The organism is Acinetobacter sp. A1, assembly GCF_012371315.1.
GTDB lineage: Bacteria > Pseudomonadota > Gammaproteobacteria > Pseudomonadales > Moraxellaceae > Acinetobacter.
This window is the reverse complement of sequence record NZ_JAAZQY010000017.1, coordinates 1-57,671: the sequence shown is the minus strand read 5'-3', so window position 1 is coordinate 57,671 and position 57,671 is coordinate 1. Positions and strand designations below refer to the sequence as shown.

49 protein-coding genes and 1 pseudogene (1 of these 50 running past the window's edge) are annotated in these 57,671 nt (G+C 41.3%); 18 read left to right on the top strand and 32 right to left on the bottom strand.

The genetic code is table 11. The features are described 5' to 3' along the window. Positions 1-572: part of an IS66 family transposase coding region (locus tag HHA41_RS08005; RefSeq protein WP_168461297.1), annotated on the top strand (this coding region is incomplete at its 5' end). Its footprint begins 424 nt before the window's first position; the window shows 572 of its 996 annotated nt. A 123-nt stretch (positions 573-695) separates the two neighbouring features. Here the strand turns inward: HHA41_RS08005 and HHA41_RS08000 are convergent. The 6 genes from HHA41_RS08000 to HHA41_RS07975 form a co-directional block, all read right to left on the bottom strand. Then, positions 696-1,472: a Rossmann-like and DUF2520 domain-containing protein gene (locus tag HHA41_RS08000; RefSeq protein WP_168461306.1), complete on the bottom strand. Its 777-nt coding sequence runs from the start codon at positions 1,470-1,472 to the stop codon at positions 696-698. 93 nt (positions 1,473-1,565) lie between these two features. Then, positions 1,566-2,363 (bottom strand): thioesterase family protein, encoded by a 798-nt coding sequence (locus HHA41_RS07995; RefSeq protein WP_168419157.1) that lies wholly within the window; start codon positions 2,361-2,363, stop codon positions 1,566-1,568. A 98-nt stretch (positions 2,364-2,461) separates the two neighbouring features. Further along, complete coding sequence (locus tag HHA41_RS07990) at positions 2,462-3,148, bottom strand: class I SAM-dependent methyltransferase (protein WP_168461295.1); 687 nt, start codon at positions 3,146-3,148, stop codon at positions 2,462-2,464. Between the two features lie 60 nt (positions 3,149-3,208). Continuing rightward, positions 3,209-4,201 carry a biotin synthase BioB gene (gene bioB, locus HHA41_RS07985; protein ID WP_168461305.1) on the bottom strand — a complete coding sequence of 331 codons (993 nt, stop codon included), beginning with the start codon at positions 4,199-4,201 and terminating at the stop codon, positions 3,209-3,211. Between the two features lie 172 nt (positions 4,202-4,373). Beyond that, entirely contained in the window at positions 4,374-6,062 is a 1,689-nt protein-coding gene (locus HHA41_RS07980) for an AMP-binding protein (RefSeq protein ID WP_168461293.1), read from the bottom strand. A 96-nt stretch (positions 6,063-6,158) separates the two neighbouring features. After that, on the bottom strand, positions 6,159-6,788 hold the full coding sequence (locus tag HHA41_RS07975) for a TetR/AcrR family transcriptional regulator (protein ID WP_092818464.1): 630 nt from the start codon (positions 6,786-6,788) through the stop codon (positions 6,159-6,161). 148 nt (positions 6,789-6,936) lie between these two features. Here HHA41_RS07975 and HHA41_RS07970 point away from each other — a divergent pair, with 148 nt between their 5' ends. From HHA41_RS07970 to HHA41_RS07940, 7 genes are all read left to right on the top strand, one after another. After that, positions 6,937-8,109: an isovaleryl-CoA dehydrogenase gene (locus tag HHA41_RS07970; protein ID WP_104487404.1), complete on the top strand. Its 1,173-nt coding sequence runs from the start codon at positions 6,937-6,939 to the stop codon at positions 8,107-8,109. A 34-nt stretch (positions 8,110-8,143) separates the two neighbouring features. After that, the gene (locus HHA41_RS07965; RefSeq protein WP_168461291.1) at positions 8,144-9,745 is read left to right on the top strand and encodes a carboxyl transferase domain-containing protein; all 1,602 of its coding nucleotides are present in this window, start codon (positions 8,144-8,146) and stop codon (positions 9,743-9,745) included. An 11-nt stretch (positions 9,746-9,756) separates the two neighbouring features. Then, a complete protein-coding gene (locus HHA41_RS07960) occupies positions 9,757-10,551 on the top strand; it encodes an enoyl-CoA hydratase/isomerase family protein (protein ID WP_104487408.1) in 795 nt (264 codons plus the stop codon). An 18-nt stretch (positions 10,552-10,569) separates the two neighbouring features. Then, positions 10,570-12,564 (top strand): acetyl/propionyl/methylcrotonyl-CoA carboxylase subunit alpha, encoded by a 1,995-nt coding sequence (locus HHA41_RS07955; protein WP_168461289.1) that lies wholly within the window; start codon positions 10,570-10,572, stop codon positions 12,562-12,564. Then, the gene (locus tag HHA41_RS07950; RefSeq protein ID WP_168461287.1) at positions 12,561-13,463 is read left to right on the top strand and encodes a hydroxymethylglutaryl-CoA lyase; all 903 of its coding nucleotides are present in this window, start codon (positions 12,561-12,563) and stop codon (positions 13,461-13,463) included. Before HHA41_RS07955 ends, HHA41_RS07950 begins: the two co-directional genes overlap by 4 nt. 85 nt (positions 13,464-13,548) lie before the next feature. Next, positions 13,549-14,253, top strand: coding sequence for a CoA transferase subunit A (locus HHA41_RS07945; RefSeq protein ID WP_168461285.1), 705 nt, complete (start codon positions 13,549-13,551; stop codon positions 14,251-14,253). 4 nt (positions 14,254-14,257) lie between these two features. Next, on the top strand, positions 14,258-14,896 hold the full coding sequence (locus HHA41_RS07940; RefSeq protein WP_168461283.1) for a CoA transferase subunit B: 639 nt from the start codon (positions 14,258-14,260) through the stop codon (positions 14,894-14,896). Positions 14,897-15,288: 392 nt separating this feature from the next. On the opposite strand, the gene HHA41_RS07935 is transcribed toward HHA41_RS07940, so the two are convergent. The 4 genes from HHA41_RS07935 to HHA41_RS07920 all read right to left on the bottom strand — a co-directional run bounded on the left by HHA41_RS07935 (position 15,289) and on the right by HHA41_RS07920 (position 19,856). After that, on the bottom strand, positions 15,289-16,773 hold the full coding sequence (locus tag HHA41_RS07935) for an OmpA family protein (protein WP_168461281.1): 1,485 nt from the start codon (positions 16,771-16,773) through the stop codon (positions 15,289-15,291). Between the two features lie 208 nt (positions 16,774-16,981). Beyond that, on the bottom strand, positions 16,982-18,217 hold the full coding sequence (locus HHA41_RS07930; RefSeq protein ID WP_168461279.1) for a dihydroorotase: 1,236 nt from the start codon (positions 18,215-18,217) through the stop codon (positions 16,982-16,984). Positions 18,218-18,227: 10 nt separating this feature from the next. Next, positions 18,228-19,244: an aspartate carbamoyltransferase catalytic subunit gene (locus HHA41_RS07925; RefSeq protein ID WP_168461277.1), complete on the bottom strand. Its 1,017-nt coding sequence runs from the start codon at positions 19,242-19,244 to the stop codon at positions 18,228-18,230. A 231-nt stretch (positions 19,245-19,475) separates the two neighbouring features. Continuing rightward, positions 19,476-19,856, bottom strand: coding sequence for a hypothetical protein (locus tag HHA41_RS07920; protein ID WP_168461275.1), 381 nt, complete (start codon positions 19,854-19,856; stop codon positions 19,476-19,478). A 382-nt stretch (positions 19,857-20,238) separates the two neighbouring features. On the opposite strand from HHA41_RS07920, the gene rlmKL reads away from it, so the two are divergent. Beyond that, positions 20,239-22,443 carry a bifunctional 23S rRNA (guanine(2069)-N(7))-methyltransferase RlmK/23S rRNA (guanine(2445)-N(2))-methyltransferase RlmL gene (gene rlmKL, locus HHA41_RS07915; RefSeq protein WP_168461274.1) on the top strand — a complete coding sequence of 735 codons (2,205 nt, stop codon included), beginning with the start codon at positions 20,239-20,241 and terminating at the stop codon, positions 22,441-22,443. Positions 22,444-22,512: 69 nt separating this feature from the next. On the opposite strand, the gene HHA41_RS07910 is transcribed toward rlmKL, so the two are convergent. The 3 genes from HHA41_RS07910 to HHA41_RS07900 form a co-directional block, all read right to left on the bottom strand. After that, positions 22,513-23,796 carry a DUF945 family protein gene (locus HHA41_RS07910; protein WP_168461272.1) on the bottom strand — a complete coding sequence of 428 codons (1,284 nt, stop codon included), beginning with the start codon at positions 23,794-23,796 and terminating at the stop codon, positions 22,513-22,515. A gap of 228 nt (positions 23,797-24,024) precedes the next feature. Beyond that, positions 24,025-26,604: an ATP-dependent chaperone ClpB gene (clpB, locus tag HHA41_RS07905; protein ID WP_168418987.1), complete on the bottom strand. Its 2,580-nt coding sequence runs from the start codon at positions 26,602-26,604 to the stop codon at positions 24,025-24,027. A gap of 301 nt (positions 26,605-26,905) precedes the next feature. Next, entirely contained in the window at positions 26,906-27,328 is a 423-nt protein-coding gene (locus HHA41_RS07900) for an OsmC family protein (protein ID WP_168418988.1), read from the bottom strand. A 148-nt stretch (positions 27,329-27,476) separates the two neighbouring features. Here HHA41_RS07900 and crp point away from each other — a divergent pair, with 148 nt between their 5' ends. Further along, positions 27,477-28,181, top strand: coding sequence for a cAMP-activated global transcriptional regulator CRP (gene crp, locus HHA41_RS07895; protein ID WP_167845925.1), 705 nt, complete (start codon positions 27,477-27,479; stop codon positions 28,179-28,181). 204 nt (positions 28,182-28,385) lie between these two features. Next, positions 28,386-29,435, top strand: a complete 1,050-nt coding sequence (locus HHA41_RS07890) for an NADP(H)-dependent aldo-keto reductase (RefSeq protein WP_168461271.1) — start codon at positions 28,386-28,388, stop codon at positions 29,433-29,435. 195 nt (positions 29,436-29,630) lie between these two features. Here HHA41_RS07890 and HHA41_RS07885 read toward each other — a convergent pair whose 3' ends face one another. The 6 genes from HHA41_RS07885 to HHA41_RS07860 form a co-directional block, all read right to left on the bottom strand. Beyond that, positions 29,631-30,413 (bottom strand): M48 family metallopeptidase, encoded by a 783-nt coding sequence (locus tag HHA41_RS07885; protein ID WP_168418990.1) that lies wholly within the window; start codon positions 30,411-30,413, stop codon positions 29,631-29,633. A gap of 156 nt (positions 30,414-30,569) precedes the next feature. Further along, positions 30,570-30,878: a hypothetical protein gene (locus tag HHA41_RS07880; RefSeq protein ID WP_004971573.1), complete on the bottom strand. Its 309-nt coding sequence runs from the start codon at positions 30,876-30,878 to the stop codon at positions 30,570-30,572. A 238-nt stretch (positions 30,879-31,116) separates the two neighbouring features. Then, positions 31,117-32,436: an adenylosuccinate synthase gene (locus HHA41_RS07875; RefSeq protein WP_004971574.1), complete on the bottom strand. Its 1,320-nt coding sequence runs from the start codon at positions 32,434-32,436 to the stop codon at positions 31,117-31,119. Positions 32,437-32,505: 69 nt separating this feature from the next. Further along, on the bottom strand, positions 32,506-33,672 hold the full coding sequence (locus HHA41_RS07870; protein WP_168461270.1) for an ATP phosphoribosyltransferase regulatory subunit: 1,167 nt from the start codon (positions 33,670-33,672) through the stop codon (positions 32,506-32,508). Positions 33,673-33,837: 165 nt separating this feature from the next. Continuing rightward, a complete protein-coding gene (locus HHA41_RS07865) occupies positions 33,838-34,152 on the bottom strand; it encodes a hypothetical protein (protein ID WP_168418992.1) in 315 nt (104 codons plus the stop codon). A 135-nt stretch (positions 34,153-34,287) separates the two neighbouring features. After that, positions 34,288-35,322: a type I glyceraldehyde-3-phosphate dehydrogenase gene (locus HHA41_RS07860; protein WP_168461269.1), complete on the bottom strand. Its 1,035-nt coding sequence runs from the start codon at positions 35,320-35,322 to the stop codon at positions 34,288-34,290. Positions 35,323-35,784: 462 nt separating this feature from the next. On the opposite strand from HHA41_RS07860, the gene alaS reads away from it, so the two are divergent. The 3 genes from alaS to csrA all read left to right on the top strand — a co-directional run bounded on the left by alaS (position 35,785) and on the right by csrA (position 40,330). Next, positions 35,785-38,478, top strand: a complete 2,694-nt coding sequence (alaS, locus tag HHA41_RS07855) for an alanine--tRNA ligase (protein ID WP_354667274.1) — start codon at positions 35,785-35,787, stop codon at positions 38,476-38,478. A 64-nt stretch (positions 38,479-38,542) separates the two neighbouring features. Beyond that, positions 38,543-39,823, top strand: coding sequence for an aspartate kinase (locus HHA41_RS07850; protein WP_168461268.1), 1,281 nt, complete (start codon positions 38,543-38,545; stop codon positions 39,821-39,823). 252 nt (positions 39,824-40,075) lie between these two features. Then, positions 40,076-40,330 carry a carbon storage regulator CsrA gene (gene csrA, locus HHA41_RS07845; protein ID WP_168418995.1) on the top strand — a complete coding sequence of 85 codons (255 nt, stop codon included), beginning with the start codon at positions 40,076-40,078 and terminating at the stop codon, positions 40,328-40,330. A gap of 114 nt (positions 40,331-40,444) precedes the next feature. On the opposite strand, the gene rnhB is transcribed toward csrA, so the two are convergent. Together rnhB and HHA41_RS07835 are read right to left on the bottom strand one after the other, a co-directional pair. Continuing rightward, on the bottom strand, positions 40,445-41,026 hold the full coding sequence (gene rnhB / locus HHA41_RS07840; protein ID WP_168461267.1) for a ribonuclease HII: 582 nt from the start codon (positions 41,024-41,026) through the stop codon (positions 40,445-40,447). A gap of 83 nt (positions 41,027-41,109) precedes the next feature. Continuing rightward, complete coding sequence (locus HHA41_RS07835) at positions 41,110-41,487, bottom strand: hypothetical protein (RefSeq protein WP_168461266.1); 378 nt, start codon at positions 41,485-41,487, stop codon at positions 41,110-41,112. A 225-nt stretch (positions 41,488-41,712) separates the two neighbouring features. Between HHA41_RS07835 and HHA41_RS07830 the strand changes: the two are divergent. Next, positions 41,713-42,277 (top strand): annotated as a pseudogene (locus HHA41_RS07830) (cytochrome b). Positions 42,278-42,375: 98 nt separating this feature from the next. On the opposite strand, the gene HHA41_RS07825 reads toward HHA41_RS07830, so the two are convergent. The 3 genes from HHA41_RS07825 to HHA41_RS07815 form a co-directional block, all read right to left on the bottom strand. Then, a complete protein-coding gene (locus HHA41_RS07825) occupies positions 42,376-43,377 on the bottom strand; it encodes an adenosine deaminase (protein WP_168419530.1) in 1,002 nt (333 codons plus the stop codon). Between the two features lie 89 nt (positions 43,378-43,466). Next, positions 43,467-44,789, bottom strand: coding sequence for an NCS2 family permease (locus HHA41_RS07820; RefSeq protein WP_168419531.1), 1,323 nt, complete (start codon positions 44,787-44,789; stop codon positions 43,467-43,469). 406 nt (positions 44,790-45,195) lie between these two features. Then, a complete protein-coding gene (locus HHA41_RS07815; RefSeq protein WP_168461265.1) occupies positions 45,196-45,375 on the bottom strand; it encodes a hypothetical protein in 180 nt (59 codons plus the stop codon). A gap of 566 nt (positions 45,376-45,941) precedes the next feature. Between HHA41_RS07815 and HHA41_RS07810 the strand changes: the two genes are divergently transcribed. The 3 genes from HHA41_RS07810 to HHA41_RS07800 are packed head-to-tail and all read left to right on the top strand — an operon-like array spanning position 45,942 to position 48,109. Further along, positions 45,942-46,886 carry an ABC transporter permease gene (locus tag HHA41_RS07810; RefSeq protein WP_168461264.1) on the top strand — a complete coding sequence of 315 codons (945 nt, stop codon included), beginning with the start codon at positions 45,942-45,944 and terminating at the stop codon, positions 46,884-46,886. Continuing rightward, positions 46,886-47,767, top strand: a complete 882-nt coding sequence (locus tag HHA41_RS07805; protein WP_168461263.1) for an ABC transporter ATP-binding protein — start codon at positions 46,886-46,888, stop codon at positions 47,765-47,767. Before HHA41_RS07810 ends, HHA41_RS07805 begins: the two co-directional genes overlap by 1 nt. Before the next feature lie 12 nt (positions 47,768-47,779). After that, entirely contained in the window at positions 47,780-48,109 is a 330-nt protein-coding gene (locus HHA41_RS07800; protein ID WP_168461262.1) for a multidrug efflux SMR transporter, read from the top strand. Here HHA41_RS07800 and HHA41_RS07795 read toward each other — a convergent pair. From HHA41_RS07795 to HHA41_RS07765, 8 genes are all read right to left on the bottom strand, one after another. Further along, positions 48,075-50,399, bottom strand: a complete 2,325-nt coding sequence (locus tag HHA41_RS07795) for a DUF262 domain-containing protein (protein WP_168461261.1) — start codon at positions 50,397-50,399, stop codon at positions 48,075-48,077. The two genes, HHA41_RS07800 and HHA41_RS07795, sit on opposite strands and share 35 nt — an antisense overlap. After that, the gene (locus HHA41_RS07790) at positions 50,396-52,396 is read right to left on the bottom strand and encodes a DUF262 domain-containing protein (RefSeq protein ID WP_168461260.1); all 2,001 of its coding nucleotides are present in this window, start codon (positions 52,394-52,396) and stop codon (positions 50,396-50,398) included. The genes HHA41_RS07795 and HHA41_RS07790 overlap by 4 nt, the downstream gene beginning before the upstream one ends. Before the next feature lie 126 nt (positions 52,397-52,522). After that, positions 52,523-53,545 (bottom strand): ABC transporter substrate-binding protein, encoded by a 1,023-nt coding sequence (locus HHA41_RS07785; RefSeq protein WP_168461259.1) that lies wholly within the window; start codon positions 53,543-53,545, stop codon positions 52,523-52,525. Further along, positions 53,542-55,350, bottom strand: coding sequence for an allophanate hydrolase (gene atzF / locus HHA41_RS07780; protein WP_168461257.1), 1,809 nt, complete (start codon positions 55,348-55,350; stop codon positions 53,542-53,544). Before atzF ends, HHA41_RS07785 begins: the two co-directional genes overlap by 4 nt. 11 nt (positions 55,351-55,361) lie before the next feature. Beyond that, positions 55,362-55,805, bottom strand: coding sequence for a transcriptional regulator (locus tag HHA41_RS07775; RefSeq protein ID WP_168461256.1), 444 nt, complete (start codon positions 55,803-55,805; stop codon positions 55,362-55,364). Continuing rightward, positions 55,798-55,929, bottom strand: a complete 132-nt coding sequence (locus HHA41_RS13200; RefSeq protein ID WP_265087828.1) for a hypothetical protein — start codon at positions 55,927-55,929, stop codon at positions 55,798-55,800. Before HHA41_RS13200 ends, HHA41_RS07775 begins: the two co-directional genes overlap by 8 nt. 489 nt (positions 55,930-56,418) lie before the next feature. Further along, positions 56,419-56,676 (bottom strand): hypothetical protein, encoded by a 258-nt coding sequence (locus HHA41_RS07770; protein WP_168461301.1) that lies wholly within the window; start codon positions 56,674-56,676, stop codon positions 56,419-56,421. 7 nt (positions 56,677-56,683) lie between these two features. Further along, a complete protein-coding gene (locus tag HHA41_RS07765) occupies positions 56,684-57,562 on the bottom strand; it encodes an Abi family protein (protein ID WP_354667273.1) in 879 nt (292 codons plus the stop codon). Positions 57,563-57,671: the final 109 nt, after the last annotated feature.

Genomic DNA, 57,671 nt, shown 5'->3' with positions numbered 1-57,671 from the left:
TTGAGGTGGGCTGCATGGCCCATGCACGTCGTAAATTCCATGAACTGCATGTAACTGGGAAAAGTCAGGTCGCTGAACAGGCATTGGTGCTGATTCAGAAACTGTATGCGATAGAAGCCGAACTCAGGAAAAAGACCGATGGTACAGCGGAAGACCGCCGCGAATACCGACAACAGCATAGTCAACCAGTGATGCAACAACTATATGAATGGCTCAACCAACATCATCTGACAGTGCCATCGAGTTCTCCCACCGCCAAGGCCATCAATTACACTCTGAAGCGTTGGCCAGCCTTAAGCCGCTATCTGGATGATGGCAATCTACCCATTGACAATAACTGGGCAGAGAACTCAATGCGTCCCTGGGCATTGGGCCGTAAGAACTGGTTGTTTGCAGGTTCGCTGCGCAGTGGACAGCGAGCGGCAAATATCATGACTTTAATCCAGTCAGCAAAGCTGAATGGGTTGGATCCGTATGCCTATCTCAGTGATGTGCTGAAAAGGCTGCCGACGCATAAAGCGACCCAAATAGAAGAATTACTACCACATCGCTGGAAATCCAACTCAAATTAAAAAATAGGCATGGGGTTCAGCGGACGCTTACATTTCTACAACAAAAAAAATGCTTCCATTCGGAAGCATTTTTTATCTGGGTTAGTTTTATGGCATAAATCCAAAAGACTGACTAAGAAACGACTAAGATTGATGTCGTTCTAAAATCTGTTGGCTCATAAGCGCATAAACTTCGGCAAGTGCATGTTGCTGCCCCGCTGCCAACAAGTCCTGATGCATCTTTAAAATATTTTGATCACCACGCATGGCAGGCCCTGTTTGCATGTGACGAGGCTCATTTTGTGTGGCTTTGTGTGCAGTTTCCAAAATTAAGGGGTACAGCAAGCTGAAATCCACTTGTTTTGCATCCACCACTTGTTTAGCCATGTCATAACAATAATTACTAAAATTGCAAGCAAATACGGCAGCTAAATGCAAACTCAAACGCTGCTCTGAAGTGTAGGCATAAACACGACTACTTAGGCTATTTGCCAAATTGAATAAAACCTGCTGATCTTCGGAAAATACAGCTTCTATAAATAATGGCGTTTGTGACCAATCAATTTCACGCTCCAAACTAAAAGTTTGTAAAGGATAAAACACCCCTGAACGCGCATGATGTTGTTGCAAAACATCTAACTTGGTACTGCCTGAAGTGTGCACAACCAAAGCATGGCTTAAATAAGGATGAATATCCTGAATCACCTGTGCAATGGCCTGATCACTTACAGCAATAATCACCAAATCAACTTCTGCATTTAATTCAGAAACTTGCGCAATTGCTGCTGCACCAACTTGCGTAGCCAAGTGCTGTGCCTTGTCCAGACTGCGGCTATAAATTTGCACAATTTGATGCTGTGCTTTTAAAACATGGGACAAATGGTGTGCAACACGGCCTGCACCAATCAAACTAATACGCATAAACTTTTTAAGTGAAGTAATTTGCTCAAGCATGCCAATAAAAAAAGGACGAAGCAATTCGTCCTGATGTTTTTGTTTAAGCGCGCATCAATTTTAAAATTGACGCAAAGTTAAAATCTGCTCACTACGCCCAAATGGGCCTTGGGTATCATGCAAAATTCCGCTGGTCAGCCCGATTCCATCTTCACCATATTGTTGTGTCACTTCCAAGCCCAACCATTCGCCTTGCGGTAAACGATGTAAATGAATTTGTAAATCCAAGTTTGGAAAACCCCAACCTTCATTTGGATCTAGACGTGGTACGACCCCATTGGCGGTATCTACCATGCCCATTAAACGAACAAAACTAGATGTAGCTTGATTTTCAACCATTTCCAATTGGTTTCTTAGCCAGACAATGCCCTTGCCTGCACGACGGTCTAAATGTGCTCGGGTTTCAATACTTTGAATATAGCCTCCCGGCCAGCAACGCATACCATCCCAATTGGCCAAATATTCAGGGTTTTCTACAGGTAAGTCTTCTAGCCCTGCAATTGCACGTGTGTCTGAGGTTTTCATTTTCCATGCGCGCGCCACAATACAGGTTTTCCCTTCGGCACACATTTCAGCTTCAATCAGTTCAATGGTTTTGCCTGGACGAATCATACGGGTAGTGATCGTAAACTCCCCAGCAGCAATTAAGCCAAAAATATCTAAACTGACCCGACCAATTCGCATATCATCACGTGGCATAAACTGTTCTAGTTCTGCACATAAAATACCCGTTGCAGGTGCCATGTGCTGCTCATGCGGATTCCACGCACCTTGTGCATGAATATTGGAACGATAGTGCGTAGTGCAGCTTCCATCTGCATGCTGTTCACGGTTAAGTAAAGTGTAATATGCTGACATTTTTTCCTCTTTCCCTGATACGAATATTTTTATATGGATACGATTTAGAGTGCTGCTCGCAGCATTAAGATTAATAGTTAAATCACATTATTTATAACCTATTTTTGCGCAAAAAAACCATAATAATTCATAATTTGACAATAGGTCTTAGACTGTCTAAAACCCACTTGAGTGAGTAATGACTGCTGTGCTTCTGCAGAAATTAAATGAAAATCATCGGCCAGTCGTGCAATCATTTTTTCTGCCTGTAGCACGGTTAAACCACTCTCTAGTGCCAAGTTTTGCATCCAGCGTAGTTCAATGTTTTCAGTCTGCTGCATCAGATCATAGCTTAATAAAATACCCCTAGGTTTTAATGTTTGGTAAATATCTTGAAAGAATGATTTTTTTTCTGCCACAGGTACAAAATGCGCCACCAAAATCGCTAATGCCGCATCAAACTGCAAGTTTTCTACCTGTGCTTGCTGAGCAAATTGCTGCGTGTCTGCCTGTATAAAACGGACACGTTCATACCCTGCCACAGACTGAATATTTTTTTCTGCCTGGTGCAACATACTTAAAGATGGGTCGATTGCGCTAAATTGCCACTGCGGATGCTGCTGCAACAAATACTGCAACTCATAACCTGTGCCACAACCCACTACTAAAAGCTGTGCATTTTCAGGCAAATGACTGCTTAAAATCGCATTGAGTTGCTGATGTACCAATTCATAGCCAGGAATGAGTTTCCGAATATGACTGTCATAGCCTGCAACCACGTTTGCACTGTGAAAATCTTTTGCCATATCACATGATTCTTATTTAATTTACTAACATCAAAACTTAATATTTTTTTTAAAAGCGGCTTAAGCCACTGCCATTGCATCTACAGATAATTCTGCAACGGTTGGTTTGGCACGTTCAGGAACTAAACCTAGCTTTTGGAACAGCTGTTTGTCTTTGCCTTCGCCTGCATTTGGTGTAGTGAGTAACTTTTCACCTGAAAATAACGAGTTTGCACCTGCCATAAAGGCCAAAGCCTGATCTGAATCTGACAATGATTCACGCCCTGCAGATAAACGAATGTAACTGTTTGGCATAATAATACGCGTAACCGCAATGGTACGAATCCACTCAATCACATCTAGTTTTTCTACTTCAGCCAACGGTGTACCTTCAATCGGCACTAACATATTGATCGGCACAGATTCAGGGTGTAATGGCAATGTCGCCAATTCATGCAATAAACCAATACGGTCTTGGGTGTCTTCACCTAAACCAACAATACCGCCACTACACACTTTCATACCAGTTTGACGCACAATGTCTAAGGTATTTAAACGATCGTCAAAGCTGCGAGTGCTGATCACATTAGGATAATATTCACGCGACGTGTCGAGGTTGTGATTGTAATAGTCCAAGCCAGCATCTTTTAAACGCTCTGCCTGAGATTGATTCAGCATGCCTAAAGTCATACAGGTTTCTAAACCCAGTGCCTTTACTTCACGTACCATTTCCAACACATAAGGCATATCACGTTCATGTGGGTTACGCCATGCAGCGCCCATACAAAAACGTGAAGAGCCTGATTCTAAAGCTTCTTTGGCCTCTTGAATGACTTTTTCAACGGCAATGCGTTTTTCAGCTTCTAGTTGTGAATCATAATGCGCAGACTGCGAGCAGTATTTACAGTCTTCAGGGCATTTGCCTGTTTTAATGGACAATAAGGTACTGACTTGTACAGTATTGGCAGCAAAATGTTGGCGATGCATACGCTGTGCTTCAAAGACCAAATCTAGAAAAGGCTGTTCATATAACTGCTGAATTTCTTCTCGGGTCCAATCATTACGTACGGTCATCATTTTCATCCTTGATCATTGCGCTTCGCTCTTATACTTTGCGGTATCTTTTCACTATTGAGCAGACGCTATATTTTTGATTTTATTTACCCTTTATCTCCACACAAGAAATAAAGGGTGTGTACTGACAACATAACATGCGGATGCACCGCTTATTGTCTTAATAAAGACCTTAAGCGATTTCCTTTAAATTCAACTCTTCACGCATAAATTCACGTAATTTAAATTTCTGTGCCTTGCCTGAAGCAGTCATTGGAAATTCACTAAAGAAGCGTACATAGCGTGGGACTTTATTGTGCGAAATGTGTTCTGCACAATATTTACGAATCACTTCTTCGGTACATTCATGGTGTTCATGCAAAATAATACAGGCACACAGCTCTTCGCCATAACGATGATCTGGCACACCAATCACTTGCACATCACAAACTGCATCGTGGGTATATAAGAAATCTTCAATTTCTTTCGGGAATAAGTTTTCTCCACCACGAATCACCACATCTTTAATGCGACCTTTGATTTTCACAAAGCCTTCATCGTCCATTTCTGCAATGTCGCCTGTGTGCATCCAACGTGCAACATCAATGACTTCCTGGGTTTTGTCATGTTCATCCCAATAGCCTAGCATTACCGAATAGCCGCGCACACATAATTCACCTAATTGCCCACGGGGTACAACTTTGCCATCTTCATCCACAATTTTAACTTCCAAGTGTGGATGCACTCGACCGACTGTACTGACACGGCGTTCTACCGAATCATCCGTCGAACTTTGTGCGCTCACAGGTGCTGTTTCGGTCATGCCATAACAAATGGTGATTTGTGACATGTGCATGCGGTCTATCACACGTTGCATAATTTCTTGCGGGCATGGACTGCCTGCCATAATGCCTGTACGCAAGCTAGACAAATCAAATTCATCAAACTGCTCATGCTCTAAAATGGCAATAAACATGGTTGGCACACCATAAGCAGCCGTACATTTTTCTTGCTGAATGGCTTTTAAGGTATCGAGTGGATTAAACACTGCGGATGGATAGACCATGGTTGAGCCATGTGTGATACAGGCCAAATTGCCCATCACCATCCCAAAACAGTGGAATAACGGCACTGAAATACATACACGATCTTGCGGACTTAAATGAATCGCCTCTCCCACAAAATAACCATTATTTAAAATGTTGTTGTGGGTCAGCATGGTACCTTTCGGATTGCCTGTCGTGCCTGAGGTAAATTGAATATTGATGGTTTCATCAAACTGCAATTCACTGGCAATTTGATCTAGCTTTTTCAGCATGTGCGTGGTTGGACTTGGTAGTAAATCCTGAAAACGATGAATACCTGTATGGCTCTGCTCATCAATTTTAATCACATGCTTTAAATGTGGTAATCGCTTAGCATTGAGGACTTTGTTTTCTGCCAGACACAGCTCAGGCGCAATTTTGGTGAGAATTTCCTGATAATTGGTGCTTTTAAATTGCGATGCAATAACCAAACCCTTACAGGAAACCTTGTTCAGCACAAATTCCAATTCATTGCTTTTATAAGCAGGGTTCAAGTTGACCAAAATCACCCCTGCCTTGAAGGCTGCGAATTGAGTGATTGTCCATTCCACACAATTCGGAGACCAAATGGCAAGGCGGTCACCTTTCTTAAAACCGAGTTTTAATAAGCTACAGGCAAAGGCATTGACCTGTTGCTGGAGTTGCTTATAAGTCAAACGCACATTTTGATGCACGCTTACCAAAGCATCCTGATCTGCATATTGCTGGCAAGCCTGATCAAACTTTTCACCAATAGTCATACCTAACAAAGGCTGATTACTGGTGCCATAGGCATAACTTAACCGTACTTGTGTCATTGAATCGATCTCCTTGATTCTTTGTAATTCTGTTTTCCAACACTATTAATTGTTCTATGACGACGATTACTTTTTTGCCTATTCTGTGCTTTGTTCTTATTTCCCTCCTTCCTGTTTCCGCACTGCATTCACACAAAAATCGGCAATTTGTTTAACAAAGTAATCTTTATAATTTTGATCAAACATTACATTGCGAGAAGGATTCAAAGGTTCAATCACCACAAAGGTCATGGATCCAACCACACCTAAAGCTGCAGTGTTTAAATCTTCAAAATCAAACTCACCATTGACTTTTCCTTCAGCCAAAATCTCCTTGATGCTTTGTTTGATCAGTTGTTTACTGCGAAAACGCTCATGTTCCATTTCTGGGTCTACAGGCTCGAACATTAACGAATACGCCAATTGGGGGCTGTTCATCGCACGCTTCACAAAAGTTGTAACTGATTTTTGCAATTTTTGTTTTGGCGTTAAATCTGACTTCGCAATGTGGTCCAAAATTTCAACTTCACGACGAATAGCAGCCGATAAAACTTCAATCAGAATCTGACTTTTATTTTCAAAGTAGCGATACACCAAACCTGTAGACACGCCTGCGCGTTCTGCAATGGCTTGTATAGACGCTTCTTTAAAGCCCCCATGAGCAATAAGTTCACGAGCAGAATCTAAAATCGCATTGCGATTTTGTTCCATACGTTCCTGCATCAATGAAGATCTTTTATAACTCATATCTTATTCTCAACCAGATAAAATGAATTGTAAATCATTTTGTGAATTTTAGTTCACTTTTTTAAATTTTCGATGTATGTTAGAACCTAAGCACAACAATAATGCTTGTTTTAGGAACAACAAATATAACCTCAGGATGGATGAATACATGAATTTACAAAGCTTAGACTTCGGTTTGGATGAAACCTTAATCGCACTGCGTGATTCAATCGCTGCTTTTTGTGCAAAAGAAATTGCACCCATTGCACAACAGGTCGATCGTGATAACGAATTCCCTGCCCAGCTTTGGAAAAAATTTGGCGATATGGGCTTACTTGGCTTGACCGTGAGTGAAGAATACGGCGGCACCAACTTAGGCTATTTGGCTCACATCATTGCCATGCAAGAAATTTCTCGTGCATCAGCATCCATTGGTTTGTCTTACGGTGCTCATTCTAACCTATGTGTGAACCAAATTAAGCGAAATGGGACAGAAGAACAGAAGCAGCGCTATTTACCAAAATTAGTTTCAGGTGATTATGTCGGTGCATTGGCTATGTCTGAACCCAATGCAGGCTCAGATGTCGTCAGCATGAAGCTAAAAGCAGAAGATAAAGGCGATCATTACTTACTTAACGGCGCAAAAATGTGGATCACCAATGGTGGTGATGCCGATGTTTTGGTGGTGTACGCTAAAACTGATTTACAAGCAGGTGCCAAAGGCATGACGGCATTCCTGATTGAAAAAAATATGCCTGGTTTTAGTCATGGCAGCCATTTAGATAAACTGGGTATGCGTGGCTCGAATACCTATCCACTATTCTTTGACAATGTAGAAGTACCCAAAGAAAACGTCTTGGGTGGTGTAGGCAATGGCGTAAAAGTATTAATGAGCGGCTTAGACTATGAACGTGCTGTTTTAAGTGCTGGTCCTTTAGGCATTATGGATGCCTGCATGGACACCGTGATTCCTTATATTCATGAGCGCAAACAGTTTGGTCAGGCACTAGGTGAGTTTCAGCTGATGCAAGGCAAAATTGCCGATATGTATTCAACTTGGCTGGCATGTAAAGCACTCGTTTATGCCGTAGGCGCAGAATGTGACAAAGCTGAACACAGCCGCAGTTTACGTAAAGATGCAGCCAGTGCAATTTTATATGCAGCAGAAAAAGCCACTTGGATGGCAGGTGAAACCATTCAAACTTTGGGTGGCAATGGCTATATCAACGAATTCTCTGCAGGACGTTTATGGCGTGATGCCAAACTCTATGAAATTGGCGCAGGTACTTCAGAGATTCGCCGCATGCTGATTGGCCGTGAACTGTTTAACGAAACTGCCTAAAGAATAAATCACAAAAATAGACAAGGATGTTGGCATGAATCAATTACAGAGCAAAATTAATATTCGCAGCGACGAGTTCAAAAACAATCAGGCTGCTATGCAAGCATTGGTCGATGACCTGAGAGAAAAAGTCCAAAAAATTGCTTTGGGTGGTGATGAAACGGCACGCCAAAAACATTTAGACCGAGGCAAATTGCTGCCACGTGAACGGATTGACCACTTAATTGATCCTGGCACCGCATTTATTGAAATTGGCCAATTGGCTGCGTATCAGGTCTACCAGGATGATGTACCTGCTGCGGGTGTGGTTGCAGGCGTGGGTCAGGTGAATGGCGTGACCTGCATGATCATTGCCAACGATGCCACCGTAAAAGGTGGAACTTACTACCCACTGACCGTGAAAAAGCATTTACGTGCACAGGAAATTGCCGAACAGAATCACCTGACTTGTATTTATTTGGTCGATTCGGGCGGTGCATATTTACCGCTACAAGATGAAGTCTTTCCAGACCGTGATCACTTCGGACGCATTTTCTATAATCAGGCCCGCATGTCGAGCATGGGTATTGCCCAAATTGCAGTGGTGATGGGAAGCTGTACTGCAGGTGGCGCTTATGTACCTGCTATGTCAGATGAAACCATTATTGTACGCAATCAGGGGACAATCTTCTTGGGCGGCCCACCGCTGGTAAAAGCAGCTACCGGTGAAGTCGTTTCAAGTGAAGACTTGGGTGGTGGTGATGTGCACACTCGCCTTTCAGGTGTGGCAGACCACTTGGCAGAAAATGATGAACATGCCTTGGCGATTGCCCGTAACATTGTGGCGAACTTAAACAAAAAGCCAAACCCACAACCAGAGCAGGTAGAAGCACCGTTATTTGATGCCTCTGAACTGTATGGCATTGTACCGACTGATGCACGTAAACCATTTGATGTACGTGAAGTGATTGCCCGCATCGTCGATGGTTCACGTTTTGACGAATTTAAAGCCCGCTTTGGCACTACATTAATTACGGGTTTTGCCAAACTCTATGGTATGCCTGTCGGAATTATTGCCAACAATGGCATTTTATTTTCCGAGTCGGCACAAAAAGGCGCACACTTTATTGAACTGTGTACCCAACGCAGCATTCCCCTGCTATTTATTCAAAATATCACAGGCTTTATGGTGGGGCGCCAATACGAAAATGAAGGTATCGCTAAAAATGGTGCCAAACTGGTGATGGCAGTGGCGACAGCCAATGTACCTAAACTGACTTTAGTGATTGGTGGTTCTTTTGGTGCAGGTAACTATGGCATGTGTGGTCGTGCCTACTCGCCACGCTTTATGTGGACATGGCCAAACTCCCGTATTTCGGTAATGGGTGGTGAACAGGCATCGAGTGTTCTTTCAACATTAAAACGCGACCAGATTGAAGCCAAAGGTGGTAGCTGGTCGGCAGAAGAAGAAGACCAATTTAAACAGCCAATTCGTGATCAATACGAGCGTCAGGGTCATCCATATTATGCTTCTGCACGTTTATGGGATGACGGTGTGATTGATCCTGCTCAGTCGCGTGAAGTGTTGGCTTTAAGTTTGGCTGCTGCTCTAAATGCCCCAATCCAACCGACCAAGTTTGGCGTGTTCCGCATGTAAGAGGTGACAAAATGGATTATCAATTTTTACAACTCGAACAGCAAAATCAAGTGGCTACGGTTTGGATTAATCGTGCGGAGCTTCACAATGCCTTCAATACCCAAGTGATTGAAGAATTACATGCCTGCTTTCTGCAGTTGAATACGCGTGAGGATGTGCGTGTCGTAATTTTAGCTGGACGCGGCAAAAGCTTCTCTGCAGGCGCAGACCTGAACTGGATGAAACAGGCAGGTCAAGCCTCTGAAGCAGAAAACCAAGCCGATGCCTTAAAACTGGCGAGAATGCTGCAAAGTTTAGCCACTTTAAAGCAGCCGACTATTGCCCGCGTGCATGGCATTGCCTTTGGTGGTGGTATGGGCTTGGCCTCTGCCTGTGATATTTGTGTTGCCAGCACGGATGCCAAATTTGCTACATCCGAAGTACGTTTAGGACTGGCTCCATCCACGATTAGTCCGTATGTAATTCGTGCCATTGGTGCACGTCAGGCATCCCGCTACTTTTTAACGGCAGAACGTATTTCTGCAGAACAGGCTCAGCAGATTGGTTTGGCACATGAAGTGGCAGCACCAGAACAGCTAGACAGCAAAATTGATGACATTGTACAAGCCCTCTTACTGGGTGGCCCAGACGCACAGCATGCCTCTAAACAACTAATTCAGATGGTCAATCAGCAAGTCTTGACCGAAGACTTATTGCAACAAACTGCACAGCATATTGCGCATATTCGCCAAGGAGATGAGGCGAAAAATGGCTTAAATGCATTTTTGAATAAACAAAGCCCGGCTTGGATCAAGACCACGGCATAATAAAAGAAGGATCGCACTATGTTTGAAAAGATTTTAATTGCCAACCGTGGTGAAATTGCCTGCCGTGTGATTCGTACGGCAAAAAAACTCGGTATTGCCACGGTCGCAGTCTACTCAGATGCTGATGCACAATCACAGCATGTCAAACTGGCAGATGAAGCCATTTATATTGGCGAATCCCCTGCGGCACAAAGTTATTTACAAGTTGACCGTATTATTCAGGCGGCTAAAAGTACCGGTGCGCAAGCCATTCATCCGGGTTATGGTTTCTTGTCTGAAAATGACCAGTTTGCCCTTGCCTGTAAAGACAACAATATTGTCTTTATTGGCCCGCCTGTTGAAGCCATTCTAGCAATGGGGCTTAAGGCCACTTCTAAAGCTTTAATGGAAAAAGCAGGCGTGCCACTAACGCCGGGCTACCACGGCACCAATCAGGATGCAGCTTTCTTAAAGCAACAAGCCGACAGCATTGGCTATCCGGTATTGATTAAAGCCAGCGCAGGCGGTGGTGGTAAAGGTATGCGTCTGGTTGAACGCAGTGAAGACTTTCTGAGCTCACTTGCCTCATGTAAGAGTGAAGCACGCTCTAGTTTTGGCAATGAAGATGTACTAATTGAACGCTATGTGATTCAGCCACGCCATATTGAAGTTCAGGTTTTTGGCGATACTCACGGCAACTATGTGCACTTATTCGAGCGTGATTGCTCGGTGCAACGTCGTCATCAAAAAGTGCTTGAAGAAGCACCTGCGCCTAAAATGCCAGAAGACAAACTCGAAACCATGCGCCAAGCTGCGATTGATGCTGCACGTGCCGTGAATTATGTGGGTGCAGGTACAGTCGAGTTTATTGTCGAGCAAGATGGTACGGCGTATTTCATGGAAATGAATACCCGCCTACAGGTAGAACACCCAGTCACTGAAATGATTACAGGACAGGACTTGGTAGAGTGGCAATTGCGAGTGGCCTTTGGTGAACCCTTACCAAAACAGCAGCATGAATTGCAAATTCACGGTCATGCCCTCGAAGCACGTGTCTATGCCGAAGAACCAGAAAAAGGCTTTATCCCCGCCATTGGTCAAATCAGCTACCTGCATTATCCAGAGCAAAATGATGCTGTGCGCGTAGACAGCGGTATTGTCGAAGGTGATGAAATCAGCACCTACTACGACCCAATGATTGCCAAACTGATTGTCTGGGGCAAAAACCGTGAAGCTGCATTAACACAAATGCACCATGCTTTAGGTCAGTTCCATGTCGATGGTTTGGGCAATAACATTGCCTTTTTAGATCGCTTAGTGCTGTGTGATTCTTTTAAAAATGCCAATTTGGATACAGGCCTGATTCAACGTGAAGAAGCATTTTTACTCAATGCAAAACCTGAAGTGGCTACCGAAACGATTGTTGCTGCTGCGTTAATTGAAGTACTGTCTCGTATACAAAACAACAAAGCGGCAAACAACACAGTTTGGCAAAAAGATCACTTCTGGCGTTTAAACCTACAAAACGCCTACACAGTGCAATTACAGTGCAATGACCAAACACTCAAAATTCAATTAAAACCACAATCATCAGGTTTTGAAGCACACTTCAATGGGCAAACACTGAACGTTCAGGGCAAGCTTTTAGATGCGCATCGTCTACAGCTTTGTGTGAATGGTCAGCAACAAAAATTGGCTTTCAATCAAAACGCCCAAGGCATCACCCTATTCCAAAATGGTCAGCGCCATGTGTTTGGCTATGTGCAAGCTAATTTTAAAGGTGATGATCAACAAGACAATGACAACAACTTGACCGCACCAATGCCAGGTGTGATTACCCAAGTCTTGGTCGCAGCCAATGCTCGTGTGAAAAAAGATGATGTGTTAATGACCCTTGAAGCCATGAAAATTGAATATTCAATTCGTGCACCTTTTGATGGCATTGTGGCAAGCTCATATTTCCAAGCAGGTGATCAGGTCAAAGCCGGTGATGAACTGGTCGAGTTTGAAGCCTTGACGGAGGAAGTTGCATGACTGAATTTGTCAAAATTGTAGAAGTTGGACCACGTGATGGTCTGCAAAATGAGAAAACACCACTCACATTGGCAGACCGCAAAAACCTGATTTTGGATTTAATGCAAACGGGTTTAAAAAACATCGAAGTTGGCTCCTGTGTTTCAGCCAAATGGGTACCGCAAATGGCAGACAGCGATGTGCTGTTTGCCGAGTTACCCAAAGACCCGAACATTCAATTCAGTTTACTCACGCCAAATTTAAAAGGTTTTGAGTCGGCTTTAGCAGTAGGTTGCAAAGAGGTTGCGGTTTTTACCGCAGCTTCTGAAAGCTTTACCCGTAAAAACATCAACTGTTCGATTGATGAGAGTCTGGAAAAGTTTAGTGATGTGATGCGCCTCGCCAAAGCACATGATATTCAAGTACGTGGTTATGTATCTTGTATGGTGGACTGCCCTTATGAAGGTGCAATTGAGCCGAAACAGGTCGCTAAAGTCACTCAGCAATTATTGGACATGGGGTGTTATGAAGTGTCCTTGGGTGAAACCATTGGCACAGCAACCCCAGACCGTGTACAAAAAGTTTGGAATGCTTGCTTGGCACAAGTCGATACCAAAGTTCTGGCAGGTCATTTCCATAATACCTATGGTATGGCGATTGCCAATATTTATCAGTCACTCTTACAAGGCATTCGGGTATTTGACTCATCCATTGCCGGTCTAGGCGGTTGCCCATACGCCAAAGGTGCTTCGGGCAATGTCTCGACTGAGGATTTGTATTATCTACTCTCCAACATGGGCTTTGAAACGGGTATTCAGGTGGATGCTTTAATGCAGGCTAGCCGTAATATCAGCGAAGTATTGCAGCGCAACAATCCCTCCAACTATGCCAATGCTTATTGGCAAAAGGCCTGTGCTTAAAGCCCAAATCTGTATGAACAATGCTTTATAAGCAACAAATGCAACGGCAAGTGAATGCCGTATAGAAAATAAATAGAGGTGACAAATGTCCAATAAAGTATATGACAGCGCACAAGCTGCATTAAATGGTGTGGTGCAGGATGGACAGACCTTAGCGGTTGGCGGTTTTGGTTTATGTGGCATTCCAGAAGCCCTGATTGCCGCGCTCAAAGCTACAGGCGCAAAACAACTAACTTGCATTTCTAATAATGCAGGGGTCGATGGTTTTGGTTTAGGTCTATTACTTGAAACCAAACAAATTAAAAAAATGATTTCGTCTTATGTCGGTGAAAATAAAGAATTTGAACGCCAATTTTTAAATGGCGAATTGGAAGTCGAACTCACCCCACAAGGTACACTGGCTGAAAAATTACGTGCAGGCGGTGCAGGTATTCCTGCATTTTTCACTCCTACAGGTGTTGGTACGGTCATTGCAGAAGGCAAAGAAGTCCGTGAATTTAATGGCAAAGACTATATTTTAGAAGAATCCTTAACGGCAGATGTCGCTTTAGTTAAAGCCTATAAAGCAGATAAGGCTGGCAATTTGATTTTCCGTAAAACCGCACAAAACTTTAATCCAGTCTGTGCCATGGCGGGCAAAATCACCATTGCAGAGGTTGAGGAAATTGTAGAGATTGGCGATTTAGAACCCGATGAAATTCACCTCCCGGGGATTTATGTGAATCGCATTGTCCTGAATGCAACTCCAGAAAAACGTATTGAACAAATGACTTTAAAGGCGGAGGCTTAATCACATGGCTTGGACGCGTAATCAAATGGCGCAACGCGCCGCACAAGAATTAGAAGATGGTTTTTATGTCAATTTAGGTATTGGTTTGCCAACACTGGTAGCCAACTATATTCCTGACCATATTAATGTCTGGTTGCAGTCTGAAAATGGCTTGCTCGGTATTGGTGAATTTCCGACTGAGGCTACGGTAGATGCCGACCTGATCAATGCTGGAAAACAGACAGTCACCGCGCGTAAAGGTGCCGCCTTTTTCTCTAGTGCAGACTCCTTTGCCATGATTCGTGGCGGACACGTCAATATCGCCATTTTAGGTGCAATGGAAGTTTCAGAAACTGGTGATCTGGCCAACTGGATGATTCCGGGCAAAAAAGTTAAAGGTATGGGCGGTGCAATGGATTTGGTTGCAGGCGTGCAAAAAGTCGTGGTACTGATGGAACACTGCGCCAAAGATGGCACCCCTAAAATTGTATCGCAGTGCAGTTTACCACTTACGGGTAAAGCGGTGGTGCATCGTATCATTACCGATTTAGGCGTTTTAGATATTACTCCACAAGGGGTAAAACTGGTCGAACTTGCACCCGATGTCAGCTTTGATGAAATTCAAAAAGTTACAGGTGTAGCCTTAGAAAAAATAGCGGCTTAATGTGCTTTCCGTCTTTTAATCCCCTTCTCCTCAGTAAGTTTTGAGGCAATGCTTTAAAACTTACTGAGGAAAGGTTTTATTTTATATTGACTCTCAGACTTTTATTTTACTGAACATCTTTTTACTGAACATCTTTCATACATCCGTTTAAGCGCATAATTCAGTCCGCCTTCTCCAAGTCTTCTCCCCAAGATGGGGGTATTTTCAATATTCATTGAACTGATCATTTATGATTAGTTTTTGATTATGAAAACGTTTTACTTAACTCAAAAATCATTTTCGATTTTGATATTTGAATAATGCTTCGATATTGATCAGCAATAAAAAAAGCCCTCACTTCACAAAGTAAAGGCTGAGTACAAAGTCAATGCTACAAGAAAATGAAACCGTTTTTAAGGTTGTGCTACCTTCTGTTCCACTACACCTGCATCTTCCACACTACGTACGGTACCCGTATCTACATTCAATACTTCAAACTCAATACGGCGGTTTTTAAATTGACCTTCTGGGGTTGCATTGGCCGCAATGGGTTGTTCTGACCCAAAGCCTACTGCTTGCAACTGACCTGGGTTTACACCACGCGATACCAAATAATCCACCACAGCCTGTGCACGTTGTTGTGACAAGGTTTTATTGGCATTGGCATCACCCACGGCATCGGTATGCCCTTTCACTGTTAAATGAACTTGTGATGCACGCTGCATCAATACCGCAGCCTGATCTAAAATAGACTTATTGGCTTCTGGAATTTGTGTAGATGCAGAGTCAAAATTAATAATTTGCATGTTCAATGCAGTCGCAATATCTAAGGCTTGAATATTGTCAGGATTAATCGCAGCTAAAGCCTGTTCAGCATTGCTAATACTTGTAGTAACAGCATGATTGACATCTGTTTGTGCGGTTTCTACCGGTTGCTGAGTCACCACCGTCATGTTTTTAGCCAATGGACGGATTTGACCCGCTAAACGCTCTGCATCGGCAGGATTAGCTGCCTGAATTGAAAGTTGATTACCTACCCAATTTAAATTGACATTCGGTACACCCTTCAGCATTTTTAAAACACTCGGAATAACGTCTTGATCAATAAACTCTGAGTGATAATTTGCATAATTTTCCGCACCACAACCCGTTGGATGATTGAAAATTTGCTTCACCTCTTTTTGTAGAATTTCCATATAGCTTGGATTATTCAGCAAAATTTGACAGGTAATTAAATTGCCATCACTGCCCGTACTGACTTGTAACATTGCAGCCTGATTAGCTGCCACTTGTGTCTGCGTGGTTGCAGGGACTTGATCACGATCACTACATGCGCGGAATAAAAATGCCAATAAGCCAATTAAAATAATTAAAGCCAAAATTGGCAATAACCACGAACGACGTTCTTCTACGGGTTCAGCCACAACCACTTCTGGCGCTTGGTGCATCGTCTGCCCTGCAGCATTATTTACACCTAAAGCGGCCAATAATGCTGTTGCCCATTGAGGTAAAGCTGCCTGAATTGAATCTAAATTGTTTTGCAATAAATGTTGAATCGCAACTGGGTCTGATGAGCCTGCCTGATTTTCAAGAAAGTTTAAGCTAGGTGCAATTGAACGATTCAGTGTATTTTCAATTTCGGCTTGTGGTGCTGTGCCACTCACCATATCCATAAACTGCTGTTTTAAAGACAAGTTTGAACCAAAGACATCGCCCACACGAGGGTTAAGCTGTCGATGCAAATTATCTATTAATTCAGGACGTGAATTTAAAATAGACAATAAAATGGGATAAAAGCTATTCAGTGCCTGATTTTTTTCAAGCAAATGCTGGGTTTCCCCTTCTAATACAATAGATGAGACACTTTGTTTGAGTAGGTCAATAAAATCTGTTTGCATATACAGCCCTCTTTTTTGTCTTTGTTTTCAAGTTGTTTTTTAGTGTATATGCTTAAAATTTAAACAAATGTAATAAATTGTGGTGTTTTGATTTTGTTATGAAATTTGCGTCAACGGAGTGTTGGCTTTCTATTTTTCAATCGCATAAAAAAGCCAGCCGAAGCTGACTTTTATCTAAACTTGAAAATAAAATATCAATCAGAGCAAATTAAGCTGTAAAAACGCGTAATGCCTTGCCTTTCACCACTTGGTTAATTAAAGGCGTATTTTTACCTTGTGACACAATTGTTTCTTTGTTCAGTGTCCATTCCACTTCAGGATCAACCAAGACCCAACCTGCTTCTTGTTCCCAGCGACTTTGCATTTTTGCCACACGTGCAGGAGCAAGCGTCACTTTTTCCACCCATTCCAACGGACTGAACAAGCCTTCTTGAATCAACTGAATTCCAAATGGAATATAAGTATCAAAGGCAGTGAAACCCGACAAGGTATCAGCAAATGGCGCCATTTTGGCAGAACTGTTTAATGGTTCGTGGTGGGTACAAATTGCATCAATCACACCATCTTTTACGCCTTGACGTAACAAGTCTTTGTCTTGCTCTGAACGTAATGGTGGACGCACATGCGCCAAAGAGTTAAAGCCATCAATAATTTGATCGGTTAAATGCAATTGATGCATCGCCACATCACAAGTCACTGGTAAACCTTTGGCTTTGGCATTTTTAATCAGCTCGACTGATGCCCCGCATGACAATAAACCAAAGTGTGCACGTACGCCTGTAGCTTCAATCATGAGTAGATATTTAGCAATTGCCACGGTTTCTGCCAAAGTTGGAATCATAGGCAAACCCTGACGTGATGCAATAAAGCCTTCATGCACACATCCATCTTTAGCAATTTGCGGTTCTTCGGCATAAAACACCACGGTCATGTCCAAACCTGCAGCATATTCCAGTGTGCGAATCACGACATCATCATCTTCAAAAGGCGCATTGGCATTGGACACTGCACTACAGCCGCCTTTTTTCAGTCCCGCCATATTGGCAGGCTGCTTGCCGTTTAAACCTTGAGTTTGTGCACCAATCACTTCTAAATAAATGCCGCCATCCAACATGGCTTTTTCGACCAAACCATGAATAAGCGCACCATTATCTTGCACAATCGGTTTAGAATCAGGCGGGGTAAATAAGTGCAGGATGCCATTTTCACGTGCGGCCTTGCCTTCAGATTTGAGCGTGCCATGTTGTTGCTGACCAGGTTCACGTAAACGTGCGCATAAATCTACCATGGTTGGCATGAGCCATTTGCCTTGAGCATCAATGCTTTCGCTAATATCTGCACTTTCTGCAACCAACTTGCCATTTTCAAGATATACCGTTTGCACGCGGTCAATTTGCTGGATTGGGTCAAGCACACGTACATTTTCAATTTTTACAATCGCCATGACTTTTTCCTTATACCGCAATCGCGTCAATCAAACCTTGTTCTTGCAACTGACCTTGCATCGCCAAAGCCAATACCGCCATACGCACCGCAATGCCGTTGGTCACCTGATTTAAAATCACCGATTGAGGGCCATCGGCAATACTCGAATCAATTTCTACGCCACGGTTCATTGGGCCAGGATGCATCACAATACAATTTGGTTTGGCAAGTGCCAAACGCTCTTTGTTTAAACCGTACATTTTGTAGAATTCGGCTTGTGAAGCGAGTGCAGGCGAATCAATACGTTCATTTTGAATACGCAGGGTGATAATTACATCGCAATCTTTAATGCCATCTTCCATTTTGTTAAATAAACGCACACCAGCGCCATATTCATCAAAACCGTACGGCAATAAGGTGTTCGGTGCAATCACGCGAATATCTTTACAGCCCAAAGTTTGCAAGGCTGCCACATCAGAACGTGCAACACGTGAATGTTTAATATCACCAATAATCGCCACGCTTAATTCTTCGTAAGCACGTTGTGTTTCACGGCGAATCGTCAACATATCTAACATAGCTTGAGTCGGATGCGCATGACGACCATCGCCCGCATTAATAATGGCAACATTCGGGCATACAGTTTTGGCAATAAAATGTGCTGCACCTGAAGAAGAATGGCGTACCACGAAAATATCCGCTGCCATCGCCTCTAAATTCCACAAAGTATCACGTAAAGTTTCACCTTTAGAGGTACTTGAACGAGCAATATCAATATTGAGTACATTGGCAGAAAGACGCTTGGCTGCGGCTTCAAATGTGGTACGGGTACGGGTAGAGTTTTCGAAGAACAAGTTCATCACCGTACGCCCTTCCAGCAAATTATTGGTGATCAGTTGATTTTGTTCATTGAAAAAGGACTGTGCTGTGTCCAGAATTTTAGTAAGGGTTTCTTTGGAAAGACCTTCGATGGTCAAAAAGTGTTTTAAATGCCCATCTTTATTCAATTGAATCTGGCTCGGAGTATGCAATGCCGCCAAATGCATGAGAGATTCCTTATACGTTAAGTTAACGCATTATACAGAAATTGATTTATCAAAGCAGTGCCCGTTGGCGTGATTTCAGCAAAAGAAATGGATGATTTTAAAAATTAAGTCAGTGCTATACATCTAGACTTTCAATGAAAAAATACATTTTGTAAAAACTCAGCACTCGCTCTGCACTTCAAATTTCAGGTCTTTTTGAAAGCAAATCGAGTGCTCGACGCCAAATGCCTTCTAGCGTAATGCACCAATATAATGATGTGCGACCTGTGCTTGATAAATTTCTTCTTCTGTTGGTTCGTGCGTCTCTTCTAAACTGTCTGTTAGCTCCTCACTCTCTTCTTTTTTATCTATGCTTAGATCATTTTGAATATCATTGGTTCGATCATACTGCGGTGCCAATTTCACTAATATTGCTTCCAAACGAGATGTCTGATGATGCAGTTCAGCATCTTGTGTCTCCAAAGCCAACTGCACCACATAACGTGCGTAATCGGTATTTTCCACTAAATACATCACATCTATTACACGTCCACTCACACGTCTTAAACGGGTATAAATTAAAGTTGCAACCGAAAAAAGTTCACTTTGACCAAGCGCATGCAATGTACTCATCTGAATATAACCCCTTATATTTTTGCTTTTAAAATGCTTTTTTCATTTGCATGAAGTTCAGTATGCAACTCACATTTAAGCACTCAAACACGATGTGTATTTGCAGCTTGAACTCATGCCACCAAGTATTAGCAAGATGCGTACCAATCATGTGAATATTCAGATATTTAAAAACCAATAAAAAGCGTTAACCATAAAATGTGATTAACTTGATCTCGTTCCATTAGTGATAATTTTTGTGATATCCATGGCGAATGTAGATTTAGCCAAGACACTTATTCAACACCGTTTAAAATTCTGCTGATTTCAGGCTAAATCACTAAGTTTTACCACACAAAATACGTTAAAATAGCCGATTGCTGAATTGCTTTTGGAAATTTTCATGAATTCGAAACCCCGTCTTTCTACATATTGGGTCACCTGTGCAGATGGACTTGAAACCTTACTTCAAGAAGAAATGCAAGGTTTAGGTATTCAAAATATCGAACGTTTACCGGGTCGTTTAATTTTCAAAGGCACACTCGAAAATGCCTACCGTGTCTGCATGTGGTCACGTCTGGCTTCTCGGGTACTCACCCCTATTCATACCCATGAAATTGAATTCAGTCACGATGCGCGCGATGTTGCCGAAGAGCTCTATGAAGGTGCGCTTAGCTTTGACTGGTCACTGATTTTTGCACCACAAAGTACGTTTGCAGTGCGTTTGCATATCGAACGTGACATCAAAGTAAATAGCCAGTTTGCGACTTTACGCGTTAAAGATGGCGTAGTGGATTCATTTATGGATGCTGTGGGCAAACGCCCAAGCATCGACATCAAACAGCCAGAAATTACGCTGTATGTTTTAGCAGGGAAAACTGAACACACCTACTGTTTAGATTTATCGGGCGACTCGTTGCATAAACGTGGTTATCGTCGTTTTATGACCGATGCGCCAATCAAAGAAAATCTTGCAGCGGCAATTCTGCAAAAAGGTCAATTACAACACATTCAGCCTGACATCATTTTAGATCCGATGTGTGGTTCAGGTACCTTTATTATTGAAGCTTTGATGATGCTGACTGACCGTGCGCCAGGTCTAGTACGTCGTTTTGGTTTTAATGGTTGGCAAGGCCATGACCATGAATTATGGATGAACATTAAAGCTGAAGCAGCAGAACGACATCAGACAGCATTACAACAACCGCTGCCAAAATTCTATGCTTTTGATGCAGACTGGGAAGCAGTCAAAGCCACCAAGCAAAATATTATTGCTGCCGGTTTTGAACACTTGCTCGATCAGATTCAAATTGAAGAACGTACTTTGGCCGACTGGCCAGATTTTCAGGCTGAAGGTAAAAAAGCCTTTATTGTCACCAACCCACCTTATGGTGAGCGTTTAGGCGATAAAGCCTCGAACCGTGCCTTGTATTTGGGTTTATCTGCCCTATTGCAAAAACATTTCCCAAATCAAAAAGCAGCTGTAATTGCCGCACAGGTCGAACAAGCCGATGTACTGGCATTTAATAACCCTCAAATTCTACGTTTGATGAACGGTAAACTACCAATTTACGTACGTTTTGGGACAATCAAACCTGCAACAGTAGCACGTCCATTCTTAGCTGACTGGCAACCTCAGCAATTTGAACCGATTGAAGGTGCAGAAGACTTCACTAACCGATTGCAGAAAAATATGCAAAGCCTGAAAAAATGGGCTGTGAAAGACAACGTCTATTGCTTACGTTTATACGATGCAGACTTGCCTGATTTTAATGTCGCAGTCGATTTATACGGCGATCGTTTGCACGTACAAGAATATGCACCACCGAAAAAAATTGATCCTGAAAAAGCCAAAAAGCGTTTTAATCTTGCATTACAAGCAATTCGTGCTGTAACGGGCTTAGGCCGTGATGCTGTATTTATTAAGACACGTGCCCGCCAAGAAGGTAAAAATCAGTACACCAAACAAAGTACTGCTTCTAAGCGTTTTATCGTGCAAGAAGGTCAAGCGAAAATTTTGGTCAACCTGACGGATTATTTAGATACAGGTTTATTCCTAGACCACCGTCAAATGCGTTTACGCATTGCCAAAGAAGCTCGTGGCAAGCACTTCCTGAATTTATACAGTTACACCTCAACTGCAAGTTTGCATGCTGCACTTGGCGGGGCTGCAAGCACCACCAGTGTCGATTTATCTAACACCTATTTAAACTGGTCTAAAGAAAACTTCGTACTGAACGGTTTGACTGTAGACCATGCAGATGAACAGCATCAATTCTTTGCTAGCGACTGTTTTGAATGGCTCAAGGAAGGCCATGAGCAATATGAACTAATTTTCATTGACCCGCCAACCTTCTCGAATTCCAAAAAATTCTATGGAACCTTTGATGTACAGCGTGACCACGTATCTTTAATTAAGCGTGCCATGAACCGTCTAACCACAGGCGGCACGCTGTACTTCTCTAACAATTACCGTGGCTTTGAAATGGATGAAGAAATTGAAGCCATGTTTGATGTGCAAGAAATTAGCCATGAAACCATTGGTCCAGATTTCAAACGTAACACTAAAATCCACCGTGCTTGGAAAATCCAACATCCACCTGTTTAAGCAAAACGATTGCTGATAAAACAAAGCCTGTTCAATTGAACAGGCTTTGTTTTTAAGGAATAGATAAATTTATTGCGGTGTTAAAAACTTCTTTTCACCATATTGATAATGCATAGACAATTTAAACTCATCACCATCGCGATGAATTTGCTGGCTGCTTTGCATCGCACTCAGCATTTGCTCCAACTCCTGATCTGACATGCTTTTACCTGCTGCACGCATATAGTTATTCATCATGGTTTTAACCACTTGCTTATTAAAGCTTACATCGGTTTGTGCCTCTAATAAGCTTGGGAACATTTTTGCCAAACCTTCTAAGGTGGTCTGATGCCCTGGCATCACTTTGCCAACAACATCTGCCTGAATACTACCAGTACCTAATTTCAGCTGATTGTGCTTCGATTCAAACTTAAAACCATCATTAATGAGTGCAATCATTGCCTGTCTTGCATCTTTTTCAAAGTTTTCTGCTTCTAAGCAGGAGTTGCTTTGTTTTTGAATAATATCAAAGAAGGTCTGCGTTTTCGTGCGTTGTAAGTCTTTAACATCCCAATTGAACTGCAAATCTTGCATTGCGGGTACATTGTCTAAACCCAATTCAGCAATTTTGAATTTGGATTGAATATCAACTGTACGTTCATGCAATTGCGTATCCATACGCCAACTTAGATTTTTCATTTGCCCTGAAGCGTGTGCTTCACGGTCTTGGCGCTGCATTTCAGCAATATTAAATTGGAAATAACCTGGCTCTAAAGCCTGAGCATTCAAGGCTTGATTGGTTTTAAAATGCATACCTTTCAATTGGGTATTTCCAAATTCATCACGTATGCTTAAGGCTGGCAAATCAAGACTCATATTTAAGATTTTATGCTGTCCCTGTACTTGTTTGGCCTGAAACTCAATTTGCATTGGCTCAATTTTAGTATGAAACGCACCCTCTTTTTTTTCTATAACAGGTGTTTTTAATTGTGTGGTCGATACCCCAAGCCAATTGACGTGAGTCGTCACCTTCAAAGGCTGTTTAAAAAATTCTGCGTATGCACCCGTTCCCTGCACTAAATCAAGTTGTGAATGAATGGTATAGCCTTTCCATGTACGCTGAATTTGATCGTCACCATTAAACACTAATTTTTCTTTGGCATTACATGGGTCAGGTACAAAGCTCGCATTCCATTTTGCAGAGCCTTGCAAAGCGCCCATTTTATAATCTGTATATTGCACATTCATATTCGGTGCAGGTTTTAAACTTTGCTGATAATGCGCATTTAGACTTTTATCGGCATACAAATTGCCCGCAGCGACAGCCCCCGCCAACACCACAAGCCCCATTCCACCCCATACTATTTTTGACATAGATTCTGCTCAGAATTTATCTATTCTTATTGAACAAAAATTATAATTAATTTAAACAAAAAAAAGATAATTGTTTTGCAAATAAATCACTTAAATATAATATCCATCACAAAATAATTAAAATAGCTGTCATTTTTAACCAAAAATTTTACTTATGTGACCTAAATTGTCAGTTACAAAAAACCCAGCCGAAGCTGGGTTTTCTTAAAATAATTAACAGACGCAGCATTAGCTGAGTTTCATTTTCTCAAACACCAATTGCCCTGCTTCAGCTTTAATTAAAATCGTATCGCCTGCAACAAAATCACCTGCTAAGATTTTTTGCGCCAACGTATTTTCAACTTGTTGCTGAATTGCACGTTTCAATGGACGTGCACCATAAACAGGGTCAAAACCTGCATCAATCAATTGATCAAACGCAGAATCGTCTATCGACAAACTCAAATCGCGCTCGCTTAAACGTGCACGTAAGCGATCCAATTGAATATCGGCAATACCACGAATTTGTGCTTTTTCCAGTGAATGGAACACCACCAATTCATCAATACGGTTAATGAACTCGGGACGGAAATGTTGTGATACAGCAGCCATTACCACGGTGCGTACTTCCTCACGGCTTGGATGATCTCCCAATTCACGTACATCATGCGAACCAAGGTTAGAGGTCATCACAATCACGGTGTTTTTAAAGTCCACCACACGGCCTTGAGAGTCGGTTAAACGCCCATCATCCAACACTTGCAGCAAGATGTTAAACACATCAGGATGGGCTTTTTCCACCTCATCAAACAACACTACACTATATGGCTTACGACGGACTGCTTCGGTGAGTACCCCACCTTCCTCATAACCCACATAGCCTGGAGGTGCACCAACCAAACGGCTCACCGAGTGTTTTTCCATAAATTCAGACATATCAATCCGAATCATGGCGTCATCGCTGTCAAACAAGAAGTTTGCCAAAGCTTTGGTCAGTTCTGTTTTACCTACCCCTGTCGGGCCAAGGAACAAGAACGAACCACTTGGGCGGTTAGGGTCAGACAGCCCTGCACGTGAACGACGTACTGCATTCGACACTGCTACCACAGCTTCTTCTTGCCCAACAACACGTTTATGCAAGAAGTCTTCCATGTTCAGCAGTTTTTCACGCTCACCCTGCAGCATTTTCGATACAGGAATACCCGTTGCAGCACTGACCACTTCTGCAATTTCATTGTCTGTCACTTTGTTACGCAATAATTTTGGCTCTTCTTTCTCTTCAACCAACTCATCTTGCGCCAATTGTTTTTCCAATTCAGGAATCACACCGTATTGCAAACGTGACATTTCAGCCAAGTCATTTTCACGCTGTGCTTTTTGCAATGCCATACGCGCCTGATCAAGTTGAGTCTGAATTTGCTTGGTGCCTTCAACTAAGGTCTTTTCAGCTTTCCAGACTTCTTCCAAATCATTGTATTCTTTCTGAACTTCAATAATTTGTTTTTCTAAATGCGCAACTTCGGCACGGCTACCAGCATCTTCATCTTTCTTCACTGCTTCAAGTTGCAGCTTTAGCTGAATCAAACGACGCTCTAATTTATCTAAAGCTTCAGGTTTAGAATCCAGCTCCATTTTAATTCGTGAAGCGGCCTCATCCACCAAGTCAATGGCTTTGTCAGGAAGCTGACGGTCTGTAATGTAACGATGCGACATTTTAGCGGCTGCAATAATCGCAGAGTCTAAAATTTTCACCCCGTGGTGCACTTCATAACGCTCTTTCAGACCACGTAAAATTGCAATGGTGTCTTCTACACTTGGCTCATCTACCAATACTTTTTGGAAACGACGTTCCAAAGCAGCATCTTTTTCAATATATTGACGATACTCATCTAAAGTCGTTGCACCTACACAGCGCAACTCACCGCGTGCCAATGCAGGTTTCAACATGTTGCCTGCATCCATTGCACCATCACCTTTACCCGCACCCACAAGCGTATGCAATTCATCAATAAATAAGATGACTTCGCCTTCTTGTTTGGCCAAGTCTTTCAGTACCGCTTTCAGGCGTTCTTCAAACTCACCACGATATTTCGCACCTGCCAATAACGAGCCTAAATCTAAAGATAAAACACGTTTGCCTTTTAAGCTTTCAGGCACTTCACCATTCACAATACGCTGTGCCAAACCTTCAACAATTGCCGTTTTACCTACACCCGGCTCACCAATAAGCACAGGGTTATTTTTGGTACGGCGTGACAACACCTGAACTGTACGGCGAATTTCATCATCACGGCCAATGACTGGGTCTAGCTTGCCCGCCAACGCACGTTCGGTTAAATCAATGGTGTATTTATTGAGTGAGTCACGTTGATCTTCGTGATTATTGCTCATGACTTTTTCATCCCCTCTAATTTTGTCAATCACGCTACGCAAACTGTTTGAAGTCACACCCACACTGTTAAGTAGTGTTTTGGTTGCGCCCACTTCAGCCAAACCAAGTATTACCCAATCGGTCGATAAAAACTCATCACCTGCTTTTTGGGCAAAGCTGTCTGCCAAATTCAGCGCTTTAACCGCTTCTGGGCTTAAATTAATATCACCTGTTGGATTGGCCAAAGTTGGTGCATCGGCAATCGCTTGCTGTAACTTGCTTTGCAAATCACGCAAATTTGCACCTGCTTGTTGTAATAAGCTGATATTGGACGCTTCTTCAAGCAAAGTCGCTAATAAATGAATACCCTCAATGGCGGTATGGTCTTTCCCCATCGCGAGAGACTGGGCATCAGATAGGGCTTGCTGTAAGCGGTTGGTAAACTTTTCAAAACGCATTCTTGTTATTCCTCACAACAAATTGTGTACTTGATGGATATATGGGAACGCTGATGTAAATTTCAATTAAATTTTTATATATTTTTCAAAATCTTAATTAAAATTAACAGATAGATTTTAGTAATAATATTGGACTGATTAGTGTAGATTTCAAGTTTAATCTGGTAATTTTTTATAATGTGGATTTAATCAATATACAGTTGTATATCAATAATTTAATAAGGAGGAAGTGGTGAAATATACAATTTGAAACAATGATTGGCATAAAATACCAATCATTGACTGACTATCTAGTCATAACTCATTCTTGTTCGATAACTTCAAAATCGTGGCTAATTTCTACACCACCATCTGACAGCATTTTACTTGCAGAACAGTACTTTTCTGCAGAAAGTTCAACAGCCTTGGCAACCTGCTTTTCCTTGACTGCCTTGCCTTTGACCACAAAATGTAAGTGAATTTTAGTAAAAACTGCAGGGATGCTATCGGCACGTTCAGCCTTCAACTGACATTCCACATGGGTCACTTCTTGGCGCGATTTCTTTAAAATAGTCACAATATCAAACGAAGCACACCCACCAAGTCCCATTAAGATCAGTTCCATAGGACGTGGTCCACGGTTTTCACCACCATATTCTGCAGATCCATCCATCACTACAGAATGACCACTTTCCGATTTGGCTTCAAAAGCAACGTTCTCTAACCATTGAACACTTGTTTGCATTGCAACTACCTAAAAAAAGCTATAAATTTACACGGGTATTTGTACACTAACATAACTTGAGTTGATAAGGAATTTCATCTCTACTGTGTGACAAGTTCAGACTAGGTCTTGTGCGATCTATTATTTATCCATTTTCGGAACCGTTAGCATGACTTCAAACTTTTCGCAGCTTAGCACCGATGCATTGTCCCCAGGGCAACTGCCGGACTCGGTGAAAGCATTATTAAAACGTGCGTACATCAACCGTTATCCAAAACGGACAACTATTGTTGATGCGGGGACTGAATCTAAATCATTGTATTTGATTTTAAAAGGTTCAGTATCAATTATTCTTCGCGAAGATGATGATCGTGAAATTGTGGTTGCGTATTTGAATCCAGGTGACTTTTTTGGGGAAATGGGCCTGTTTGAATCAAATCCACAACGTACTGCAGAAGTTCGTACACGTGATGTGTGTGAAATTGCGGAAATTACATACGAAAATTTCCACGAACTTAGCAAACAATATCCAGATTTAAGCTATGCAGTATTTGCACAGTTGGTACGTCGCCTAAAAAATACTACACGTAAAGTGACTGACCTTGCCTTTATTGATGTTTCTGGTCGTATTGCACGTTGTTTGATTGACCTTTCTGCACAGCCAGAAGCTATGATTTTACCAAATGGTCGTCAGATTCGTATTACACGTCAGGAAATTGGCCGCATTGTAGGTTGTTCACGTGAAATGGTTGGTCGTGTACTGAAAACACTTGAAGAGCAAGGCATGATTGAAACCGATGGTAAAGCCATTCTGATTTTTGACGCTTCTTTGGAGCAAAATGAAGCCACTGATGGCGACTTTGATGACGAATAAGCCATCCACATGCTAAATAAAAAAGCAAATCTTCGGATTTGCTTTTTTATTGCCTGCATAAAACTTATAGCCATTTTCAAATATAAAAATACAATTCTTACGACCATTACAAAGCATCAGCAATTTTAACTGCCACAAGCGGCTCAAAATGGTTTAGCCTCTTATAACATCACTTCATAAATATTATCTTGAGCGAGAGGCAATATGCAATTTAGACCATTGGCAAAGACGGGTATTTTAGTTCCAGAAATCTGCTTGGGCACCATGACCTTTGGTGAGCAAAACACGCAATCAGATGCCTTCCAACAGCTGGATTACGCCTTGGAACGTGGCTTGTATTTTTGGGATACCGCAGAGATGTACCCTGTTCCACCCAAAGTAGAAACCCAAGGTGCGACTGAAACCATGATTGGTCACTGGCTGCACCAACGTGGTGGACGTGACAAAATATTTCTCGCCTCAAAAATTGCAGGACCATCACAAGGTGGTAGCCATATACGAGATGGCAAAACCCGCTTTAATGCGCAAGATATTCGCTCAGCCTTGGATGGCAATTTAAAACGCCTACAAACCGATTATATCGATTTATACCAACTACACTGGCCACAACGCCCAACCAACTTTTTTGGCAAGCTTGGGTATGGCAACCCAGAAGCACAGAATACCCAGGAAGTCACCGACTTGGCCGAAACCTTAACTGCATTGCAGCAGGAAATTGAAAAAGGGCGAATTCGTTATATCGGTCTATCCAATGAAACTCCATGGGGCACCATGAAGTTTTTACACTTGGCAGAACAGCTTGGTTTAAGCAAATTCGTCAGCGTACAAAACCCTTATAACCTGCTCAACCGTAGCTATGAAATTGGCATGTCTGAAATTGCCCATTATGAAGGTGTAGGACTACTTGCCTACTCTCCTTTGGCTTTTGGCTATTTAACTGGTAAATTCCGCAACGGCGCACGTCCTGCCAGTGCACGCGTCACTTTATATTCACGTTTTAGCCGCTACAGCAACCCTGAAAGTGAATGGGCCACAGAGCAATATGCCCTACTTGCAGAGCAGCATGGCTTGAGCTTAACGCAAATGGCATTAGCCTTTATTAAGCAACAATTTTTTGTGACCAGTACTATTATTGGAGCAACTACTATGGCACAACTTAAAGAAAATATTGATGCATTTGATGTCAATTTATCTGAAGAAGTGCTACAGGGCATTGAAGCTATTCATCGTCAGCAACCGAATCCAGCACCCTAATTTCATTTTAAGCACTGCTTTAAAATAAAATTAGAAATTGAAATAAATAAGTGAGCTGGCGTTTAAATTGAAAACATAAGTTCAGCTATAACGCACCATTTTTATGTTGTTTAAAGTCAAAAATTTTAAAGAAAGGATGCGCATTTCCATGCACATCCTTTCTTTTATTCATCTGTCTTACTGACCGATATTATCTTAGCGACGGTTTTGGTTATAAATTGCCTGAGCTGCAGGTAAGTTTTTGCGCATTGCTTCAATACGCTGACTGTTCGATGGGTGTGTTGACAAGAACGATGCACCACCGCCACCTTCAAGTTTGTTCATTTTTTCCCAAAGGGTAATAGCAGCTTGCGGGTTATAACCTGCACGTGCCATCAGCATTAAACCGCCCTGATCGGCACGACCTTCCAAATTACGCGAATATGGCAAGCCAATCCCAATTTGCGTACCCAATTGTGCTGCTGCTGCACCCAATTGACCGACGTTGTTACCCGCTGCACTTAAGCCAACATTCAACGCCAAGTTTGTTAAAGCTTGCGCACCAATTTTACTTTTAGCGTGTTCTTCTAGTGCGTGCACCATTTCGTGCCCCATAATTGCAGCAATTTCAGCATCGGTTAAATTCAGTTTATTCACAATACCTGTGTAGAACACTACTTTACCGCCTGGTGCGACAAAAGCATTGACTTGATCAGATTTGAGTACCGCCAATTGCCACTGGAAAGGCTGACCAGTTTGGTTCATTTGGTTGGCATGTGGAATCAAACGCTGAAACACAGTATTGATACGTTTATACGTGGTTGAACTCGTGTCTAACTGATTTTTATTGCGTGCATCTTGCACCATTTCGTTATAGCTTTTGGTTGCAGTTGCATTTAGGGTCGCAGTATCTGCACCCGCCATGTCTGCAACAGTGGTACACCCTGAAACTGTGATTGCGCCTGCGGCACATAAACTCAACATCAGTTTTTTGTTCATTATAATAATCTCCGCCTTACGAGCTATCTTCATATGAATCAATTATATGAAATCAATTCAAGGCTTTAAATCTATAATCGCTTCATAATCATATTATTTATGTAAACGACAGCTAAGCTCTGTACAGATTGTATGTCTAAGCGATCAATAACTGCCTTAGTAAAGAAATTGATAACACAACCAAAATACTAAACAGAAAACATTTAAACCCAAGTAAATTTTAGACACTACTTCTACTTTTTCTTCCATTTCTGGATTTTTGCGTTTGTAGAGTAGGTAAGCATTTTGAATCAGAATCAGTGGCACCAAAATACAGGCAAAAATAACGCTTAAACCAATAAATGCCTGATACATAATATTCGGATCATGCTTTTGCGATAAAATCAGCATCATGGCAATGGTCGGTGCGCCGCCCATCGCAAACAATAAAGAATAAAAAATCGTACTGGTAATATTTTTATGCATCCTGCATAACCTTAATTAAATTTAATTTTCTAAAGCCATTGTAACAAGCCACCCTGCTCTGCACAGCGCCAGTCATCTGCAACTTTAGTCTTGAAAAAACAACTCACTCAGCATCATCTATAATGTTTCCAAAAATGAGTCGCTATTGAAACTGAAACAACAGCAATAAAAAGCCCCATCATTTAGACAGGGCTGAATACATCATCAGAGCTTAAATGCTATGCTAAAGCACAACTACTTAAGCATCAAATGGATGACGTAATACAATCGTTTCTGCGCGGTCTGGACCTGTAGAAATAATGTCGATTGGACATTCAATTAACTGCTCAAGACGTTTGATGTAGTTCACTGCATTTTCAGGCAATTGTTCTACACTGGTCGCGCCCACAGTTGATTCAGACCAACCTGGCATTGTTTCATAAATTGGCTTTAAGTTTTCGTATGCAAGCGCATCAGAAGAACCTACGCAACCTGAATCGGTATTTTCATAACCTACGCAGATTTTGATTTCTTCTAAACCGTCCAATACGTCTAACTTGGTCAAGCAGATACCAGAAAGTGAGTTTACATCGACTGAACGACGTAAAATTTCGGCATCAAACCAACCACAACGACGCTGACGACCTGTAGAAGCACCAAACTCGTGACCCACGGTACCTAAGTGTTTACCAATCGCATCACCTACGTCATTTGCTGCGTCATACACCAACTCAGTTGGGAATGGGCCTGCACCAACACGTGTGGTATAAGCTTTGGTAATCCCTAAAACGTAGTCTAAATGTAATGGACCTAAGCCTGAACCTGAGCTTACACCGCCCGCAGTTGTATTCGATGAAGTCACATACGGGTATGTACCGTGGTCAACATCAAGCAATGAGCCTTGCGCACCTTCAAACATAATGTTGTCACCGTTTTTACGGTAATTATGAATTTCAGTCGTTACATCAACCACTAATGGTGCAATCACTTCACGCCATTGGTCACATAGCGCTAAAACTTCATCTAACTGAACTGCTTCAACACCGTAGTATTGTGTCAATTGGAAGTTGTGATAGTCCAATAATTCAGTCAATTGAGCGCGTAATGCTTCACCACCACGAACCAAGTCAGCAACACGAATCGCACGACGTGCAACCTTGTCTTCATAAGCTGGGCCAATACCACGACCTGTTGTACCAATTTTGGCATTACCACGTTTTTTCTCACGTGCTTGGTCAAGTGCAATGTGGTTCGGCAAAATAAGCGGACAGTTTGGTGAAATACGTAAACGCTCTTTCACTGGCACGCCTTCTTGCTCCAAAATACCCATTTCTTTAATGAGTGCTTCAGGAGAAAGTACAACACCATTACCAATTAAGCACAGTACGTTTTCACGTAAAATACCTGATGGAATGAGGTGTAATACAGTTTTCTTACCACCAACCACGAGAGTATGGCCTGCGTTGTGTCCGCCTTGATAACGAACGACTGCCGCCGCCTGATCTGTGAGCAGGTCGACGATCTTACCTTTACCTTCGTCGCCCCATTGGGTACCAAGTACCACAACATTCTTGCCCATAATAGCCTCATTACATCATGCTGTTAAAATTGAAAACCAAGACCTGTAACATGAAACATGCCTTGGCGATTAAATTTTTTCGACTGTCCACTCACCATTTGCAAGAACCAATTGGTGCGTTGCGTATGGAACCGAGTTTAAATCATCATTGCCCAACAATTGAATTACACTAAAGCCTTGCGCACGTGTGTTTTGAATAGCAGCAATTAAATCAGGTTGTGAGCCTTTAGGCGCAACAACAACAGACGATGATTCAAAACGACCTGCACTTAATACAAACAAGTCACAAGAGAAACCTGTTGCAGGGCGCGCACGTCCGAAATGCTGACCAATGCCATCATAACGACCACCTTGAGCCAATGGCGCAGCACGATTTGGTGCATATACCGCGTACATTAAGCCAGTGTGATAGTGATAAGAACGCAGCTCAACCACATCAATACCAATATGCAGATTTGGCCAACGTGCCTGAATTTCAGCTTGTGTTGCTTTCACGGCTTCAAACGCTTGCTTAAATTCGCTATTTGCCAACACTTCAGCACTTAAATGAGCCTGCAAAGCAGTTAAATCACTGGCAAAGCGACCTAGGGCATAGAAATCTGAACCAAAGTTTAAATCTTGAGTAAAGTCAGCCAGTTCTGGCAATGCTTTACGCTGATATAAATCTGACAATTGACGTTCAGTGGCTTTGCTTAATTCTGCTTGTTTAACCAAGCTACGGAACAAGCCGACATGACCCAAGTCTAAATGCACACCTTCTGCCAGACCTGCTTCTTTTAGCAAGCTGAGCATCAGATCAACCATTTCTACATCGGCATCAATGCTGTCTGAACCAAATAACTCTGCACCCAATTGCAACGGCGCACGTGTGGTATTAAAACCTTGGGGTTTGGTATGTAAAACCGTACCTGCATAGCAGTAACGTGCAATACCATCTACAGGATGTACATGCGCATCAATACGTGCCACTTGTGGTGTCATATCGGCACGCACACCCAGCAAACGACCTGAAAGTTGGTCGATGACTTTAAATGTGGCAAGGTCTAAATCTTGATTCGATTCTGAAAGAGAAGATAGAGATTCAATGTATTCTATGAATGGCGTGTACACCAACTGATAACCCCGAGATGCGAGGAAATCCAATGACTTACGACGCAAGCTCTCAATGACTTGCGCTTGTTCTGGTAATACATCAGCTACACCATCAGGTAATAACCATGTCTCTGAAATGGGCATGTTGTAAACCTAAATTCTTGTTTGCGCGGAACGAATCCGCATAAAAAAATCGGGAGCACACCCGATTTCTCCTAGTTTAGCATGATACTTTTGCTCATGCACCTGACTTTTTCTGAAATATGCGGTAAAAAAGCTTGATTCAGCATGACATTAAAACGCGATGTATTAAAAGTCCTGACTCCCTTTAACCGCTTTAGCCAACAAATTGACTAACTCCACATTCTGCATTTCTAACTGCGTGGTTTTTTGTACAGTTTTATCCAAAACATCTTGCTGAACCTGCATTTTTTTAGCCAAGTCCTGCATAATTTCTAGTGTCTTTTTCAGGTTTTCTTCCAAATGTAACACTTTCTGTTCCAATTGCTGTTGGTGTTGCACATCGGAGTTGCTGTCTGCCTGATTTCTGAATTGCAACCAAATCAAAAAAATCACGGCTAGCGCCAACAAAAGAATAAATCCCCACAATAAAATAATCATCATCCCACTACTCTATTTTCAATCTTATAGGCTAAATTTGCTATATTCATCAATGAATTAACTTCAGGTTTTCGTCTACACACCCATCACTATTACATGCTTTAGCGGCTTTGTATAGCAAACCGCATAAGCTAAAAATCACGCTACCCGCTGACTAAAAGATTCACACAAGTCGAGTAAACGGTTGGCATAACCCCATTCATTGTCATACCACGCAAAAACTTTGGCCTGATACCCCACCACCATAGTCTGGCTTAAATCGACAATTAATGAATAAGGCGAATGATTAAAATCACTCGACACTAAGGGCTCATCGGTCACTTGCATAATTTCTGCATAATCATGCGCGGCCGAAGCACACAGCACCTGATTGAATTTGTGCACCGTAATGGGTGACTGAGAAATAAAAGTCAGGTCAATTGCAGCGACGTTAATAGTCGGCACACGAATAGAATAACCATCAATTCGATCTGCCATTTTAGGCATCACCTGTTTTAATGCACCCAAAGCAGATGAAGTGGTTGGAATAATATTTTGCCCTGATGCTCGGGCACGACGTAAATCACGATGTGCCTGATCCAGCACAGTTTGATCTGCTGTGACTGCGTGAATTTCGGTCATTAAAGCCGTGTCAATACCAAAAGCATCATCAATAATTTTAACCAATGGCACTAAAGCCTGCGTGGTACACGACACACTGGAAATAATTTGATCAGTGGGTTTGACTTCGTGATGATTGACACCATAGACAATCGCAGCATCGACAGTATCAAATGGTGCTGCACCAATAATGACGCGTTTAGCACCCGCAGTAATATGCTGGGTTGCAGCTTCACGTGAACGGAACAATCCTGTACATTCCAAAACAACATCTACATTTAACGATTGCCACGGTAACTGTGCAGGTTGCGCCTGATTCAGCACCTGAACTTTGAGTTGTGCCAAGCCCGCAGAAATATTCAGAAAAACCTGTTCATCTTCAAGACTAATTTCGACCTGCCCTTTAAAACGACCGTGGGTACTGTCATATTTAAACAAGTGCACCAAAGTTTCGACATCGGCAATATCGTTAATGGCCACGATTTCAAAATGAAAGTCTTTGGGATTTTCAAACCAAGCCCGCAGCACATTGCGCCCGATTCTACCAAAGCCATTGATTGCCACTCGTTGCATGACTGATCCTTTCATAATGAAATCAAAATTTAAGCAGTGCTATGTTAATAGATTTTGCTCAACTACTGAAAAAAATCAGATCAATTCTGCGAATTTTCACGCAATTTGTTGTTTAATTCGGCAAATTAAAATATCAGCTTTGGTTTTCTACCGCACATCTACGTTTTCTTAACTTTTCTGCATTCCGCTTTATGGCAGTTCGGCATACTCCGTGACCCGCAGTAAGCACTTACTTTGAATGTAAATGTTCATCATCTTCTATTGCAAAGATTTATTCTGCGTAATCGCAACAAAGTTTGCGTCAGAATTGTCATCTATTCACACTAAAATGATTGGTGATAATGGCTTTTTCCGTTATAATTTGGCGTTTTTAAAATTTTAAGCCTGCATGACAGCAAAAGAATTATTTTTGTCAGACTGTCGTGCGTTTAGCCAAATCGGAAATTATGGAGTGACTTGGTTGTGAGTACTCGTTTTATGACATCAGCTGAAATTCGTGAAGCATTTTTGCGTTACTTTGAATCGCAAGGGCATACACGTGTCGCATCGAGTTCTCTAGTACCCGCCAACGACCCAACCTTGTTATTTACCAATGCGGGTATGAACCAGTTTAAAGACTGTTTCCTTGGGCTAGAAAAACGTGATTATGTACGTGCTGTCTCTTCTCAAAAATGTGTGCGCGCAGGCGGTAAACACAACGACTTAGACAACGTAGGCTATACCGCACGTCACCATACTTTCTTTGAAATGCTAGGTAACTTCTCGTTTGGTGATTACTTCAAACGTGATGCGATTAAATTCGCTTGGGAATTCCTAACAGGCGAACAATGGTTGGCGCTACCGAAAGACCGTTTATATGCCACGGTTTATCATACCGATGATGAAGCGTTTGACATCTGGAACAAAGAAATTGGTTTAGATGCATCTCGCATTATCCGTATTGGCGACAACAAAGGCGGCCAATATGCTTCAGATAACTTCTGGGCAATGGGCGATACAGGTCCTTGTGGTCCATGCTCTGAAATCTTCTATGACCACGGTGATCACATTTGGGGTGGCCTACCAGGTACGCCTGAAGAAGATGGCGACCGTTTCATTGAAATTTGGAACAACGTCTTCATGCAGTTCAACCGTACTGCTGATGGCGTGCTTCACCCGCTTCCAGCACCTTCTGTAGATACAGGTATGGGCTTAGAGCGTATTTCTGCAGTATTACAACATGTGAATTCAAACTACGAAATTGATCTGTTCCAGCACTTACTCAAAAATGCAGCAGAAATTATTGGTTTAGACACGACTGAGCTTGAGGCAACTGCACAGCAAACTGGTAAACCTGTAGACTACCCTGCTTCACTTAAAGTAGTAGCTGACCACGCCCGCTCTTGCTGCTTCCTAATTGCCGATGGTGTAAACCCTTCTAACGAAGGTCGTGGTTATGTTTTACGTCGTATTATTCGTCGTGCAGTACGTCATGGCAACAAACTTGGCGCAACAGGTTCATTCTTCCATAAAATGTTGAAGCCACTCATTGAAGTAATGGGTGATGCCTATCCTGAACTTGCAGCACAACAAGCACGCATTGAAGCGCAACTTTTGAAAGAAGAAGAGCAATTTGCCAAAACACTTGAGCAAGGTTTGAAATTGCTTGAAGGTGAATTAGCGCAACTGAAAGGCTCTGTAATTCCAGGTGAAGTCGTATTTAAACTGTATGACACTTACGGCTTCCCGACTGACTTAACAGCAGACATCGCACGTGAACGTGAATTGACCATTGACGAAGCGGGTTTTGAAGTTGAAATGGCAGCACAACGCCAACGTGCACGTGACGCAGGTAAATTTGCCGTTGACTACAACTCAATTGTGAAAGTTGAAGGTGACACTCAATTTGATGGTTACGATGCTACTGCAGGTGAAGGTCAAATCATCGCAATCTATAAAGATGGTGAGCAAGTTGATGAAGTCGTTGAAGGCGATGAAGCCTTAATCGTACTGAATCAAACGCCTTTCTATGCAGAAAGCGGTGGTCAAATTGGCGATACAGGACTCTTCAAAAACGAAACAGGTATTTTTGAAGTTCAAGACACCAAAAAATCTGGCGGTGCATTTGTCCATCAAGGTATTGTGACGATGGGCAGCCTAAAAGCTGCGCAAACGGTCGAAGCCATTGTAAAAGCAGATATCCGCGAAGCAACTGCACGCAATCACTCTGCAACACACCTGTTACATGCTGCCCTACGTCAAGTTTTGGGTGCGCATGTACAACAAAAAGGTTCATTGGTTGCCTCTGACATTTTACGTTTTGACTTTGCCAATGACCAACCTGTGTCATTTGAGCAATTGCAAGAAATTGAGCGCTTGGTCAATGCAGAAGTCATTGCCAACACTGCCGTGTCTACTGAACTATTAGACATTGAAGCAGCGAAAGCCAAAGGTGCGATGATGCTATTTGGCGAAAAGTATGGTGATGAAGTTCGCGTACTTTCTATGGGTTCTATGATCGAAGATAAAAACTTCTCGATTGAACTGTGTGGTGGTATTCACGTAAAACGTACGGGCGATATTGGCTTATTCAAAATCATCTCTGAAGGTGGTGTTGCAGCTGGCGTGCGTCGTATTGAAGCGATTACAGGCAGCAAAGCCGTTGATGCCGTTCAAAAAACTGAACGTGACATCAGCAGCATCAATGCATTATTAAAAGCGCAAAAAGACCAGACTTTAGAAAAAGTCACCAGTTTGGTCGACACTGCCTCTAGCCTTCAAAAACAAATTGAACAGCTCAATCAAAAATTGGCAAACTTCCAAGCAACAGAACTTCTAAGCCAAGTTCAAGAGATTGCGGGTCGTCAAACGCTGATTACAACGGCTCAAGGTATGGACGCAAAATCACTGCGTAACTTACACGACGGTGTAAAATCTAAACTCGACAATGCAGTGATTGTACTTGCAGGTGTAGAAGACGATAAAGTCAGCTTAATCGCTTCTGTTGCAAAAGACTTTACTGCTACGATTAAAGCAGGTGACATCATTAAACACTTGGCTACAGAGCTAGGTGGTAAAGGTGGTGGTAAACCTGATTTGGCACAAGGTGGCGCGCCACTTAACGAGAAGTTTGCAACAGTAATGGCAGATTTAACTGCTTGGCTTGCGGCAAAATAACTTCACTTTTTGTGTAACTGACCCTGAACCGGTAATTCAGGGTCATGGCTTATATGGAACAACTATGGCACTAATCGTTCAAAAATATGGCGGTACTTCAATGGGTACCCCCGAGCGCATTTTAAATGTTGCTCGTCGTGTGAAGCGCTGGCATGATCATGGCCACCAAGTAGTGGTTGTGGTTTCTGCCATGAGTGGCGAAACCAATCGCCTACTCGCTCTCGCGAAAGCCATTACCGAAACCCCTGACCCGCGTGAACTAGACCAAATGGTGTCTACAGGCGAACAGGTAACGATTTCGATGTTAGCGATGGCGCTGAACTCTATTGGCGTTGCAGCAAAATCACTAACAGGTCGCCAAGTTGGTATTCAAACTGACAGCGCTTTTACCAAAGCACGTATTGAATCAATCAATACCGATGTATTGACTGAAAACCTAGATGCAGGTCGTGTGATTGTAGTTGCTGGTTTCCAAGGTTTCGATGCTGAAGGCAATACCACAACTTTAGGTCGCGGTGGTTCAGACACTTCTGGCGTTGCATTGGCTGCTGCGTTAAAAGCAGATGAATGTCAAATTTACACAGATGTAGACGGTGTATATACCACTGACCCACGCGTTGCACCAAAAGCTAAAAAAGTAGATCGTATTTCTTTTGAAGAAATGCTAGAAATGGCGTCATTAGGTTCTAAAGTATTGCAAATTCGTGCGGTTGAATTTGCAGGTAAATACCAAGTCCCTTTACGTGTATTATCAAGTTTTGATAATGACGATGATGGCGCATTCGACAAAGACTTTAAACAAAATGTCGGCACACTCATTACTACTGAATTGGAAGACAACATGGAACAACCTATCATCTCAGGTATCGCATTTAACCGTGACGAAGCAAAATTAACTATTTTAGGTGTGCCTGATGAGCCAGGTATTGCATCTAAAATCTTGTCACCTATTGGCGCTGCCAATGTTGAAGTTGACATGATCATCCAAAATGTAGAAGAAGATGGTACTACTGACTTTACTTTTACTGTAAACCGTGGCGAACTTGCCAAAGCAAAATCAATTCTTGAAGCAACTGCCAAGGAAATTGGTGCGCGTGAAGTCGCTACACGTGGCGACATCGTGAAAGTATCTATCGTAGGTGTAGGTATGCGTTCACACGCAGGTGTTGCAAGCAAAATGTTTACTGCACTTGCAGATGAAGGCATCAACATTCTGATGATTTCTACTTCTGAAATTAAAATTTCAGTCATTATTGAAGAAAACTATTTAGAGCTTGCAGTACGTACTTTGCACACTGTATTTGGTCTAGATCGTGAAAGTGGCGAGTCTAGCGCACGCGCTTAATACGCCCTTGTCAGAAAATGTAATTGTCTGACAAATTTTGCGAAAAAGTACAAAAAAATAGAGCCACTATAGTTTTTTTTATAGTGGCTCTGTTATATTGAGCAACATGCTTTTATAAATTTTGGCAGATGTGTATCTTATAAAATGAATAATGGTACATTCTGATAAAATTTAATTGTTTTTTATGTGGTTGTGACTTTTAATTTGCTTTAAAAAATCAATGCAGGTTTAGCATTTTGCAAGGAGATAAACATGCTGATTCTGACCCGACGTGTCGGAGAAACATTAATGATTGGAGACCAAGTCAGCGTGACTGTACTTGGTGTGAAAGGTAACCAAGTTCGTATTGGTGTAAATGCCCCGAAAGAAGTATCGGTTCATCGTGAAGAAATTTATCAACGTATTCAACACGAACGTGCCATGCATGAGCATTTACAGCACCTTGATCAAGATTATCAACCTTCATTTGAAGAAGATAACTACTCACAAACTGACTTTAATCGTTAAGCGATTAAATGTGATTGAATATAAAGCGGCCATTGAGCCGCTTTAAATTTTTCTACTGTATGCTGTCAAAGTGACACATTTTTTAATGTAATCTCCAGCATTTTTGCATGAAACTTACTGTGAGTTTTCCATTAATTCCAGCGCTTTACGCACTGGGGCAAAACTACGTCGATGCGCAGCGATCACACCGTGCTGGGCAATTGCTTCAAAGTGAGCTTTGGTTGGGTAGCCCTTATGTTTAGCAAAACCAAATTGCGGAAACTCTTGATCAAGCAGTATCATTTCACGGTCACGCGCCACTTTAGCTAAAATGCTGGCTGCAGAAATTTCTGGATGCAAAGCATCCCCCCCTACAACAGCATCGCATGACATACTTAAACCCGGCGGAATTTTATTGCCATCCACTAATACATGTGCTGGTTGAATCGCAAGTGCCTCTACCGCACGCCGCATCGCCAACAAAGATGCTTGTAAAATATTGTATTCATCAATTTCGGCAGCAGAAGCGTCTGCAATCGCCCAAGCCAGTGCTTTTTCCTGAATTTCAAAAAACAACTTTTCACGTTTCTTTTCAGTTAGTTTTTTAGAATCGTTTAAGCCCTCAATTGGGTTATTCGGATCTAAAATGACAGCAGCAGCAACCACGGAACCTACTAAAGGTCCACGCCCTGCTTCATCTACACCTGCAATTTTCATGTCTATGTTCCAGAAAAATAGGCTGAATATTCAGCCTATTTTGGCACAATAATGTGCCTATATTGAGTTTTGAGTGAATGAGCTTATCTAACCGCTTCTGCTACACAGGCATTGATGGTTCTAGACACTGCATTGCTCACAATTGTTGCACGTGCAGCAGGATCAATCGCAGCAGTTGCCAAATCAACTGCAGTCACGTTTTGTGGTGCTTTTTCACTCACACAGCCACAAATTTCAGCTTGAATATTTTGCTTCTGATTTGGTGTCATTACACGAGTTGCAGTATGCCATGCAGGAATGTTGTTTAGCTCAGTGACACATTTCGCATTAATTGCAATTTTAATTGCAGCCATGCCTAGTTGTTGTGTCGCTGTTGGTGCAGATGTGGTTGTACCCGTGGTTGTGGTACATGCAGATAAAACCAATGCTACAGGTGCCAATACAGCAAGTAATTTTTTCATAAAGATTTCCCATATTAAGGATCATTTGATCTGATGATCATTACAATGCCGCTATTGTGCCTAAACTTCAGCAGTGAAGGAATAGTGATTTGTTATTTCCATCACTATTTTTTGGCCTCATTTCAGCAGCGTTGCAGATTTTCAACACTCCGTTGCACACAGGTGCTTTTTTGCCTATAACGCATTGTTTAGCATGCAAACATCAATTTTGCTCTGAAACAGAGTATGAAACAGACAAATCAGTATTACACCCGTACCGCACAAGTTTTACATTGGCTGATGGCAGTTATATTTATTGCCGCATGGGCAGTTGGCTTTTTTAGTGGTAATTTTTTAAGTTATGAGTCAGATGGTAGCTTTAAAGGTGATGTAATTACCTTACATAAGAATATTGCCACACCTATTATATTTTTAATGGTGATTCGTCTATTTTGGCGTTATACCCACCCTGGCGCCACAACTGCCAAACAGCATGTCACCATTCATAAAAACTCTGGCACATTTGGGGCACTTGGGTTTGTATTTCATGCTGATTGCCATTCCAATTACAGGCTGTTTATTTAGCTGGAGCGTAGGTAAACCTGTGCCTGTACTGTATTTATTTGAAATTCCAGCTTTGTTGGATAAAAACCCTGAGCTGTTGGCCATTGTAAAACCTGTACATACTTATTTGTCTTGGTTTGCAGGTGTAATGGTGGTCGGTCATGTGCTTGCCGCACTGAAACATCATTTTATTGATAAAGATGACGTACTCCGCAGTATGACTCAACAAGGCAAGTCATCAAACTAGAACTTTAATTTTAAACGATTCATAACACTGACCTACAAAAAGCAGCTTCAATCAAGCTGCTTTTTTTGTAATCTAGCATCGTGTGCATTGCATTAAGTTCAAGCCAATGCCTGAATTTGATCTATCCATTTCTGTTTTTCTTCAGCCGAAATAAACGAGGCTTCAAAAGAGTTGATTGCCAATTGTTTCAGTTCATCATTGCTTAAATCTAAAGCTTGGCTAATTGCAATAAAGTTATCATTCATATAACCACCAAAATAAGATGGATCATCAGAATTAACTGTGACTTTCACCCCTTGTTGCAATAAGCGACGAATATTGTGCTGGGCCATATCATTAACCACACACAGCTTTAAATTACTCAGCGGACATACCGTGAGTGGCATCTTTTCTGCAATTAAACGCTGCAATAACACTGGGTCTTCTTCTGAACGTACGCCATGATCAATACGATTTACTTTAAGCAAATCCAATGCTTCCCAAACATATTCTGCTGGGCCTTCTTCACCTGCATGCGCCACCACTAAAAAACCTGCTTCACGTGCTTTGGCAAAGACACGTTCAAACTTTGCAGGCGGATGCCCCATTTCACTCGAATCCAAGCCCACAGCAATAATCTGATCTTTATAAGGTAATGCCTGCTCTAAAGTTTCAAAGGCCGCCTCTTCACTCAAATGGCGTAAAAAACACATAATCAAATGTGAGCTGATGCCTAATTTTGTCTGTGCATCATCGCAAGCACGTTGTAAACCATTGATGACCGTTGCAAATGGCACACCGCGCTCGGTATGGGTTTGCGGGTCAAAAAACATTTCAGTATGAACCACACGATCTGCAGCACATTTTTCAAAGTAGGCCCACGCCAAATCATAAAAGTCTTGTTCATGCACCAATACTTGTGCGCCTGCATAATAAATATCTAAAAAAGACTGCAAATTATGAAAGTTATAGGCTTGTTTAACTTCTTCTACCGACTGATAAGGAATTTCAATTTGGTTGCGCTGCGCGATGGCAAACATCAGTTCAGGTTCAAAAGTACCTTCAATATGCACATGCAATTCTGCTTTAGGCAATGCACGAATTAACTCTAATGGGTTCATGTTTCATCCTGTTTTGCTATTTTATGGGAGAATTTAAGAAAGAAAAAAGGGTGTAAACTGAGTTTACACCCTTTTGCTGTTTGAGAATATTAACCGCCAAACATGGCAAATTTTAAGGCCCACAATGCTGCAATAATCCATACCATATACGGCACAGACTTCGCTTTGCCTGTAAGTAATTTAATTAACGCATAGCTAATAAAACCCATCGCAATGCCATCGGCAATTGAATAGGTAAACGGCATAAATACCACGGTTAAGAATGCAGGAACTGCTTCAGTGATGTCGTCCCAGTCAATATGCACAATGCCTTGAATCATCAACACACCGACAAATAACAACGCAGGTGCTGTGGCAAAACCAGGCACAGATTGTGCAAGTGGAGCCAAGAACAAGCAGGCAATAAATAATAGACCAACAATAACTGCCGTTAAACCAGTACGACCACCCGCAGCAACCCCTGCAGAAGACTCAATATAAGGTGTGGTGGATGAAGTACCTAATGCTGCCCCCGCTACAATTGCAGATGAGTCAGCAAACAAGGCTTTTTTCAAACGAGGAAGTTTGCCATCTTTTAACAAACCTGCACGGTGTGAAACCCCAACCAACGTGCCTGTAGAGTCGAATAAATCAACCAAGAAAAAGACAAAAATCACACCAATTAAGCTAGCCGTAAACAGACCTTCAAAATCCATTTGCATAAATGTTGGTGCAATAGATGGAATTTCACCTACAACGCCTTTGAATTCACTCAGGCCTAATGCAGTTGAAATGGCCGTAAGGACTAAAATGCTAATGATAATCGCACCGCGAACTTTAAAGTGATGCATCACCACCACCATTAAAAAGCCAAACAATGCCAGTAAAACTGAAGGTTGTTTTAAATCCCCCAAACCAACCAAGGTTGCAGGATTATCAACAATAACACCTGCATTTTTGAGTGCGATTAAGGCAAGGAATAAGCCAATTCCGCCACCAATAGCCAGTTTTAATGACATCGGGATGGCATTGACAATCGCTTCACGGATTTTAAACATGCTGATGGCAATGAAAATAATCCCTGAAACAAAGACTGCAGCCAATGCGGTTTGCCATGGCACGCCCATACCCAAACATACAGAATAAGTAAAATAAGCGTTTAAGCCCATGCCCGGTGCAAGCGCAATTGGATAATTGGCAATAATCCCCATAACCAAACAGCCAATTGCAGCGGCTAAACAGGTTGCGACAAAGACCGCGCCATGATCCATCCCTGTTTCAGATAAAATCATCGGATTGACAATAATGATGTAACACATGGTTAAGAATGTGGTTACACCCGCCAAAAGCTCGGTGCGGAATGTGGTCTTGTTTTCGCTAAGTTTAAACAAGCGCTCAAGCATTCCTGCCGAAGATGGATTAGGAGTCGTCATGACCTAGCCCCTGTAATTGAACTGAATAGCAACATGCACAAACCTTAAGTCATTACTCAAACTTGTTTTGTGTTGCAATAATGGTAGTGCCGCATAAAAAGTACGCAGTAAAAATAAACTTAATTCACAATCAAGCGTTTGATTTTAACAAGATACAATTTTCAAGATTGTAAATAAAAAAGCCGCATAACATTTATGCAGCCTTATTCATTTTTACCCCATTCAATCAGACACCCAACTACACTTAATGTGTCTTGATTGAGTTTTTGAATTGGCAAATTATACCATAGAGATTTTTTTTAATTTCCAGTTTTTTGAATTAAAGTTAAATTTTTACGATGAAATGACAGCCACAATCCTTTGATAAATTAAGTAATTCACTCTGTATAGCTGAAGTCTATAAATTTTAATCAGTTTCTTGTTTGGTTGACACTTCAGATCTAACCGCTTTTTTGAGCGATAAATTTGCCGATTCATTCAAAACCTGATTGAGTTCGGTTTGTTTGCGCTTTGCTTCTTCGTGATAGACCAAGTAACCCAACACGACCACCAACACCACCAGCACAGGAATAAGGATGTGTTTCATGCCATTTACTTTTGGTGAACAATTTTAATACATATTAGCAAAAATTATGTGAGGTGTAATTTTTATTTAGAAATAGAACTGCTCCCTAAATTGCTATATGAACCTGAGCATATTAGTTACCGTTTTAAATAAGTGCCTTCTCAACTGTATGGTAGCACTTAATACCCTCAAAAATACCCAGAAACCATGTTCTCACTCAGGCTTACGCTCTAAAATATGCCACTTCAAGTCAAGGATTTAAAACTAAAAGCGCTTGCTTACACTCAATCAGTTTTGATGATTGTCTCCTGTTACCATACCCAGAGCTTGACATGTAAGCGTACATTTGCTGAATCAATAAACAGTTTCCCCTATGTTTTAAATATTGTTTCTATACTTGCTACCTTGATCAGTATGAATATCACGCATGTAACTATTTATGGACAGTCATCAGTCTCATCAATTTGCAAATTTCCTGAAACTCCAATATTTTTGCACTTCGATGCATTGCCATAGTTTATTTGGCATCTATTTTGCTTTCACAGTATTACGTTTTATTAAAATTGTAATATTGAGGGGCAGCAATTATGAGTTATGTTGCACGCGAACTCAGTCAAAAAAACAAAATGTTACTTGGCTTGGGGTCTTTTTTAATACCAATTCTGATTTGGTGTGCAGTCAGTTATTTGCCATTTATCTGGCATCCACAAATCCAAATTACGCAATCAGGCAGCGTAAGCTACCTACAAGTTGACAGCCGTATTGATAAAAGTATTTATTATGCCGAAGCACAAAAAGCCGTAGATGCAGGACTTGCACCACCTGAAGGCATCTTAGTCAATCCAATTTATTTACCAGCCCCTCACGAAGTTGCAAAAGCCTTGGTGACAGCATTTACCACGCCACCTGCACAAGCCAATGCTCCTTGGTTTCATCAAAGCTTATGGCACAGTATTCAATTGGTCTTTACCGCGTTTTTCATCTCTTCCTTGATCGGAATTCCATTGGGAATTTTATGCGGTTTTTCCAATAAAATTTCACAGCTCACCGAGCCATTTGTTGAGTTTTTCCGATATTTGCCTGCCCCTGCCTTCGGTGCGCTTGCTGTTGCAATTTTAGGGATCAACGATGCACCAAAAATTGCCATTATTGTTATTGGTACTTTATTTCAACAAATTTTATTGATCGCAAATACAACACGTTTGGTTGATCGTAGCCTCATTGAAGCAGGTTTTACTTTGGGTACCAATAAACTCAAAAGCTTATTTCATGTGGTAATTCCAGCTGCCTTACCTGAAATTTATCGTAATTTACGTGTGCTACTTGGCTGGGCATGGACTTATTTGATAGTTGCTGAATTGATCGGCAGTACATCAGGGATTACATGGTTTATCACACAACAAGCTCGCTACCAGAACTTTGACAATGTCTTTGCTGCAATCTTGATTATTGGTGTCATTGGTTTGGTATGTGATTTGATCTTAATGAAAATTGGTCAACGCCTATTTAAATGGAAAGCAGGAGCAATCTAATGGATAACAATCAAGTCAGTACACGTGAATATTTTGATGCCATTTATCAGCGTCCGGTGATTTTAGAAGCCAAACAACTGACCCAGTCTTTTCAACATGGTAAAAGCACACGCACTATTTTAAATGCGATTGATTTAAAGATTCATAAACGTGAGTTTATCTGTGTGATTGGGCCATCTGGCTGTGGTAAATCGACATTTAGCCGTATTGTTGCGGGTTTAGACCCATATACCAGTGGTGAAATTTTGGTGGATGGCGAAGCAATTAAAGGCCCGAGTCCAGAACGTGGCATGGTGTTTCAAGGCTATACCCTTTTCCCTTGGAAATCCGTGAAAGAAAATGTGATGTTTGGCCCTTTAATGAAAGGTCAAAGTAACCCCACAGCAGAAGCGCAAGCCCGTGAATGGATTAATATCATTGGCTTAGAAAAATACGAAAATCAATATCCACACCAACTTTCAGGTGGGATGAAGCAACGTGTCGCGATTGCTCGGGCTTTGGTGAATCAACCGAAAATTTTATTGATGGATGAACCTTTTGGTGCACTCGATCCACATACACGACAAAAAATGCAGCGTCATTTGATGGATTTGTGGCAAAACATTGATATCACCATTATTTTTGTGACCCATGATATGGATGAAGCGATTTTATTGGCTGACCGTATCGTGGCACTAAAAGCCAATCCAGGTGAAATCAAAGAAATTATTGAAGTAGATTTGCCTCGTCCACGTGATCCTGAAGTCATGCTCACGCCTGAATTTAAGAAACTCCGTCAGAAAGTTGATCGTTTAGTTCATGCCGAAGAAGATGAGCTTGATCCTGCATTGGCTGACTTACCTGTCATTCCGCGAATGACCAAAGTGAGCAGCAGTAAATAGAATGGTATATCAATGGCTTATTTATATTTACTGATTGCAATTGTGGCAGAGGTCATCGCGACCTCTGCACTCAATGCATCCAAAGGTTTTACGGTGTGGCAACCCACCGTGATTACGTGTATTGGTTATCTGATCGCGATTTATTTCCTCTCACTCACCATGAAAAGCATTCCCATGGGGATGACTTACGCCATGTGGTCAGGTGCAGGGATTGTATTTATCTCCACGGTGGGCTGGATTTTCTTTAAACAGCATTTGGATGTCGCAGCCATGATTGGACTAAGCTTTATCATTGCAGGTATTGCCATTATTCATGTATTTTCTCAGAGCACGCATCTTTAGACAGATAAATGGCTGTAAATGCATTTATTACCCCTAAGATCTCGGCATCTTTGTCTAAGGCTTTTTCTATGATGATGCGTTCATCACCTGCTGATGAATAAGCAAAAGTTTTAAAACGATCAGTTGTACTGTCATAGCGAATGTAAAGGTGTAACTGATCATTTTTAATTTCAACACTATTAGGAAACTCTACAAATAGGCTGTCTTTATAATCAATCGCATACTGTTCTTTAAATACGGAACGTAGTTTGATTCCTAAACAATAACTCCTTAATTCAACAAACCGTGTACGCTTTTCTTGATGAATTAAATGAATGTCTGTTGCTGTTTTATCCAATAATTTGTTTTTGGTGTACGTGATTGTTTGCGGATAATCAATGCAAAGTCGTCGCCAATCGTGAATTATTTGTTTTTTAGTGTCTATCTTTTCAATGATATCCTGTCGTGAAAACTCCACAGGTAAATCATTTAAAAGTTGCTGAAGGAATGGCAAGGTTGAAACTTGACCGTCAATATATATGGTTTCTTGATTAAAAACCAAACGCCAATTTTCATTGTGTGATCGAGCGTCGCCATTTAAATTCATCTGGCAAAACGTATATTTACTGCTTCGTTTTGGCAAATAATCTCCATAGCACAATAACAGGCGCTGTAAAAGATAATGATCGTTAGCATCTTCTTTTGCCAAACTACATTCAAATAAATTGATTAATTTATTTGCATATTGAATAAATTTCTGTTCATGTGCAGTAGTGTCTGGATCCAGACTCCAATCGAGTAAAAACTGGATTTGACCATGAAATACCTTTTGATCTGCAATACGTTCTAACTGCTGTTGATTCCAACCTTTAATAATCAATTCAGCCTTATACTTTTCTTCTCGTATTTGCTGAGCAAAGTCTTGACTCATTTTGATATTAAAATCATTAAATACGGCGACACTCTGAATAACATTGTTTAAATCAATTGCCTGCGCCCACTGAGATAAAGCTGCAATACTTTCAACATAATCATTCAAATTATTGTGCACATGATTCATCACAATTCTGCGTGAAATATTAAAATAATCTAAAAATTGTTGGTGATGCTTCGCTAAATCTTCTTGGATTGATTTGATATCCAGATAAGCTTTCTGTTGACAGTAAATAAAGACATTAAAGAGCAAAATATATGCTTGATAAGACTGCTGTAAGACGATTTTTTTATCTTCAAACAGATACGGCTGAATATGATTAAAGATCTGAACATAATCATGTTTTAAAACATAAATAAAATTCATAAAGCCATAGAACTGCTGACAATGTTTCAAATCAAACAGTTCATCATAGCGTTTTACATCTATATATGCCTTTTGTTGCAGATCATGGTTGATGATTTTTCTTAAATCATCAATCAATAAAGCGTGCGGGTTTGTATCCCAATTTTTTTTATCTGCCTGTTGACTCAGCATCAATGCCAGCAAACCGCTGCATGTGACTTTAAAAGATTCATATAAAATATCGTCAATATTTTCTTGATGCTTAGGTTTAAGTGACCAAAATAGATCTGTCCACTGTTGATCTAAACAATGGAAAAAATTTGCAGCAAATTCGCTCGGTATTTTTTGGTTTAACCAAGCTTTAAAGTTCTCAAATTCAGATAAATGCACACCTCGAGCATTCATTTTGATATAAAGTTCATCGCTTAGATTAAAGTCTTTCATCTCTAAAAAATGAAAACTGATGCATAACTCTTGAGTTAATCGCTGCCATAATTGCTCAGCTTGAACATGATTTTTGCTGATTTGCGCTTCAATTTCATCCAGCATGTTTAGCATTCCTTGAATGCTCGGATCATAATCCCAAACTGAAAAATACCATCCCTCATTTTTAATACGCATAGAGATCGTTTTTTGCTGTTTTTGATCGGGTAAACAAATATGGTGATGCTCAATCAGACTTTCTAAAAAATCCCCTGTGCTTTGTCGTGTTTCATAATTAAATTTTTTGAAATAAGCGCGTTGCTCATGATCGACTGACATTTGGAGGCTATACAAATAAAAATGTAATAAAAATAAAGTAGTAAGACGTTGCTGACCATCAAGGATGACCAAATGCCCCTCTTGCTGTGCCCCATAAATAAAATCAAGTTCGAGTTGTGATTGCATGTTTAAATGCTGCAAAATATTTTCAATAAAACTACGTCGAATGATATTTACTTTAGGATGCAGACGACCTTGCGCATAATCCCGTTGAATGACAGGAATTCGAATTGAATATTCAGCAATGAGCGACCAAAAATTGTATTTCATGCTTGTTCACCACTCGCTGCTGTTGTAAATAAATGTTCTTGATAATATTCCCAGCACTGAATTAAGGCTACACGATACGCATTACGATCTTTTTGATTCCAAATGGTAAAATCCTCTACGTCAGGATTAAAATATTTTGCAAATGCCCACTGTGTTGCGATTGGAATAAAACGACGCTCTATTTTTTGTAAATCCATCACCGCTTTACGTTTTTTATAAAAACCTTTATTGCTTAAAACTGAATTATCGCGTTTTTCCAATAAACATAAATTGTCTAATTTATGCGTTCTTTGCTCTATGACGTTTTGTAGATACTGCTGTTGTAACTCAACATAGCTTTTTAAAGTTTCAGCTGTCTGAACTGCATTCCAAACTTCAAGTGCTTGTGAAATTTGCGCTTTTTGTTCACTCGAAATATCTTGAGCCGTGGTCTGAGCTAAAAGATCCTGTTGTTCTTTATACCAATGCTCTAGATTAATGTCCTTCATGTCACTGTTTTGCGCATGGATATGCTCTAAGCTCCAAATGGTATGTTCTGCATAATAGGACTTAAATGGAAAACGTGTGTTTTGTTGGCGATGTAAATCAAGATTGAGTAGTAAAATCAATGAAATAATCGAAGGGTTATGATCAAGATAATGTAAATCTTCAAATATCAGAGGCTGTTTTGGATCGGTTGATTGGGTTTGTCCAAAGCATTTTCGAATATGCTGCGCGATGATCTGTTTTAATTTAATTTGAAATTCTTCGCGCCCACGTTGACTATCTGCAAGTGTCCAAAGTTCACTAATACTTTTAATTCTTTGACCGATAATGAAGCCAATCAGATGATAGCTTTCATCGTCTGAAAACCATTCATTTAAACGATAAAATCCTTGTTGAAGCTTTTTCCATAGCGCGGTCACGGTCTGATCAGGATTGCTTAACTCTTTTACAAAGTATTGAAAGGTATAATATTCTTGTTTTCTTTGAAGTATCTGCTGATATGACAAGGATTTAGATGCAACAAATTTTCCACTGATTAAATCAAACAAGAGTTCAATTCGGGTATAGATGTTGGTTTGCTGATGTGGTGCAACAAAAGCCCAAAAGTCAGGATTTTGTAGGGTGTGCTCAATCATGTCCCATTGGTTTGCCAACTCAGATTGTCTAATCTTAAACGTTTCTGCGCTAGTGCCTTCTTTTGGCGCTTTAAGTGCATTGAGGAACAAAGCTTTTAATAATTCTGCATTTGTTAGTGCAATTTTACCTTGATTGATCCGTTGAAAAATCGCAATAGATTGTTTTTTATCATCAAGTTCATTGTTTTGACTTTCAGCTTGATACCAAATCACTTTGGTTGCATCTAATAAAGTATTGATCCACTCCTCTCGAATCCCCAGTGCGATTTGCGCTTTGGCTTTAAACCATGCTTGAACTGTTTTATAGGCATTAAAGAAATAATAATTGTCGATATTATTCAGCTCTGGATCATGCTCAACGTATTCATCAAAGGTCACTTCACTGCGATTTGCCAACTGAAAAATATGCTTATTTAGAAATTGAGTACTTTGCTTACGAGTTTCGTAGCGTAATTCAAAAAATGAACCTTTGGTGAGATAACTCAAGATGATGTAAATGGTAGTTAGACGTTGCTGACCGTCGATCAGTTCAAAATAATCCTGACCATCAATCTGCCTTTTCTTGATCACAATCGGCTGTAAGCAATAATAATCATCTGATTTTTCCTTATCTGTGCCAAATTCATAAATATCGTCTAATAAGGCTTCAACTTGAATACTGCTCCATTTGTATCCACGTTGATAAGCATCGACAAAAAAATGTAGATTGTTTAATTCTTGAATTTTTCTCAGACGTAGTGGCAATTCTTCTTGTTGCTGTATGTACTCTAATTCATGAAATAAAGACTTTAATTTCTGCTCTGCGGTGTCACGTAATGCTGGATTCAGGTCGAGAAGATTTTGCATCTGATTAAACAATGCGATTGAATCCTTCATCAAACTTACCATTTTTGCTGTTATGTTGAGTAAATTATAAATGATGAAAATAAACTGTTGAAAATTATTATAAAAAAATAGCGCCTTGAGACGCTATTCTTTAGTATGAGATACCATGTCTATCCGTTATGGTAATTCATTCACCAAATCTGGATAAATCACCCCATCCACATCCACCTTGGTAGTGTAAACACCATTTTTAAAGTTAAACTCATTGACGTGATAACTAGAGCCATAAATCGAGTCAAAGTTTTGTGATTTCTCAAAAACTTTCTTGTTGGCTGCCAAATCTAATAAATGGGTGCCATCAATGAACTGGGCATATTGAGCTGCATCAAGACCTACACGTTTTGCCATAATGGCTAAAGCATCTGAACGCGTGGCAGGATCATTGATGTATTTCACCGTTTTATCCCAGACTTGAATGATTTTTTTCCATTCTTCTTTGTGCGCAGACAAATGCGTCATATTCACAGTTAATGTGTCATAAATTAGGCCTGGTTTATCTTTCGAAGAATAGATAATTTTTGAGCCTGCAACAGATTTGAGCGCTTGATTTGCCACAGGTTGCCAAACAGCAATAGCAACAACGTCAGGGCTTGAGAACACTTGAGGTAGCTCATTGGTGACAGCATTAATCAGTGTTACATCAGTTTGTGCAATTTGAGCATCATCGAGTGCTGTATTTAATAAGTGATGATCGACCAGACCTTTCTCAACCGCAATTTGTTTGCCCTTCAGATCACTGATCGAGTTAATGCCATTTTTTGCAATAATGACATCATTCCCTGCTGAATAATCCGTTGCCATGACCATAATACCTTTGGTACCACCTGATGCGATGACCAAGTTATCGCCATTGGATACCGATACAGCATCCAATTGATTCGCTGAAAAAGCATTAATCGAAGCTGAATAATCGAACCATTTAAACTCTACGTTTACGCCTGCCTCTTTAAACCAGCCTTTTTCAATCGCTACTTGCCAAGCCACCCAACCTGGCCAGTCGCTATAACCGATCGTAATTGGTTTGGTATTTACACTACCTTCAGCCTTAGCATTCGGTTCAGGAACTTTGGCAGTATTGTCACAACCTGCCAATAAAATTACAGACAGTACAGAGACTGACATCAGTGCTTTTTTGATCATTTTGTGACTTCCCCTATGCATTCACATTTAAATTTAGTATTTGAAAGTTGTTTTGATTTCATAAATTCGCGCCAGCCACCAAAATGAGTAATATCGGTAGCATCTCCAAGCGCATAACCTTCACAAATAAAGCCTTTGACCCATGTACCATCAATCAACTGGGCATTGCCAATACCTAACGGTGCCGGCACTTCTGCAACAATGTCCCCAAACAGTGCACGCGGAATGTCCCAGACTTCGACTTCAATTGAAGAACCTTTCTCATGGTATTGCAGGCCAGGTTTTGGCGGAGTGGTATTTTTTAAAGCATAAAGTTTGTAATGCGAAGTGGTTCGGGTCTGCTTGATCAGCGTGCCACCACGCTTGGTCAGCTGAAAGTTCAGTGGCATACCAGTTAGATGCGCCCCCACCACAGCCAGTTTGACGCTATGACTTGATGAAATTTCCGTGGTTTTTTCATAGCTACGTGCAGAGGTTCCCAGATTTAACTGACTCGCCTGCTGCCATTTTTGCCCAAATTTGGCCAGTGCTTCATCCATCCAGGCGGGTGCAATAAAGGTCACACCGGTTGGCAAACCATCGGCACGGATGCTATTTGGCAATGCCAAAGCTGACAGATCAGCAAAATTGACAAAATTGGTATAAGCGCCCATGTGGCTGTTTTTAACCAGAGGATCCGCTTCTACCTCTGCAATGCGATAAATGGTCGGTGCGGTAGGCACCATCAAGGCATCATAATCCGCCAAGGTATTTTGAATGATGCGGCTGAGTCGGGCGCGCTCATATTCATCCTGCATGACATCGACCGCACTGAACTGGTCTGCCTGTGCAATAATTTGACCAATCACGGCATGGGTCTGCTCGCGTTTTACCATTTTTTCAACGGCACTGGTCCGTTCAGCAACCCAAGAGCGATTATACAGGGCTGATGCCAGTTGCTGAAATGGCATAAAATCAATCGGCTCTACCGCATAACCCAAGCTTTGTACGCGCTCGATTGCCAGTTGAAATGCCTTTTCAGTTTCGGCATCGCCATAAAATTCCAGCGTATCGGGAATGGCGATTTTGCCTTTGGAAAATTGGCTCGGAACATTCTGAGGATGTGCTCGGGAATAATCATCGCTGGCATCATAACCTTGCATGACTTGCGCCACTTGCCAGGCATCATCCACAGTCAAAGCAAATACCGAAATCACATCGATACTACGGCAAGCTGGAATCAGACCTGTGGTCGAGAACCAGCCTTTGGTCGGCTTAAGTCCAACAATATTGTTATGTCCTGCCGGAACACGACCCGAACCAGCAGTATCTGTACCCAGTGAAAATGGTACCAAACCATTCGCCACCACCACACTGGAACCCGAACTCGAACCACCACTGATATATTCAGGATTAAAACTATTCTTCACTGCACCGTACGGGGAGCGAACACCCACCAGTCCTGTTGCAAACTGATCCAGATTGGTTTTACCCACAACAATCGCACCGGCAGCTTTGAGTTTGGTGATTACTGTTGCATCAGAAGTTGCTAGATAAGCTGCTTCTTTACATGCCGCTGTGGTATAAAAGCCTGCAACATCGATATTGTCCTTGACTGCAAATGGCACCCCATAAAGTGGCAAGTTTTCAATATCTGCACCAGCTAATGCATCAATTTGTGCCTGTAATTGTTCAGTTGTCGCAATTGAAATCCAGGCATGATCATCATTCTTAAACTCGGCAACATACTGAATTAGGTCACTGAGCTGGATATTGTTATTCTGGTAAGCGTGTAGCCAGTCCTGCACTGTCCATAAGTCTTGCACAGCTGTTCTCCTTAAGTGTGTTCGGTATTTTGTGGAATAGGCGGCATGACAGCATCCATCAATTCGAGGTGCCCTTTAATTACGCCTTTAAGTGCAATAAATTGTTCGCTAATTTCTTTCAGATCACTGCTTGCACCCTGCATCAGCATGACTTGCAGGATTTTTTCATCGGCCAGTTGGATATGCAGTGAATTAATCACTTGCGCCAGATACTGTTGTTGCAGATCGACCAGCTGACTGCGCAGCGGTTTGAGGCTGACGTCATAGAGCAAGGTCAGTGTGCCGACCATGACTTCATCGCGAATCACTAATTCATCAATCAGGTGACGATTAATCATGTCGACAATGGCCTGTGAGCGACTTTCATAGTGCTGCTCGACAATTTTTTGATCCATGGCTTGTAAGGTGGTTTCTGGCACGGTGATACTGATCCGTGCCAATTTTTGTTTAGGCACGCTGTTTATCCTTCGGCTGAACATGAGCAGATTGTTTAATGTGAAATCCAGCACGAATACTTAAAAGCTCGACCAGAAAGTGAAGCCACGGATGCATTTTTTTATTAGATGTCGGACTGTTCATGTGCATCTCCTCAAGGTATTACAAAACCATAATTTCGTATTACTTAGAAAATGCAGAAAACGTGCCAAGTATTATTTATTAAGATGCGGTAAATAAAATTGCGTAAATGGGCAAAAAAAAGCCCCATAACATTAAGATGGGGCTTGTTCTAAAGCAAAAGTAAGTTGAGTATTTCATCAGTTTATTCCATTTTTATTGCTCATGTCCTCGCTCTTGTTTTTATACATGAATGGTTAACTGATGCGTTTGATTTTGAGTGACCAAGTGTATTGCTCTCCTCTATTTATGCTGTATTTATATATAAGCATAGAGCATGCCAAAAGATAAAATCGCGTACATTTTAAGCTAAATGCCTGAAAAATTGATCACATAGCGATAGTAGGAAAAAACAAGGATAATTGGCTTTTATGAAGTATGGCTAAAAAATAGACCATTTTGCACCATTGGGGTTCAGTATGTGCATCAAAGTGTGGCTATACTCATCAAACTTTAATAAGTGTGTTTTTTGTGAACTTGAGCTCGTAGGTCATTTAGGCTAATTTTTACGGTTGCTTCAGTTTGCGCTTCTTCTGCAAGTTTCAGCAGTTCTTTGTCTTCAATTAAAATTTGAGCGAGTTCCTTTTGGGAAATCTCAAGCGCTTCACGACTCATCTGTGAACGCTGTTCAAATATCCGCTCTTCCGCCATTTGTTGAATCCGTGCTTGGCTCTCGGTTGAACGAATTGCCATAAGTTCTTCTAAGGTCATCAACTTATTAAAAACTCCATATCGGATGGGATTCCCACATCATAGGAAAACCCATGGCTAGACGCTGATGATCATCCTTGAGTATTGGTCTAACTAGCCGATTAATTTGTTCACACCATTCTGCTTCAAAACCTGTAGGCCTGAGTAAGGTTTTTAAGATTAAAAGAACATAGAAAATACGTCGATTAGTCGGTGTGGTAGGTGCTTGCCAGTCTTTATCTTTATCTAATTTTGATTTAATTGCTAAGTCTTTGTTCCACAAGCGACCATGATGAGCACAAACATTACGAATATAAGTCAATATGTGTAGCCAGTCTGCTAATTTCTCATGATGGATTGCAAAGTGTTGTGCAATCTCTTTCTTATCTTCAATACCTATCGCTTTATTATTGATTAAGCCATGATATAAAAATGAGAGTGATCCCAAGCTTAAAACTTCTGTAAGCATCCATATAGGCACTTTGGGAAAGTCGATATAATTTTGTTCAAAATGCTGAATGAACGTATCTTTGGAACGTTCCACTTCTTTGTCGCAGTTTTTTATAAAACTATGATGATTAAACTTTGGATGAAAATACCCTGCCTGATAAACCCCAAAAGCACCATATTTATGGGCTATGAAATACGTTAATTTCGTACGTAGAAATGTTTCAATCATTTCAATAGCACTAAATATTTGCAGCCTAAGTTCAGTATCAAACTCATAAAGTTGAATGATCTTCTCAAAATGAGTATTTGCTTTAAAGTCTTCTACAGCTTTGCTATTTTCTCTTATACGAAATGGATACCAATAGGCACTTAAACGATAATAACCATACTTGGCCAATATCGTTTCAGCCCAAGCAGGATTATGAATTATCATTCCTCTGGATTGTAAATGGCGCACTTGCTCTGCATAAGATAAGGGCTTCTTATTATTAATGCCAGTCAGTTAAGCAAAAAAAGTTAAAATACTGTAAAAAGAGCGTATGTAAATACGCTCTTTTTTTATGAAT

Coding starts and splice junctions, on each gene's coding strand:
- HHA41_RS07790 (WP_168461260.1), bottom strand. CDS start 52,396: ATGAAGGATTCAATCGCATTGTTTAATCAGATGCAAAATCTTCTCGAC.
- HHA41_RS07850 (WP_168461268.1), top strand. CDS start 38,543: ATGGCACTAATCGTTCAAAAATATGGCGGTACTTCAATGGGTACCCCC.
- HHA41_RS07860 (WP_168461269.1), bottom strand. CDS start 35,322: ATGCAACGAGTGGCAATCAATGGCTTTGGTAGAATCGGGCGCAATGTG.
- HHA41_RS07810 (WP_168461264.1), top strand. CDS start 45,942: ATGAGTTATGTTGCACGCGAACTCAGTCAAAAAAACAAAATGTTACTT.
- HHA41_RS07875 (WP_004971574.1), bottom strand. CDS start 32,436: ATGGGCAAGAATGTTGTGGTACTTGGTACCCAATGGGGCGACGAAGGT.
- HHA41_RS07935 (WP_168461281.1), bottom strand. CDS start 16,773: ATGCAAACAGATTTTATTGACCTACTCAAACAAAGTGTCTCATCTATT.
- HHA41_RS07805 (WP_168461263.1), top strand. CDS start 46,886: ATGGATAACAATCAAGTCAGTACACGTGAATATTTTGATGCCATTTAT.
- bioB (WP_168461305.1), bottom strand. CDS start 4,201: ATGACCGTACGTAATGATTGGACCCGAGAAGAAATTCAGCAGTTATAT.
- HHA41_RS07930 (WP_168461279.1), bottom strand. CDS start 18,217: ATGGCGATTGTAAAAATTGAAAATGTACGTGTGCTTGACCCAATCCAG.
- HHA41_RS07950 (WP_168461287.1), top strand. CDS start 12,561: ATGACTGAATTTGTCAAAATTGTAGAAGTTGGACCACGTGATGGTCTG.
- HHA41_RS07955 (WP_168461289.1), top strand. CDS start 10,570: ATGTTTGAAAAGATTTTAATTGCCAACCGTGGTGAAATTGCCTGCCGT.
- clpB (WP_168418987.1), bottom strand. CDS start 26,604: ATGCGTTTTGAAAAGTTTACCAACCGCTTACAGCAAGCCCTATCTGAT.
- HHA41_RS07965 (WP_168461291.1), top strand. CDS start 8,144: ATGAATCAATTACAGAGCAAAATTAATATTCGCAGCGACGAGTTCAAA.
- HHA41_RS07995 (WP_168419157.1), bottom strand. CDS start 2,363: ATGTCAGCATATTACACTTTACTTAACCGTGAACAGCATGCAGATGGA.
- rnhB (WP_168461267.1), bottom strand. CDS start 41,026: ATGAAAATTGCAGGTGTAGATGAAGCAGGGCGTGGACCTTTAGTAGGT.
- HHA41_RS07865 (WP_168418992.1), bottom strand. CDS start 34,152: ATGATGATTATTTTATTGTGGGGATTTATTCTTTTGTTGGCGCTAGCC.
- HHA41_RS07920 (WP_168461275.1), bottom strand. CDS start 19,856: ATGAGTACATTGCATGCGCTTGGTCAAAGTGAACTTTTTTCGGTTGCA.
- HHA41_RS07835 (WP_168461266.1), bottom strand. CDS start 41,487: ATGAAAAAATTACTTGCTGTATTGGCACCTGTAGCATTGGTTTTATCT.
- csrA (WP_168418995.1), top strand. CDS start 40,076: ATGCTGATTCTGACCCGACGTGTCGGAGAAACATTAATGATTGGAGAC.
- HHA41_RS07970 (WP_104487404.1), top strand. CDS start 6,937: ATGAATTTACAAAGCTTAGACTTCGGTTTGGATGAAACCTTAATCGCA.
- HHA41_RS07990 (WP_168461295.1), bottom strand. CDS start 3,148: ATGGCAAAAGATTTTCACAGTGCAAACGTGGTTGCAGGCTATGACAGT.
- HHA41_RS07800 (WP_168461262.1), top strand. CDS start 47,780: ATGGCTTATTTATATTTACTGATTGCAATTGTGGCAGAGGTCATCGCG.
- HHA41_RS07870 (WP_168461270.1), bottom strand. CDS start 33,672: ATGCCCATTTCAGAGACATGGTTATTACCTGATGGTGTAGCTGATGTA.
- HHA41_RS07890 (WP_168461271.1), top strand. CDS start 28,386: ATGCAATTTAGACCATTGGCAAAGACGGGTATTTTAGTTCCAGAAATC.
- HHA41_RS07770 (WP_168461301.1), bottom strand. CDS start 56,676: ATGACCTTAGAAGAACTTATGGCAATTCGTTCAACCGAGAGCCAAGCA.
- HHA41_RS07815 (WP_168461265.1), bottom strand. CDS start 45,375: ATGAAACACATCCTTATTCCTGTGCTGGTGGTGTTGGTGGTCGTGTTG.
- HHA41_RS07910 (WP_168461272.1), bottom strand. CDS start 23,796: ATGTCAAAAATAGTATGGGGTGGAATGGGGCTTGTGGTGTTGGCGGGG.
- HHA41_RS07925 (WP_168461277.1), bottom strand. CDS start 19,244: ATGCATTTGGCGGCATTGCATACTCCGAGCCAGATTCAATTGAATAAA.
- HHA41_RS07975 (WP_092818464.1), bottom strand. CDS start 6,788: ATGAGTTATAAAAGATCTTCATTGATGCAGGAACGTATGGAACAAAAT.
- HHA41_RS07820 (WP_168419531.1), bottom strand. CDS start 44,789: ATGACGACTCCTAATCCATCTTCGGCAGGAATGCTTGAGCGCTTGTTT.
- crp (WP_167845925.1), top strand. CDS start 27,477: ATGACTTCAAACTTTTCGCAGCTTAGCACCGATGCATTGTCCCCAGGG.
- HHA41_RS07785 (WP_168461259.1), bottom strand. CDS start 53,545: ATGATCAAAAAAGCACTGATGTCAGTCTCTGTACTGTCTGTAATTTTA.
- rlmKL (WP_168461274.1), top strand. CDS start 20,239: ATGAATTCGAAACCCCGTCTTTCTACATATTGGGTCACCTGTGCAGAT.
- HHA41_RS07900 (WP_168418988.1), bottom strand. CDS start 27,328: ATGCAAACAAGTGTTCAATGGTTAGAGAACGTTGCTTTTGAAGCCAAA.
- HHA41_RS07980 (WP_168461293.1), bottom strand. CDS start 6,062: ATGACACAAGTACGGTTAAGTTATGCCTATGGCACCAGTAATCAGCCT.
- HHA41_RS13200 (WP_265087828.1), bottom strand. CDS start 55,929: ATGAACAGTCCGACATCTAATAAAAAAATGCATCCGTGGCTTCACTTT.
- HHA41_RS08000 (WP_168461306.1), bottom strand. CDS start 1,472: ATGCGTATTAGTTTGATTGGTGCAGGCCGTGTTGCACACCATTTGTCC.
- HHA41_RS07945 (WP_168461285.1), top strand. CDS start 13,549: ATGTCCAATAAAGTATATGACAGCGCACAAGCTGCATTAAATGGTGTG.
- HHA41_RS07885 (WP_168418990.1), bottom strand. CDS start 30,413: ATGAACAAAAAACTGATGTTGAGTTTATGTGCCGCAGGCGCAATCACA.
- HHA41_RS07825 (WP_168419530.1), bottom strand. CDS start 43,377: ATGAACCCATTAGAGTTAATTCGTGCATTGCCTAAAGCAGAATTGCAT.
- HHA41_RS07880 (WP_004971573.1), bottom strand. CDS start 30,878: ATGCATAAAAATATTACCAGTACGATTTTTTATTCTTTATTGTTTGCG.
- HHA41_RS07795 (WP_168461261.1), bottom strand. CDS start 50,399: ATGAAATACAATTTTTGGTCGCTCATTGCTGAATATTCAATTCGAATT.
- HHA41_RS07960 (WP_104487408.1), top strand. CDS start 9,757: ATGGATTATCAATTTTTACAACTCGAACAGCAAAATCAAGTGGCTACG.
- HHA41_RS07940 (WP_168461283.1), top strand. CDS start 14,258: ATGGCTTGGACGCGTAATCAAATGGCGCAACGCGCCGCACAAGAATTA.